The sequence below is a fragment of the Clostridium sp. UBA2485 genome, assembly GCF_002341865.1.
In the GTDB taxonomy this organism is placed as follows: Bacteria; Bacillota; Clostridia; order Clostridiales; family Clostridiaceae; genus Clostridium_J.
The window spans coordinates 57,672-110,055 of sequence record NZ_DDOV01000020.1; the positions used below are offsets into that span (position 1 = coordinate 57,672).

44 protein-coding genes, 3 pseudogenes and 4 CRISPR repeat arrays are annotated in these 52,384 nt (G+C 27.9%); all 47 genes and pseudogenes read left to right on the forward strand.

Annotation, left to right across the window (positions count from 1 at the left end; genetic code table 11):
- Positions 1–179 precede the first annotated feature (179 nt).
- Positions 180–1,488 (forward strand): annotated as a pseudogene (locus B3603_RS02840) (IS3 family transposase).
- A 784-nt stretch (positions 1,489–2,272) separates the two neighbouring features.
- Positions 2,273–2,443, forward strand: a complete 171-nt coding sequence (locus B3603_RS23185) for a phage holin family protein (protein ID WP_414632363.1) — start codon at positions 2,273–2,275, stop codon at positions 2,441–2,443.
- Positions 2,444–2,490: 47 nt separating this feature from the next.
- Entirely contained in the window at positions 2,491–3,375 is an 885-nt protein-coding gene (locus tag B3603_RS02845) for a hypothetical protein (RefSeq protein ID WP_291560510.1), read from the forward strand.
- 214 nt (positions 3,376–3,589) lie between these two features.
- Positions 3,590–4,063, forward strand: a pseudogene (gene tnpA / locus B3603_RS02850) (IS200/IS605 family transposase).
- Between the two features lie 366 nt (positions 4,064–4,429).
- Positions 4,430–5,524 (forward strand): stalk domain-containing protein, encoded by a 1,095-nt coding sequence (locus tag B3603_RS02855; protein ID WP_291560512.1) that lies wholly within the window; start codon positions 4,430–4,432, stop codon positions 5,522–5,524.
- A 295-nt stretch (positions 5,525–5,819) separates the two neighbouring features.
- Positions 5,820–6,431, forward strand: coding sequence for a lipoprotein (locus B3603_RS02860; protein ID WP_291560513.1), 612 nt, complete (start codon positions 5,820–5,822; stop codon positions 6,429–6,431).
- Positions 6,432–6,664: 233 nt separating this feature from the next.
- Positions 6,665–7,129: a zinc-ribbon domain-containing protein gene (locus tag B3603_RS02865; protein WP_291560516.1), complete on the forward strand. Its 465-nt coding sequence runs from the start codon at positions 6,665–6,667 to the stop codon at positions 7,127–7,129.
- Positions 7,130–7,375: 246 nt separating this feature from the next.
- Positions 7,376–7,474 (forward strand): hypothetical protein, encoded by a 99-nt coding sequence (locus tag B3603_RS02870; protein WP_396152314.1) that lies wholly within the window; start codon positions 7,376–7,378, stop codon positions 7,472–7,474.
- A 231-nt stretch (positions 7,475–7,705) separates the two neighbouring features.
- Positions 7,706–8,434, forward strand: a complete 729-nt coding sequence (locus tag B3603_RS02875) for a GntR family transcriptional regulator (protein WP_291560518.1) — start codon at positions 7,706–7,708, stop codon at positions 8,432–8,434.
- A gap of 79 nt (positions 8,435–8,513) precedes the next feature.
- Positions 8,514–9,683: an SIS domain-containing protein gene (locus tag B3603_RS02880; protein WP_291560521.1), complete on the forward strand. Its 1,170-nt coding sequence runs from the start codon at positions 8,514–8,516 to the stop codon at positions 9,681–9,683.
- Positions 9,684–9,860: 177 nt separating this feature from the next.
- Entirely contained in the window at positions 9,861–11,135 is a 1,275-nt protein-coding gene (locus tag B3603_RS02885; RefSeq protein ID WP_291560523.1) for an ABC transporter substrate-binding protein, read from the forward strand.
- A 93-nt stretch (positions 11,136–11,228) separates the two neighbouring features.
- Positions 11,229–12,173 carry a carbohydrate ABC transporter permease gene (locus tag B3603_RS02890; protein ID WP_291560525.1) on the forward strand — a complete coding sequence of 315 codons (945 nt, stop codon included), beginning with the start codon at positions 11,229–11,231 and terminating at the stop codon, positions 12,171–12,173.
- A 25-nt stretch (positions 12,174–12,198) separates the two neighbouring features.
- Positions 12,199–13,032: a carbohydrate ABC transporter permease gene (locus B3603_RS02895; protein WP_291560527.1), complete on the forward strand. Its 834-nt coding sequence runs from the start codon at positions 12,199–12,201 to the stop codon at positions 13,030–13,032.
- Between the two features lie 60 nt (positions 13,033–13,092).
- Positions 13,093–14,340: a Gfo/Idh/MocA family protein gene (locus B3603_RS02900; protein WP_291560530.1), complete on the forward strand. Its 1,248-nt coding sequence runs from the start codon at positions 13,093–13,095 to the stop codon at positions 14,338–14,340.
- Between the two features lie 33 nt (positions 14,341–14,373).
- Positions 14,374–15,369 carry an N-acetylglucosamine kinase gene (locus B3603_RS02905; protein ID WP_291560532.1) on the forward strand — a complete coding sequence of 332 codons (996 nt, stop codon included), beginning with the start codon at positions 14,374–14,376 and terminating at the stop codon, positions 15,367–15,369.
- Between the two features lie 39 nt (positions 15,370–15,408).
- Positions 15,409–16,503, forward strand: a complete 1,095-nt coding sequence (locus B3603_RS02910) for an ABC transporter ATP-binding protein (RefSeq protein ID WP_291560535.1) — start codon at positions 15,409–15,411, stop codon at positions 16,501–16,503.
- A 97-nt stretch (positions 16,504–16,600) separates the two neighbouring features.
- Complete coding sequence (gene fba / locus B3603_RS02915) at positions 16,601–17,455, forward strand: class II fructose-1,6-bisphosphate aldolase (protein ID WP_291560538.1); 855 nt, start codon at positions 16,601–16,603, stop codon at positions 17,453–17,455.
- Between the two features lie 3 nt (positions 17,456–17,458).
- Positions 17,459–18,388: a 1-phosphofructokinase gene (gene pfkB, locus B3603_RS02920; RefSeq protein ID WP_291560540.1), complete on the forward strand. Its 930-nt coding sequence runs from the start codon at positions 17,459–17,461 to the stop codon at positions 18,386–18,388.
- A gap of 12 nt (positions 18,389–18,400) precedes the next feature.
- Positions 18,401–19,555, forward strand: a complete 1,155-nt coding sequence (gene nagA / locus B3603_RS02925) for an N-acetylglucosamine-6-phosphate deacetylase (protein WP_291560542.1) — start codon at positions 18,401–18,403, stop codon at positions 19,553–19,555.
- A gap of 631 nt (positions 19,556–20,186) precedes the next feature.
- Positions 20,187–20,765, forward strand: a complete 579-nt coding sequence (locus tag B3603_RS02930; protein WP_291560544.1) for a GNAT family N-acetyltransferase — start codon at positions 20,187–20,189, stop codon at positions 20,763–20,765.
- A gap of 526 nt (positions 20,766–21,291) precedes the next feature.
- On the forward strand, positions 21,292–21,576 hold the full coding sequence (locus tag B3603_RS02935) for a hypothetical protein (RefSeq protein ID WP_291560546.1): 285 nt from the start codon (positions 21,292–21,294) through the stop codon (positions 21,574–21,576).
- Positions 21,577–22,000: 424 nt separating this feature from the next.
- The gene (locus B3603_RS02940) at positions 22,001–22,405 is read left to right on the forward strand and encodes a bacteriohemerythrin (protein ID WP_291560549.1); all 405 of its coding nucleotides are present in this window, start codon (positions 22,001–22,003) and stop codon (positions 22,403–22,405) included.
- Positions 22,406–22,787: 382 nt separating this feature from the next.
- Positions 22,788–23,402: a lysoplasmalogenase family protein gene (locus tag B3603_RS02945; RefSeq protein WP_291560552.1), complete on the forward strand. Its 615-nt coding sequence runs from the start codon at positions 22,788–22,790 to the stop codon at positions 23,400–23,402.
- Positions 23,403–23,608: 206 nt separating this feature from the next.
- Complete coding sequence (locus B3603_RS02950; protein ID WP_291560554.1) at positions 23,609–24,736, forward strand: aminopeptidase; 1,128 nt, start codon at positions 23,609–23,611, stop codon at positions 24,734–24,736.
- A 285-nt stretch (positions 24,737–25,021) separates the two neighbouring features.
- Entirely contained in the window at positions 25,022–25,933 is a 912-nt protein-coding gene (locus tag B3603_RS02955; protein ID WP_291560556.1) for a M15 family metallopeptidase, read from the forward strand.
- Positions 25,934–25,948: 15 nt separating this feature from the next.
- Positions 25,949–27,037: an amidase domain-containing protein gene (locus B3603_RS02960; protein ID WP_291560559.1), complete on the forward strand. Its 1,089-nt coding sequence runs from the start codon at positions 25,949–25,951 to the stop codon at positions 27,035–27,037.
- Positions 27,038–27,378: 341 nt separating this feature from the next.
- Positions 27,379–27,799: a CRISPR direct-repeat array (repeat unit 30 nt; unit sequence GTTGAACCTTAACATGAGATGTATTTAAAT).
- 716 nt (positions 27,800–28,515) lie between these two features.
- Complete coding sequence (locus B3603_RS02965; RefSeq protein ID WP_039632198.1) at positions 28,516–28,836, forward strand: putative heavy metal-binding protein; 321 nt, start codon at positions 28,516–28,518, stop codon at positions 28,834–28,836.
- Between the two features lie 366 nt (positions 28,837–29,202).
- The gene (locus B3603_RS02970) at positions 29,203–29,685 is read left to right on the forward strand and encodes an NUDIX hydrolase (RefSeq protein ID WP_291560562.1); all 483 of its coding nucleotides are present in this window, start codon (positions 29,203–29,205) and stop codon (positions 29,683–29,685) included.
- A gap of 206 nt (positions 29,686–29,891) precedes the next feature.
- Complete coding sequence (locus tag B3603_RS02975; protein WP_291560563.1) at positions 29,892–30,851, forward strand: tRNA dihydrouridine synthase; 960 nt, start codon at positions 29,892–29,894, stop codon at positions 30,849–30,851.
- Positions 30,852–30,985: 134 nt separating this feature from the next.
- Positions 30,986–31,450 (forward strand): GreA/GreB family elongation factor, encoded by a 465-nt coding sequence (locus tag B3603_RS02980; protein WP_291560565.1) that lies wholly within the window; start codon positions 30,986–30,988, stop codon positions 31,448–31,450.
- Positions 31,451–31,617: 167 nt separating this feature from the next.
- Positions 31,618–32,370 carry a VCBS repeat-containing protein gene (locus B3603_RS02985; protein WP_291560567.1) on the forward strand — a complete coding sequence of 251 codons (753 nt, stop codon included), beginning with the start codon at positions 31,618–31,620 and terminating at the stop codon, positions 32,368–32,370.
- A 588-nt stretch (positions 32,371–32,958) separates the two neighbouring features.
- Positions 32,959–33,251: a CRISPR direct-repeat array (repeat unit 30 nt; unit sequence GTTGAACCTTAACATAGGATGTATTTAAAT).
- A 452-nt stretch (positions 33,252–33,703) separates the two neighbouring features.
- A complete protein-coding gene (locus B3603_RS02990; RefSeq protein WP_291560569.1) occupies positions 33,704–35,377 on the forward strand; it encodes an ABC transporter substrate-binding protein in 1,674 nt (557 codons plus the stop codon).
- A gap of 107 nt (positions 35,378–35,484) precedes the next feature.
- Positions 35,485–36,453 carry an ABC transporter permease gene (locus B3603_RS02995; protein ID WP_291560571.1) on the forward strand — a complete coding sequence of 323 codons (969 nt, stop codon included), beginning with the start codon at positions 35,485–35,487 and terminating at the stop codon, positions 36,451–36,453.
- A 36-nt stretch (positions 36,454–36,489) separates the two neighbouring features.
- Positions 36,490–37,335: an oligopeptide ABC transporter permease gene (gene opp4C, locus B3603_RS03000; RefSeq protein WP_291560574.1), complete on the forward strand. Its 846-nt coding sequence runs from the start codon at positions 36,490–36,492 to the stop codon at positions 37,333–37,335.
- Between the two features lie 9 nt (positions 37,336–37,344).
- A complete protein-coding gene (locus B3603_RS03005; protein ID WP_291560576.1) occupies positions 37,345–38,340 on the forward strand; it encodes an ABC transporter ATP-binding protein in 996 nt (331 codons plus the stop codon).
- Positions 38,333–39,337 carry an ABC transporter ATP-binding protein gene (locus B3603_RS03010; protein WP_291560578.1) on the forward strand — a complete coding sequence of 335 codons (1,005 nt, stop codon included), beginning with the start codon at positions 38,333–38,335 and terminating at the stop codon, positions 39,335–39,337. Before B3603_RS03005 ends, B3603_RS03010 begins: the two co-directional genes overlap by 8 nt.
- A 1,584-nt stretch (positions 39,338–40,921) precedes the next feature.
- Positions 40,922–41,029: pseudogene (locus B3603_RS03015) on the forward strand (TfoX/Sxy family DNA transformation protein); the annotation flags it as partial.
- 41 nt (positions 41,030–41,070) lie between these two features.
- Positions 41,071–41,568, forward strand: coding sequence for a hypothetical protein (locus B3603_RS03020; RefSeq protein WP_291560580.1), 498 nt, complete (start codon positions 41,071–41,073; stop codon positions 41,566–41,568).
- A 266-nt stretch (positions 41,569–41,834) separates the two neighbouring features.
- A CRISPR array of direct repeats spans positions 41,835–42,125; the repeat unit is 30 nt.
- A 566-nt stretch (positions 42,126–42,691) separates the two neighbouring features.
- The gene (locus B3603_RS03025; protein WP_291560582.1) at positions 42,692–42,874 is read left to right on the forward strand and encodes a hypothetical protein; all 183 of its coding nucleotides are present in this window, start codon (positions 42,692–42,694) and stop codon (positions 42,872–42,874) included.
- Between the two features lie 154 nt (positions 42,875–43,028).
- A complete protein-coding gene (gene cas6 / locus B3603_RS03030) occupies positions 43,029–43,721 on the forward strand; it encodes a CRISPR-associated endoribonuclease Cas6 (RefSeq protein WP_291560584.1) in 693 nt (230 codons plus the stop codon).
- 12 nt (positions 43,722–43,733) lie between these two features.
- On the forward strand, positions 43,734–45,479 hold the full coding sequence (gene cas8b / locus B3603_RS03035; protein WP_291560587.1) for a type I-B CRISPR-associated protein Cas8b/Csh1: 1,746 nt from the start codon (positions 43,734–43,736) through the stop codon (positions 45,477–45,479).
- Positions 45,469–46,413, forward strand: coding sequence for a type I CRISPR-associated protein Cas7 (locus B3603_RS03040; RefSeq protein WP_291560588.1), 945 nt, complete (start codon positions 45,469–45,471; stop codon positions 46,411–46,413). The genes cas8b and B3603_RS03040 overlap by 11 nt, the downstream gene beginning before the upstream one ends.
- A gap of 3 nt (positions 46,414–46,416) precedes the next feature.
- Positions 46,417–47,160, forward strand: a complete 744-nt coding sequence (gene cas5b / locus B3603_RS03045; RefSeq protein ID WP_291560590.1) for a type I-B CRISPR-associated protein Cas5b — start codon at positions 46,417–46,419, stop codon at positions 47,158–47,160.
- Between the two features lie 87 nt (positions 47,161–47,247).
- Positions 47,248–49,827 carry a CRISPR-associated helicase Cas3' gene (gene cas3, locus B3603_RS03050; RefSeq protein ID WP_291560592.1) on the forward strand — a complete coding sequence of 860 codons (2,580 nt, stop codon included), beginning with the start codon at positions 47,248–47,250 and terminating at the stop codon, positions 49,825–49,827.
- A gap of 165 nt (positions 49,828–49,992) precedes the next feature.
- A complete protein-coding gene (gene cas4, locus B3603_RS03055) occupies positions 49,993–50,487 on the forward strand; it encodes a CRISPR-associated protein Cas4 (protein WP_291560595.1) in 495 nt (164 codons plus the stop codon).
- Between the two features lie 9 nt (positions 50,488–50,496).
- A complete protein-coding gene (cas1b, locus tag B3603_RS03060) occupies positions 50,497–51,495 on the forward strand; it encodes a type I-B CRISPR-associated endonuclease Cas1b (RefSeq protein ID WP_291560597.1) in 999 nt (332 codons plus the stop codon).
- A 1-nt stretch (position 51,496) separates the two neighbouring features.
- The gene (gene cas2 / locus B3603_RS03065) at positions 51,497–51,787 is read left to right on the forward strand and encodes a CRISPR-associated endonuclease Cas2 (protein ID WP_291560600.1); all 291 of its coding nucleotides are present in this window, start codon (positions 51,497–51,499) and stop codon (positions 51,785–51,787) included.
- Positions 51,788–51,965: 178 nt separating this feature from the next.
- Positions 51,966–52,321: a CRISPR direct-repeat array (repeat unit 30 nt; unit sequence ATTGAACCTTAACATAGGATGTATTTAAAT).
- Positions 52,322–52,384: the final 63 nt, after the last annotated feature.

Below are 52,384 nucleotides of genomic sequence, written 5' to 3' on the forward strand. Positions count from 1 at the left end.
TATAGAATATACTTCTCGGCTTACATCCATTCTCGTCGAACCTTAACATATTAATGTTATAAACAAAAAGGATTATTAGGAATTGTGAAATGGACTCTATGAAGTGGACAGTAAAAAAAGACTGTTTTTTCATAGGGTATTTTATCGTAAAATTAAACTTAAAGAAAGGTGTGGAATTTATGAGTAAGAAAACTTTTTCTGATATAGAAATCAAAAAACTTTCAAAGAACAAATATGTTAAATCAGTAAGCGAACGTGGGATAACTTATACTGATGATTTTAAGGTTCATTTTATTTCAGAAAACAAATTAGGAAAATCCCCTGCGAGATTTTCAGCGAAGCTGGCTTTGATATAGACATTATTGGGGAAAATCGAATTTATAATGCTGGTAAAAGGTGGCGAAAGGCCTTCAAAGAGAACGGTGCTCTAGGATTACGAAATACTCGTAAATTTAACAGTGGTCGCCCATTATCGAGAGAGCTAACGCTTGAAGAAATTGTAGTAAAGCAACAAGCAGAGATTGAATATTGGAAAGCTGAGGCTAATATGCTAAAAAAGCTAGAGCTGAGCGAAAGGCAGGTGAGAAAAAATAAGTTACAACCTGCTCTTATTTTCGAGCTTATAAAATCTACAGTTGATACTCTAAAAGCTAATAGAATGGCATCGCATTTATGTGAGATTGCTAACGTTTCTACTTATGGATACTATAATCATTTAAATTCTAGAGATACTCGTCAGAGTAAGGAAGAACATGATTTAAAGCCTAAAGAAGTTATTGTTAAGGCTATTAAGTACAAGAATAAACCTAAAGGCTCTCGCCAAGTTAAAATGATTGTTGAAAATGTATTTGGAATTATTATGAATAGAAAATGTATTCAAAGGATTATGAGAAAGTATGGAGTGAAATGCAAAGTTAGAAAGGCAAATCCATATAGAAGAATGATGAAGGCCACTAGAGAGCATACTGTTAACTTAATCGTGAATTTAAACAAGAAGTGGCAGGTAAGGCGCTTTTAACAGATATCACGTATCTCCTGTACGAATGGTAACATGGCATATCTATCCACCATTAAAGACTCTTGTAGTAAGAAATACTTGCTCATAAGCTTTCTAATAGCTTAAAACTTGATATAGCACTTGATACGATAGATATCTTAATGAAAAATAATAAGAAGATACTTCATCCAGAAGCATTTATTCGTTCAGACCAAGGTGTTCATTATACTAACCCAAAATTCCAAGAACTTCTTAAGAAAAATAAGTTAGATCAGTCAATGTCTAGACGTGGTAACTGTTGGGAAAATGCTCCGCAGGAATCGTTTTTTGCTCATCTTAAAGATGAAATAGATTATAAAAGCTGTGAGTGCTTCGAAGAATTGGAATTTATGATAGATGAATATATGTATTATTATAATAATGAAAGAGGTCAATGGAATCTTAAAAAGCAGACTCCTGTAAAGTACAGAAATCTGCTTCTAGTTTCCTAGTCTTTTTTAATTTGTCCTTGACAAGGGGTCCACTTTATTGTACCTAGTAATTCTTTTTAATTTACTAAATTATCAATGAAAAACTTAAAAGCTATAAAATTATTAACATAAAATAGAATAATAATAATTAGAGTAGCAAAATAAAATTTATCACCGTTTTGTTACCTAATTAAGTATTAAAAAGTATATTAAAATATTTATCTGTGATTATAAGTCATGGAGAGTATATTTTAATATTAAAAATATGCTTTGATATTACTTTTTTTGAATACAGGACTTGGTTTATAGACTTCCTCATATCATTTAAAACATTGGGTTTATGACTTAGTGTTTTAAGTTTTATCATTCTAAAAGTTAGATATATTAAAAATTAAAGTTTATGATGGGGAAAGAGGAATAGTATGCATGAGATATATCTTTAAAAGAATAAATGTAACACTAATAGTATCTGGAAATAAAAACTTTAGTAAGTAAAGGCATATTAAAAGGATTTTAAAGAGCATCTGGTAAATACTTATACTTTCTTAGTAAAGGCAGGATTCTGGAATATATAGAATATTCCAGAATATTATCAAATATTCATAGCAGGATATTTAACTACTCAGGAAAAAATTAGCACAAATTTAAAGTGTACGATAATGGATCATAGAGGTCTTTTTATTGCATATTTTTATGAAAAGAGAAGTGCAATATGCTAAAAATAGTTAAAGGTGCTTTTTTAAGATTAACGACTGTAAAGTAGATAGCTCTAACAGGTGGAGTTCTGGTTGCATTAATTGTAGCTATAAATTATTTAGTTGGAGAATTTGATATTATATTTCAAACACTCTTAATATTGGTATTATCGAATTATATATTAGGAGTTATAACTGTCAAAGTCAATAAGGAATTAAATTCACAGAAGGGAACAGTGGAACTTGTTAAAAATAGGAACTTATCAATTCTGTATTCATAAACTGTATTAGGATTATTTTGGTATTATCAAAGACAAGGAGAAAATTTATGTGGACTTCTAATTATATTAATGAAGATTTTCGTGCACAAGCACCTGGTTCGGTTCCTCTCTATCGCTATTATAATAATGAGAATATCGATCATTTTTATACTACAGATTTTAATGAATTAAAAGGAGGCAAAGATGATTATATACTTGAAGGAATTCAATGCTATGTATATCTAAATCAAATCCAAGATACTGTCCCTCTTTATCGTTATTATAATAATAAAAATGCTGATCATTTTTATACTACAGATTTTGGTGAACTTGGATATGGTAAAAATGGCTATACGCTTGAAGGAATTCAATGCTATGTATATCCCGATCAAATACAAGGTACAGTCCCTCTCTATCGCTATTATAACAATGACAATACCGACCATTTCTATACTACAAACTTTAATGAACTTGGATATGGTAAAAATGGTTATACGTTTGAAGGAATTCAATGTTATGTATATCCTCAAATGCAAGATACAGCACCTCTCTATCGCTATTATAATAATGAAGATATCGATCATTTTTATACTACAGATTTTAATGAATTAAAAGGAGGCAAAGATGATTATACACTTGAAGGAATTCAATGCTATGTATATCTAAATCAAATGCAAGGTACCGTTCCTCTTTATCGTTATTACAATAATAAAAATGTTGACCATTTTTATACTACAAACTTTAATGAACTTGGATATGGTAAAAATGGCTATACGCTTGAAGGAATTCAATGCTATGTATATCCTAATCAAATACAAGATACAGTACCTCTTTATCGCTATTATAATAATGACAATACCGACCATTTCTATACTACAAACTTCAATGAACTTGGATATGGTAGCGGAAGATATATATTTGAAGGGATTCAATGCTTTGTTTTCCCTACGTAGATACTAACTTAAAATTATACTATTTGCTAGTGCATACTTAGTATATAAAATAAATCAATACATCTAAAGTCCTGGTCTGTGCCAGGGCTTTTTAGAACCACAGGTATAACCTGTGGTTCTAAAAAGCTTCTAGCTATGAGTAAAAAAAAATCCTCCTTTAGTAAAATAAGTATTAGGTTTGCCGACCAATACTTGAAATACAAGGGAGGAGTTCATAATCAACAATAACAGTTTAGCACATAGCAAGTGGAATTGTAAATATCACATAGTGTTTGCACCTAAGTATAGGAGATAAACAATATATGGAAAGATAAAAGTTGATATTGGAGTAATATTGAGAAAGTTATGTGAGCATAGGGGTGTAGAAATAATAGAAGCAAATGCATGCAAGGATCATATACACATGTTAGTTAGTATTCCACATAAATTAAGTGTAGCTCAATTTATGTGATACTTAAAAGGAAAAAATTCTCTTATGATTTTTGATAGACATGCTAATCTAAAATATAAGTATGGAAATAGACAATTTTGGTGTAAGGGATATTATGTTGATACGGTTGGGCGTAATAAAAAAGTAATTGAAGAATATATAAAAAATCAAATACAAGAAGATATAGCATATGAGCAATTAAGTTTAAAAGAATATATTGACCCGTTTACGGGTGAGCCAGTAAAGAAGAGCAGGTAGAATAAACCCCTTTAGGGGTAGTTAGTAAAAATCTGCGGTTGGCAAATCATTCGATGTGCAAGCAGCACGGTCAGTAATATGCTCTTATAGGGCTAAAGCAAACCACCCGTTTTACGGGTGGTTCTGATTTTACTATTCTTATGCCAGTCTAAAAGTTAAATATCTTTACTGCTTCATTAGTAGCTTTTTTCTGAATATCTTCAGTAATATAACTATATTATAGTTATATCTTTATGATCTAACCTAGTTTGAACAACTTTAAATCTATACCTTGGGATAATGATACTAAAAGGAAAAGATAGCTATTGAAGAGTAGACTCTTAAATACAATGTTGTTATAATATAGTAAATAAGGAGGCAATTATAATGAAAGTAAAAATGAGAAAAATATTGGTTTTTTTAGTCATCACTATTCTTATTATTACACCAGTTTCTGCATTTGCAAGTACAAATAAAAAAGATATAAAGGTAACATTTAATAAAACCAACGTTAAAGTCAATGGGGTTAGTTTTAATGACAACAGAATGTTATATAACAATAAAATATATCTGCCAATAAATAGTATTGCTAAGCTATTTAATATGAATGTTTACTATTATGAAAAAACTAAGACAACATATATAGGGCAGGTACCTGCTGGAGAAGTTCCTAAAAATGTTATTGATTCTTGGAAAAATATCAAGCAGACGGATAAAACTACAAAAGAAATACTTATTTCGAAAGATTTAGCCAATATTAATGCTACTTTCAATAGTGGTAGTATTAAAATTCATGGAAAAAAAATGAATACTAATAATATTCTTTACAATAATAATACTTTTATATCATTACAAGAGGTATGTGAAATACTGGGAACTAATTGCAACTATTATGAGCCAACTTCAACAACATATGTAGGAATGATTCCTCAAAATGAAGTTCCATATGATGTATATAAAAAATGGTTTCCATATAAAAAGGAAAAATTACAATCAAAACCTGCAACGGGAGAAATGGCAGGGTGGAAAAAACTTATAGGACATGAATATGAAAGTATCGCTGATATTTACTATAAGCTAGATGGAAGTATTTTAAACGTAGAGTTAAAAGATATAAGAAAAGCTGATTTAAATAAAATTGTAGAATGGACAAATGATGATGGGATAAAAATACGTAATAGAGTAGGAGATATATACTCACTATTTAGATATTCTAATCAATATACAACAAAGTGGTTTAGAAATAAGTTTGGTAAGCTTTATGAGGATTGGATACTTGTGAGCACTATAAAAGCTGAAAACATAGTATCAGATTACTTACAAGAGACAGGACAAATTCCAAAACAAGATAATATAACATTAACTCCAGATGCTGAATATGAAATTATAGAGCCTGAGGAAGAGAAAATCAGTGCTGAAGAAGTAATAAGGAATATAGAAAATTATACGAAAACTCAATCAGAATATAAAGTAAAAAATTAAGTTAGAAATGTATTTTAATAATAAAAGCACTTACATTAGTAAGTGTTTTTATTATATGTAAAAGTGAGGTGATGGTAAGGTTAGTTATGCTAACTAAGTTCCCATAGATTTAAAATTCTATCTAACGTTCTTAGAGATATACTTAGAAATGAAACGGTATATATGCTTCAATAGATTTGCATGAAGAAAAAGAGAAAACTATTTGAAATAAAGCAAAAAGATAAAGGAAATGCTTGTTTAATAAGTTATGCTTTGCTATTATAGAAATGAAATATTGGCAATAAAGGAGAGACATATGAAAAAAATAGCAAGTATATTACTTATCATTACATTACTTTTTACAGTCAGTGCTTGTAAGCAAAAAACAGATTTAGAACCTCAAAAAAATAATGAGGTAGTAGAAGATAATAATAGTAAAAAAGAGGAAGATACTAAAAAAGAAGATGTTAAAAAAGACAAGAGTTCAGAAATAAAAGAAATCAAAAAAGGTGAAGTAGTTAGTGTAGATGATTATTGTGAATTAACAATTGAGGATACTAAGTTTGATAAAATAATAAGTCCACCGAATGCAAAAGGTGTTTATTCTTACTATGAGGCTGAAGGTGAAGGGAAAACACTTTTTGAATCTGTTATAAATATAAAGAATCTCCTACCAGATGAGAAAATGGCAGATGAATTTTTATCAGTTAAAATTCTTTATAATAAATATGAATATGGTACATTTTCAACAATAGAATATGATGATGGATCAGATTTTACTTATACTAATATAACATCAATAGAACCATTAGCAAATGGAATACTTCACTTTCTAGCGACAGTGCCTGAAAGTATGGAGAGCGATAATAAACCTTTAGCAATTATCATAAAAGCTAATAACCAAGAGTTTAAATATAATATTAGATAAAAGTAATACATAATAAAAACACTTACATTGGTAGGTGTTTTTATTATGTGTAAAGGTAAGGTGGTAGGGAGACAATGTATGCTCACCATACCACCTATAGACTTAAAAACTTTCCTAGTACACTTGCTAAAATATCTAAAGAAGAAAGAGAAGATAATATTGAATAATATGTCACTTTCTGCTAAAATTAAAATAATAAAGAAAAAATTGGTATATATGGGGGATTTATATTAATGACTAAATATTGTTCAAACTGTGGAGAGAAAATAAAGGACAACGCTAAATTTTGTGAGAAATGTGGTAATGATTTTAGTAAAGATAACATTGCACAAAAAAGTAGAAAGCCTAGAAAAAAACGAGGATGCTTAATGTCTATCTTAATTTTTATTATACTAGGGATAGGAACAGTATTCTTTGCTGCTATGCAGAATGATTCAATACAAAAATCTGTTTCTGGTGTTTCTGATAATAGTGAATATATAACATTAGAGGAATACAATAATATAGAAACAGGAATGACATATGAAGAAGTAGCAGAAATTGTAGGAAGCAAAGGTACTGTTTCATCACAAGTTGAAATGAATGGTATAAATAACACAATAATTACATGGTATGGAAATGGAGTAGCTGGATCAAATGCTAATGTAACATTCATTAATAACGAAGTACAAGGGAAAGCACAAGTTGGATTAAAATAATTTTAAAGTACTTACATTTGTAAGTGCTTTTATTATGTTTTGAAAGTGAGATGGTGATATGGCAACTGTATCTACAAATCTAAGAATATTTGATTAAATGACTAGATCATTATAGCAAGTTACACAAGCCTTAAATTCAACTATAAGCGCTATGGATGACATAAATAATCAAATAGAGATATACGAACGACCAATACTTTAAATACAGGTATAGATAGTATTAGTCGCATCTTTTACATATTAAGAATGGAAGAAAAAATAGATTTGAAGCAAGAGAAGCGAGAAAAGGATTATCAAGATATAATTTGTAGATTAAATGTAATTGAAAATGTAAAAAAGATGTAGAAGAAATCGAAATTTACGTATTTAAGAAATAAGCTTAATTTAACACTTAACTTTTTTAGATATTTATTAAGGCAAGATAACGGACTAAAGGTCTTATAAAAATAAATATTAATTTTAAATTTAATTATTAATAAAATAAATTATTAAATTGTATTGACAGTATATGAAAAATAATATAACATTTAAATATGTGGTACGTACCAGTAATAAAAATAATTGTAGGTGGAAACTATGAAGAGCATAAATAAAGAAAGTAGAATACCATTATATTACCAGTTGATAGATATTCTTATAGAAATGATGGACCATGGATATTTGAATGAAAATGATCAACTACCTTCAGAAAGAGAGCTGTGTGAAACTTACAATGTTAGTAGATCTACTGTAAGACAAGCGATGCAAGAATTAGAAAGAGAAGGGTATGTATATAGAGAACATGGAAAGGGAACCTTTGTTTCACCAAAAAAATTGAAACAAGATCTTTTAGAGTTTTATAGCTTTACTGATGAAATGAAAAAAATAGGAAAGAAACCATCATCACAAGTATTAGATTTTAAAACAATAGAATGTAATGATGAATTAGCAAAAAAGATGAGTTTATTGTCAGGAGAAAAAGTTTATGTATTTACAAGATTAAGACTAGCTGATAATGAGCCAATGATGTTAGAAACAAGCTATGTACCTTGTAGCAGATTTCCAGGGCTTACGAAAGAACAGCTAGAAAAAGACGCAATGTATAATATATTTACCGAGATATACAAAACAACCTTTACCTGTGCTGAGGAAATATTTCAGCCAGTATTAGCTAGTGAAGAAGAAGCGGCAATACTAAAGTATAATTCTGGATTGCCTGCAATGATGATAAAGAGAATAACATATGAAAATAATATGATTATTGAATATACAAAAGGTATTGCAAGAGGAGATAAATTTAAATACCATGTTTTATTAAAAAAATAAATTTTTTTTAAACTAACTGGTAATTACAACATGATGACATAATGACATCATGTAATTATGACGTGATAAGGGTGATGAAATGTTTGGATTTAATGAAGATAAATGGAAAGAACTGAATGGATTTAACACAGCTAAAGAAATATACCAACAACCGGAACTTTGGCTTAAAACATTAGAAATAATTGAAACTAATAAAGATAGTATTAACAAGTTTATAGATGAAAGACTTAAAAAGGAAAAGATTAGAGTGGTATTTACAGGAGCTGGTACCTCTGCCTATGCAGGGGAAGTAGTGATTCCTTATTTAAACAAAAGAAAGGAATATATTTTTGAAGCTATACCTACAACGGACATAGTTTCTAATCCTGAATCATATTTTAAAAAGCATATTCCTACAATATTAGTATCTTTTGCTCGTTCAGGGGATAGTCCTGAAAGTGTTGCAGTTTATGATTTAGCTAATAAGTTAGTTGATGATATAAGTCATATATTTATTACATGCAATTCAAAAGGAAAACTAGCAAAAATGTCTGAGGAAAATGAAAATGCTCTTTTATTGCTTATGCCAGATAAATCTAATGATTTAGGATTTGCCATGACTAGTAGTTTTACCTGCATGACCATTGCAGCATCATTAATTTTTGATATGGAAAACCTTGAAGAGAATAAGAAACAGATATATGAAATGTCAGACATTGGTGAACGCCTATTAGAGGATGGATATAAGGAACAGAAAAAATTATTAGATTATGATTATAATAGGGTTGTATATTTGGGATCTAGCAGTTTCTTTGGAATTTCAAAAGAAAGCTCGTTAAAACTATTAGAACTAACTAGGGGGCAAATTATATCTTATAATGAGACGGTACTAGGATTTAGACATGGTCCTAAGTCTATTGTTGATGATGAAACTTTAATATTTTTATATGTTTCCATAGATGATTATGCGAGAAAATATGATAAAGATATGTTAAATGAAATTTATAGCAATATTGGAGAACATAAGATAGTTTCAATCACAAAGGAATATGATGAAGAGGTTGAAAAAAACTCAAATTATCACCTCTATTTAAGCAAATATCCAATTAAAATAGATAATGAAATTCATATATCATTACTTTATCTACTTTACGCTCAAGTATTCGCACTATTATGCTCAGTAAAAAATCATGTGGAACCTGATAATCCTAATCCAAGTGGACTTGTTAATAGGGTAGTTAAGGGGGTATCAATTTATAGTTATGAGTAGTAGCTATAAAAATATATTTAAATAGTGTAAGTCGATATATAGTAGTAAATTATAAGATGAAATTAGAAAGTCATTATTTTTTATTCAAAAAACTGTGTAACCTTTCATATATATTAAAAATTTAAAAAGTAGTGTGAAGAATTTTACACTATCATATATTTTAAGGGGGAAAATATTATGAAATTTAAAAGGATGGTTGGCACTATTCTCTCCGTAATTATAGTGACTACAATGCTTGCTGGATGCAGCGGAGAAACTAATGACAAAACTACTAGTAATGACGACAATGTAACTTTGACCTTTGGATTGTGGGACAAGTATCAAGAACCAATACTGCGAGAGATAGCTAACAAATTTGAAGAACAGAACTCAAATATTAAAATCGACATTCAATTAACGCCTTTTGGTCAATATTGGACAAAACTAGAAGCTGCTGCCACTGGTGAAGTTCTTCCAGATATATTTTGGATTAATGGTCCAAATATAGTTAAATATGCATCAAATGGAATACTGTTACCTATTGATGATAAGGTGAAGGAAGATAATATGGACTTAAGTTTATATCCAGAAAGCTTAGTAAAGTTATATACCGTTGATGATAAACTATATGGTATTCCAAAAGATTGGGATTTAACAGCGTTATGGTATAACAAAAAATTGTTTGATGAGAAAGGTGTAGAATATCCAAATGAAAATTGGACGTGGAATGATATGGTTGAAGCGGCTAGAAAATTGACAGATAAAGAAAAAGGTGTTTATGGAATAGCTGCAAGACCAGATACACAAGAAGGTCTTTATAATTCAATACCTCAAAGTGGGGGATTTATAATTTCAGAGGATAGAAAAAAGTCAGGATATGGTTCTCCGGAAGCTATAGAAGGAACACAAAGATGGATAGATCTTATAAAAGATGAATTATCACCTACTATAGAAGAAATGTCAGACACCTCTGAAATAGATATGTTTAAGGCGGAGAGATTGGCAATGGTTAACGCAGCTTCATGGGATGTACCTGTATTTATGGAAAATGAATTAATAAAAGATCATATTGATTTAACTGTAATGCCACTAATTAAAGAACGTGCAGCAGTAATACATGGATTGAGTAATGTCATTTCTGCTAATACAAAATATCCTAAAGAAGCTTGGGAATTTGTAAAGTTTCTAGGGGGTAAAGAAGCAAATGAAATTTGGGCAAAATCAGGAGTGGTTATTCCTGCACGTATGGATGTATTGGACATATGGAAAAAAACTTATCCTAATCTAAACCTTCAAGCATATATTGACGAGTTGGACTATTCAATAATGTATCCAACATCAAAAAACACGCCAAAATGGAATGATATTGAAATTAATTACATTAAGCAAATGTGGGCTGGAAAAATATCCGTTGAAGAAGGATTGAAAAAAATCGGTGAGGAAATGGACAAAGTACTTCAACAAGAAAAATAAGGTAAAAACTAATATTAGTACAGCTAGTTGGACTTTTTTAAAATAGCTCACCTAGTTTGTACTGTTCCTTAGATTTAAAGAAGGGGGATTAAAATGGATACATTAATTGTTGAAGAAAGGGAAATTAAAAAGAAAAAACCTCCTAAGAGAAAGAGTAGACTTAAAAGTAAAAAATTGAATGATTGTCTTTGGGGATATTTATTAATACTACCATTATTATTAGGACTGGGTATATTTTATATAATACCTTTTTTTCAGAATCTGTATTATAGCTTTACTGACTTAGGCTCTTTTGGAAAATACTCATGGATTGGACTTGAAAATTATAAAAAACTTGTTTCAGATCCTACTATTCCACGAGCATTACTTAATACTTTCAAATTTACCATAGTTTCTGTTCCTGTTAGTATTTGTTTAGCAATTGTCATATCTACGTTATTAAATTTAAAAATAAAAGGAATCTCATTTTATAGATTATTGTTTTTCTTGCCAGCTGTCACTATGCCAGCTGCTATTGCTACCATGTGGAAATGGCTTTACAATGGACAATATGGTTTGATAAACCATGTTTTAGCTAAACTTGGTTTAGAGGGACATGCTTGGATAGCAGAGCCTAAATACGCAATGACAGCTTTAATAATTGTAGGCATATGGAGTTCACTCGGAATGAAAATAATTTACTTTCTTGCAGGGCTTCAGGGAATTCCAAAATCTTATTATGAGGCAGCTACTATAGATGGTGCTGGTCCAATAAGACAATTTTTCTCAATAACGTTACCACTATTAGCACCAACAATATTCTTTGTCTCAATTACATCATTAATTGGTGCTCTTCAAATGTTTGACATAATATTTATGATGATTAGTAAGACTAGTATGGCAATAGATAGCACTATGTCTATTGTATATCTATTCTACAAGAATGCATTCGAATATCTTGATAAAGGGTATGCATCAGCAATTTCTATAGTATTATTTGTAATAATACTCATTATTACAGCATTTCAACTTAAACTACAAAAGAAATTTGTTGATTAGTAAGAATAGGTTAGGAGAGTTGAAAATGAATGAATTAAATTTAAATAAGAATAAAAAAATTCTTATACATTTTATTTTAATAATAGGAGTAATTACTACAGCAATACCATTTATATGGATGATACTAACATCACTTAAAACCTTAGGAGAAACAACACAAATACCTCCTAAAATTTTTCCATCTTCACCACAGTGGAGCAATTATAAGAAGGCTATAGATACGCTGCCTTATGGAACATTTTATTACAATACTATTGTATATACTATAGTAACCACTATAGGACAACTAGTTTTCTGCTCTATGGCAGGATATGCCTTTGCAAGAATTGATTTTCCAGGGAAAAATTTTATATTCATTCTTATACTATCTGTACTTATGGTACCGGGACAAATATTTATAATCCCTCAGTTTATGATTATTAAAAAACTAGGATTATTAAATTCAATACCTGCCCTTATTCTTCCTGGTTTGTTCAGTGCTTTTGGTACTTATTTAATGAAACAGTTTTTTATGAATATTCCAAAGGAATTGGAAGAAGCTGCAGTATTGGATGGCTATAATCGTTTTCAAATATTGACTAAGATAATGCTTCCACTAGTTAAACCGGCATTAACTGCACTTGCAATAAGTACAATGTTATATTGTTGGAACTCATTAATGTGGCCTTTAATTGCAAATACTTCTATAGATAAGATGACATTGTCAGCAGGTCTTGCTTCCATGCAAGGACAGCATTCAACTAACTACCCAGTAATGATGGCTGGAACGGTACTTGCTATATGGCCTATGATAATTGTATTCTTAATATTCCAAAAACAATTTGTTGAAGGGATGGCTTTCACTGGAACAAAAGGTTAATATGATTGAAATTCATTTCATAATATTTTAGAAATCTTAATTAGTTGAGGGGGATTAAAAATGTCAAAAATTAGAGTTGGATTAATAGGAGCAGGACAACGAGGTAAAGATATTTATGGAAATTATGCACTTGTAAATCCTGAGCATATAGAATTTGTAGCAGTAGCAGAACCAAATGAAATAAAAAGAAAAGAGTTTTCAGAAAAACATAATATAAAGCCAGAGTATCAATTTGAATCATGGGAACAACTTTTAGAAAAAGATAAATTCTGCGATGCAGTGGTTATTGCTACTCCAGATAGAACACATTTTGAACCTGCAAAGCTTGCATTAAAAAAAGATTATCATATACTTTTAGAAAAACCTATGTCAAGTATCCCAGAGGAAGTAATGAAATTAGGAATACTTGCAAAGGAAAATAACAAAGTATTTATGATATGCCATGTTCTTAGATATACACCTTTCTTTAATACTATCAAAAAAATAATAGACAGCGGTGAAATAGGGGATATAATGTCTATTCAACATAATGAAAATATTGGATACTTCCATTTTGGCCATAGTTTTGTAAGAGGAAACTGGAGAAATTCAAATTTATCAAGTTCTCTAATGTTACAAAAGTCTTGTCATGATATGGATATCTTATTATGGTTAGTGGGAACTCCTTGCAGAAAAATAGCTTCCTTTGGTGAGTTAAGCTATTTTAAAAAGGAAAGAAAACCTGAAGGTGCAGGAGATAGGTGTGTTGAGTGTAAAATAGAAAGTAAGTGTCCTTATTCAGCAATTAGGTTATATTACAATAATGTTGGAAAATGGCCAACTACTGCAATAGTTGAAATTCAAACAATAGATGAGGTTAAAAAGGCAGTTGCTAAGGGACCTTATGGAAGATGTGTATACAATTGTGACAATAATGTAGTTGATCATCAAAGTACTATATTAGAATTTGAAAATAATGTTACAGCGACTTTTAACTTATCAGCATTTACCAATCAGGTGAATAGAACCCTTAAAATAATGGGAACTAAGGGAGAAATTCGTGCAATAGACAGTAAAAATGAGATAGAAGTTCAATTATTTGATACAAATGAAAGAAAAGTACTAAATCCTAAGCAAATTATCGGAGGACATGGTGGTGGAGATACAGGGATAATGGAAGATTTTATATCTTTAATCTTATCTAACAAGGGTAAAGCTTTGACATCTGCTAATGTTTCCGTACAAAGTCATATGATGGCATTTGCAGCAGAAGAGTCAAGATTAACAGATAAAGTAGTAAATATGAAGGACTATTACAATAATTTTTAATTTTCATACATTTTAGTGATAGGGGGAGTTTGTTTGAACTTTTTAGGGGTAGATGGAGGTGGAACTAAAACAGAATTCATCGTAATAAACGAAAATGGACAGGTGCTTGGTCATCACATTAAGCCTACCTGCCATTACAAACAAACATCTTTAGAAACATTCGAAAAAGTTATGTTGGAAGGTATAGAAGAGGTTTGTAAACAAGCAAATATATCTATATGGGAGATAGATTTTTCTGTAATTGGAATTGCAGGATATGGAGAAATATCAGCGGATATTGATATTATTGAAAAAGTAGTTGAAAGTATCCTAATGGAGGATACATATAAATGCGTAAATGATGCTGTAGTAGCATGGGCAGGTTCTCTAGGATGTAACCCTGGAATAAACATTGTGGCTGGAACAGGTGCAATAGGATACGGCGTGGACTATAGAGGTAAGACTACTAGATCTAGTGGTTGGGGTCCATTTTGTGGAGATGAAGGCTCAGCATTTTGGCTTGGCAAAAAGGTCATAGAGATATTTAGTAAAGAAGTTGATGGGAGATTAGAGAAAACACCTTTATATCATATTGTTCGAAGAGAATTTCACATTGAAAATGATTTTGATTTACTTGATATCGTTGTGAATAAGATGGAAATGAAGAGAGAGGAAGTTGCAAAACTTGCTAAGTTATTATATAAAGCAGCTAAAGAAAACGACAAAATTGCAATAAAAGCTTATTCACAAGCGGCATTTGAACTTTACCTAACTATTAAATCTATAATAGACAAATTAGATTTTTTACCTGAAGAAAAGTTATTAGTTTCTTACTCAGGAGGAGTATTTAATGCAGATGAGTATATTTTAGCTCCTCTAAGAAAATATTTTCAAGATGAAAATAAATGTATTAAGTTGATTACTCCTATATTAAAGCCAGTATATGGCGCTGCACTATACGCTTTAATTATAAAAATTGGGGAAAGTAATATTAATATTGTTGAAAATATAAAAGCAGAGCAATTAAAATGGGAAATCCGCAATCATTGAATGAGTTAAATGTTACTCAAATATGAAGGGAGAGTTTTTATGGCTGGTTTATTATTTAAAAATTTATATAAGATATATGATGGTGAAGTAACTGCTGTAAGTGATTTCAATTTAGAAATAGAAGACAAAGAATTTATAGTACTAGTAGGACCTTCAGGATGTGGGAAATCCACTACACTTAGAATGGTTGCAGGGCTAGAGGATATATCTAAAGGTGAACTATACATTGATGATGAACTTGTCAATGATGTTCATCCTAAAGATAGAGATATAGCAATGGTTTTTCAGAATTATGCTCTATATCCTCATATGACTGTATATGACAATATGGCTTTTGGTCTTAAATCTAAGAAATATCCAAAACAAGAAATAGATGAGAAGATTAAAGAGGCTGCAAAAATATTAGGAATAGAAACCCTGCTTCATAGAAAACCTAAAGCCCTTTCAGGCGGTCAAAAGCAAAGAGTTGCTCTTGGAAGAGCCATTGTTAGAAATCCAAAGGTTTTCTTAATGGATGAACCACTATCAAATTTAGATGCGAAATTAAGGATTCAAACTAGAGCAGAAATAACAAAGCTACACAATAAATTAAAAACTACATTTATCTATGTTACCCATGACCAAACTGAAGCAATGACGATGGGAGATAGAATTGTAATAATGAAGGATGGATTAATTCAACAAGTAGATACACCAGAAAATGTATATTCAAATCCGACAAATGTCTTTGTAGCAGGATTTATAGGAAGCCCTAAGATGAATTTTATAGATGCTAAAGTTGTTAAAGAGGGCGAAGATATTTTCGTAAAACTTCTTAATTCCATGATTAAGCTAGATAGTAATAGAGCTAAGAGAATAATAGATAAGGGATATGTAGGTAGAGATATTGTAATGGGAATTAGACCAGAGCATATGTATTATAATGAAAAGAAAACTGATGTATTTCTAGATGGTGTAGTAGATTTTATAGAAATGCTAGGTTCAGAGAAATATCTCTATCTTACAATGGAAGGTAGTTCATTTACAGCTCGAGTAGATTCGGATAATATTGTGAAAAAAGGAGATAAGGTAAGGCTATATCTAGATGATAAAAAAATTCACATATTTGATAAAGATAGTGGCATATTAGTATAGTATTCTTATTAGAATTTTACAAAGTAAATGAAATAAGCCTTATACTGTTGAGGAATTTTAACCATATAAATAAATTGATATTAGAGAGGTGAATAAGATGGATATTGTTTCAACAAAAGAAATGTTATTAGATTGCAAAAAAAATAGATATGCTGTTCCAGCTTTTAATATTCATAACTTAGAAACAATGCAAGGTGTATTAGAAGTTGCTAATGAGTTAAACTCACCAGTAATCATTGCTACTACACCAGGAACTATTGATTATGCAGGAATGGATTATTTAGTTTCAATGGTTAAAGTTGGAGCTAAAAGATATAATATCCCCATTTCATTGCATTTAGATCATTGTTCAGATATTGAAACAATAAAAAGATGTATAAAAGAAGGATATAAGTCTGTAATGATAGACGCCTCATTAAAGGGATATGAAGAAAATATTAAAATAACAAAAGAAGTGGTGGACTTTGCACATAAATATAATGTAACTGTAGAAGCTGAACTAGGTTTAGTTGGTGGACAAGAAGATGAAAGAAAAATTGAAGAAAAAGATAGCATGCTTACAGACCCCCATATGGCTTTAGATTTTATTGAAAAAACAAAAGTCGATTCACTGGCAGTTGCAATAGGTACTGCCCATGGAGCTTATAAGTGTGAACCAAAGTTGGATTTCGAAAGACTACATGAAATTAACAACTTAGTCAACATTCCTTTAGTATTACATGGAGCTTCAGGAGTGCCAGCTGAAAGTCTTATAAGGGCAATAGAATATGGTATTTGTAAAGTTAATATTGCAACGGAGTTAAAAATGCCTTTTGCTGATGCAATAAAGAAATTCTTTAATGAAAATCCTAGTGCAAATGACCCTAGGCATTATCTAGTACCTGCTAAAGAGGCATTGAAAAAGGTGGTAGTAGAGAAAATACAAATTTGTGGTAGTGCAAATAGGGGGTAAATTATGATTACTATTACCTTAAATCCTTCAATTGATAGAAGATATAACATTGAAAGGTTTGAGAAGGGAAAAGTTTTTAGAACTAATGATTTTCAGTATACTCCTGGAGGAAAAGGATTAAATGTGGCAAAAGTAATAAAAACTTTTAACGAACCGGTTATAGCTACAGGCTTTTTAGGAGGAAGATCTGGAAGCTATATAAAGGAAAAGCTAGATGAGATGAATATTAGGCATAAATTTGTTTCTATTGATGGTGAGACCAGAAGTTGCTTGGCAATAATTTCAGATTATGGTAGCCAAACAGAAATATTAGAGTCTGGTCCTTTAATATCACAAACAGATATGCAGAGGTTTTATAAGCTATATGAAGAGTTAATTGGAGAATCCGAAGTTGTATGTATTTCAGGAAGTATGCCAAAGAATATGGACATAGAGACTTATAAGAATTTAATAGAGACGGCTAATAAAGAAGGAAAGAAGATTTTGTTAGATACCAGTGGAGAAGCGTTGAAAAAGGGTATGGAAGCTAGACCATATTTAATAAAGCCAAATAAGGAAGAATTAGAAAATCTCATTGGAAATGTTATTTCTACAGAAGAGGATATAATTAAAGGAGTAAGTCCTATAATTAAAGAAGGTATCAATATAGTTGCTGTATCTCTTGGAAGAGAGGGATGTTTAGTATTTAATGATAATTATATGTATAGAGTAAGAACACCTGTGGTAAAGGCTGTCAATCCAGTAGGTTCAGGAGATGCGATGATAGCAGGGTTTGCTGTATCTTTAAAAAGAAATTATGAGTTTGAAAATATGTTAAAATTAGCAGCGGCTTGTGGAACAGCTAATGCTTTAGAAGAGGAAACAGGAAAGGTAGACATTAATAATATTAATAGGCTTATAGAGGATATAATTATTGAAAAGATTAAATTATAAAAAGGAGATTTAATGAGTACTTTAATTAAAAATATTAGATTAATTACACCTAATAGTGTGGTAAAAGGATATGGGGTTGTAGTTAATGAAGGTAAAATAATAGATATAGATTTAGAAGAAAATATAAATCTAGACTTAATAAGTGAAGTAATCGATGGAAATGGAAGGTTCTTATCACCTGGTTTTATCGATATTCATAATCATGGCAATACAGGTCACGATATTATGGATAGCACAGAAGAAACTCTTGATAAAATTGGAGAATTTCATATAAAAAATGGAGTTACTTCCTATTTAGGAACTATAATAACTTCATCATATGATAATATTATTACTTCTATAAAAAATATAGTAAATTATAAAAACAAGAAAACACTGTCACAGTTAATAGGTATTCATCTTGAGGGGCCTTTTTTCTCCATTCTTAGAAAAGGAGCACAACCAGAAAAATATATTAAAGAGCCGGATATTGAGATTGTTAAGGACTTTGTAGAACTGGCTAAAAATAAATTAAAAATGGTTTCTATAGCACCGGAATTTAATGGAGCTATAGAGATTATCTCTTACTTAAAAGAAAAGAATATTACTATTGCAATGGCTCATAGCAATGCTACATTTAATGAAGCTAAAAGAGGGATAAATCATGGTGTAACAGTAGCTACTCATTTATTTAATGGTATGAGAGAATTTAGCCATAGAGAGCCAGGCATAATAGGAGCATCTCTTACAGATGATAGAGTATATTGTGAACTTATCTATGATAGAATACATTTGCATGATGAAACAGTAAAAATTGCTCTAAAAACAAAAGGAGTAGATAAAATAGTATTAGTTTCCGATGCTATGAGGGCAGCTGGCCTTGAAGATGGAGAATATGAATTAGGTGGGCAAAAGGTCATAGTTAATAATGGGGCAGCACGTCTAGAGAATGGAGGTTTAGCTGGATCAACATTGAATTTAAAAGATGCGGTATGCAATATGGTAAGTATGTTAAACATACCAATTCAAGATGCTGTAAGGATGGCTAGCTTATCTCCCGCTGAAGCAATTGGTGTAAGTAGATTTAAAGGAAGTATTGAAATTGGTAAAGAAGCTGACATGCTATTATTTGATGATGATATGAATATATCCTCTGTATTTATTTCTGGAAATTGTGTTAACTTCTAATCTTTTAACGTTGAATTGTCAAATTAAATTCAACGATTTACCTCATCTCAAAAAACTTCATTAGCGATTTTATACTTTAATAGTTTTTTAGCTCTATTATTTATTAGATGTATTTAACACCCCTGCGGGAAGATTCCCCTGGGGTGCAGTAATTTTATTAACATAATTTCTGAATCAGTTACTCTTTAAAAATATTAATATTAAAACTACATAAAATTTTACCAACCTCATTTAAAAAAACATATCTTATTCCATTGAAATATAAAGGTTTATGAGGGATTTTTTATTGACTTTTTTAAAAATATAAAACGGTTGGTAAAATTTTAAGAAAACTCTTTAATTTCAATAGCTTTAATGATATCATGAAAATAAAGAATGGCTTAAATTCAGTGGTTGAACCTTATATAATTGAAAATTGAGAATGGATAATTGACAATAATGGATAATTGACAATTAAGGTTAAAATTAGTTTTAATTAAACTAATTTTTAAAAAAACAAATGAATTCGAAACTTCTCTTACAAAAGAGAAGTATCCGTAATTGTCCATTGTCAATAGTCAATTCTCAATTGATGAAGTTGAACCTTAATATGATAAATATATTTTAGAAATTTTTTATAGGGGGGATGAAAGTGAAGAAACTCATAAAACAATTATCGACAGATAATTTAGAAGATTTTTTCACATTGTTTAGCAATGATAAATGTGAAAGTTGTCAGTGCACTTTCTATTTTTCTGCTAATAATATAGATAATTGGATTAAAATGACTATTGAAGAGGTTAAAAAATTAAGAATAAATATTACTAGTAAATGTCATGATGGATATATTTATTATATGGATGATGAACCAGTAGCATGGTGCCAATGTGTTCATCCAAAAGATGTACCCTATCTGCAAAATTTACTAAGTCTTAGAAGTAACGAAAATGTAAGAATTATATCATGCTTTTTTATAAAAAAGGAGTATAGGGGAAAAGGCATACAAAAAGAGTTATTACAGAAGGTATTGTTTCAATGTAAAGATGAAGGAGTTGAAGTAATTTATTCAATCCCAGTTCATGATAATTTCCTTAAGAGTATCCCCGAAAAACAAAAAAATGAAAAATTGCATACAGGATACAAGGCACTATTTGAACAGTTAGATTTTATTTGTATAGGAGATAATGGAAGATACTACTTTATGGAAAAGAATTTAAAAGAAAATAGATAAGGGATAGATTTGATTTATTGAAGCTTATAAAGGATTATTAGGAATTTTAACTAGTAACCTTTTTTTATTTATTAAGCTATTAATGAAAGAATTTAAATCTATAAGATATCAGCATAGAATAAGATAAAAATTACAATAGTAAATTTTATTTTATAATTCTAGAATTCATATTAATTAGATATGGAAAAAATTTTTATTTTAAACTTTATAAAGATTAAAGTAATACTTTATATATTTATTAATACATTAGTGAGAGTTTACATAAAAATGATACTTGTAGTAATATGAAGAGCCCTACTGCTATGTCTAAAGCAGATGCAATATCTAAAAAATATAAGCCTTGCAGCAAATGTAATCCTTAGAATAACAAGAGAATTGGTTAATATTATCTAAGTAAATCTTTGTCTTTTATATTTTCTCATGAATTTTTAATGAATATAATTTGAATATAGTTTGAAAAAATTAATAAAGTTTGGTAATATATAATATGTAATACGTATTAATTAAAATTTTAGGAGGAATATTCATGAAAGGCAAAAGAATAAAAACATTACTTTTAACAGGAGCAGTACTTTTAACAGCTACTGGATTTATGGCTTGTGGACAAAAGACAGAAGAAACTCCAGGTACTAAAGTAGAAGATAAAAAAGTAGATGAAAATAAAGATTCTTCAAAAGAAGAAAATAAAGAAGATAAAAAAGAAGAAAACAAAGAAGAAAGTAAAGAAGATAAAAAAGAAGAAAATAAACAAGATAACAAAGAAGAAAATAAAGATCAAAGCGCAGATCAAAGCAAAGAAGAGAAAAAATAGTATACTTAAAAATAGAAATCAAAAAAGAGGATTATTAGGAATTATACCTAGTAATTCTCTTTTTTATTATTTGATTTATTATAAGGTTAAATAATTAAATTAAGAATTTAGGAAGGTATTAATAAATGCATTTAAAAGAATTAAGAACTCTGGATAATATTTAATATGTATTATTAAAAAATAGGAGGATTATTCATTAGTATCAAAATATAATAAATTTCCTTTTGCTATATTACAAAAAGTCATATGGTTATTTTAGCAAATTGAAAAGATTTTAATTTTATAAATAATAGATGAGGCTATATAAATACATAAACAGAGGAATTTATAAATAAATTTTAAATTATATACGAAAAACAATTAATTTTATAGCAGGGATTTTTATATTCATATAGAAAATCTTATACTGATAAGGAGGGATAAAATGAATAGCTGGAAAGATGAGTATATTACTGGAGTAGAACTTATAGATGAACAACATAAAAAATTAATTGAAATAGCCGATGATTTATACAAACTTCTAAAAAATCAATTTATTACAGATAAATACGATAGAATCGTTCAAATATTAAATGATTTAAAAGATTATGCTGTATTTCATTTTAAATCAGAAGAAGAGTACATGCTTAGTATAGGTTATAAAAAATATTTATCACATAAAGTTGAACATGATGACTTTATTGCAAAGATTAATAGCTTTGATTTAAAAGAAATTGATGAAAGTCAACAACGATATCTAATAGAGATATTAGAGTTCGTAATAAAATGGATAGATGGACATATTTTAAAGAGAGATAAATTAATAGCATTAGAACAAAATCAAGAATAGTATTTAAATTTATTAAAACAAAAAAGAGCTAAAAGCTCTTTTTTATTTTATCAGAAATTATAAATTTTAAATTGTATATTGTGAACTAAATAGATGCAATTAAAATACTAAAAAAATAACGTTCATTTCAATATATACATATTAACCTTTACTACTTATTTAATAATATCTTATAAAGTTGAGTAAACTAAATTAAGAAATTGATTTGAAAATTTATAAAAAATATGTGAGATTAAATTTAAAATGATGATGGTGATATAAAGTGAAAAGTATAAATTATAGATCATGGTTTCTTAAAGCTTTATTAATAATAATTTCTATATTATATTTTTCTTTTTTGTATATAGAGTTTTTTAATATAGAAATATTTATTTCATCATATATGATTAAGTATATATGTATAATGATTTGCTTCTTAATATGTTTATTTGCCGAAAAAAATCCTCTTAATAGATTAGATATTTCTTTACTTAAAGTAGGACTTTTTATAACTATGTTTGCAGATTTATTTCTTACTGTTTTCAATTATTATACTTTAGGTGTAGCTTTATTTTGTGTGGTTCAAATACTTTATTCTATTAGATATGAAGCTCTTAAAATTAGTGAAACATCTTCAAAATTTATAATTATATTTCTTTCTTTAATGTTTATCTATTTGATAATTAATTTGTTTATTATAAAAATTGATATATTATTTGCAGTAGTACTATTTTATGCTATTTGTCTAATAATCAGTATAAGAAAAGCTATAAAAGTTTGTAAAAATAATTTGTATCCCTACCCTAATAAATATATGATAGCTTATGGTATGATACTTTTTATTTTATGTGATATAAATGTAGCACTATATAATGTAACAGAAGTTACAGGAATTTCATGGACTTTTATTGACATAGTACATAATATCACAGGATTATTAATATGGCTTTTTTATGTTCCTTCTCAGTTATTGCTATCTTTAAGTGGATACAATTTTTTATTAAAGAAGAAATATTAGATAAAGATTTTAAAATGAATCCCAGTAAGTAATTTACTAATAGTAAGGTAGGAAGATTAATAAGAGGATCATAATAACTATATAAAGTTCTTATAATAAATTAAAGTAGTTATAAGTAACAATATTTTACTATGCATTTTAATGATGTAAAATTCTAATTATGGTATAATATTCTACAAAATATAATACTTTAAGGGGGCAAAAGTATGGGAGATATAAGATTAAACAAGTTAGCAAAACTTTTAGTTAACTATTCAACTAAGGTTAAAAAAGGAGACTTTGTTTTTATTAGTTGTAATGATGTAGCTAAACCATGGGTTGTAGAAGTAGCAAAGGAAGCTATAAAGGCTGGTGCTCATGTAGAGTATTCTTTAGATAGTGAAGATGTAAATGAGACTATTTTAAAAAATAGCAATGAAGAACAGCTTTTAGAAGGTAGTCATTTAAATAAACATATGCTTTCAAAGGTTGATGTGTGGCTAACTGCCTGGGGAACTAGAAATACCAAGATGAATTCTAATGTAGATCCAAAGAAATTACAATTAAAATCAAGAGGTGCAACAAGTTGGAGAAAGATTTACTCTGAAAGAATGGGAGATGGCTCATTAAGATGGTGTGGAACACAGTTTCCTACATATGCAGACGCACAGGAAGCATCCATGAGTTTAAGCGAGTATGAAGATTTCGTTTATGGAGCAGGTCTTTTAGATATGGAAGACCCTGTATCAGAATGGAAAAAAATAAGTGCTTACCAAAATCGATGGGTTCAATACCTCAATACTAAAAAAGAATTACATTTCCTTTCAGAAGGTACAGATATTAAAGTAAAAGTAGAGGGAAGAAAGTGGATAAATTGTGACGGCAAAGCTAATTTCCCGGATGGAGAGATATTTACATCTCCAATAGAGAATGGTATGAATGGATATATTACCTTTAGTTTCCCTGGTATATACATGGGAAAAGAAATAGAAGGAATACGGCTTGAAGTTTTAGATGGTAAAGTAGTTAAAGCAACATCACAAAAGGGTGAAGAGCTTTTAAAAATGTTAATTGAAACTGATGAAGGAGCTTCTTATTTTGGAGAAGTTGCTATTGGTACAAACTATGGTATAAAGAAATTTACTAAAAATATGTTATTTGATGAAAAGATAGGTGGAACAATTCACATGGCAATAGGAGATTCTGATCCTGAAGCAGGAGGATTAAATCGCTCCTCAATTCACTGGGATATGCTTTGTGATATGAGAAATGGCGGCAAAATATATGCTGATTGTGAATTATTCTATGAAAATGGACAATTTAAAGAAGAAATATTAAAAAAATATAATTTATAATATTTAATGAGGATACGTTATATCCTCATTATTTTTTTAAAATATTTTTCTATTAAATAATCAAGATGACTATTGGAAATAATAAAAATTATAGATAAACTATCTTGAAAATACAGCTCATAACTTCAGAATAAAGGCTATTTTCTAGTGTTTATTTTAATATATAAGTTAAATGTAGGGATAGTATGTCTATAAAAATGTAATCTTAAATTAAAGACCAATACATATTATATTAACCTAAAGGAGAGGATATGAATATATAAATTCTTAAAGGTGGTATTAAAAATGAAAAAAATATGTTCCTTTATTATAGCATTTACCTTATTAACAAGTAAATTCTATAATATAAATACTTATGCTCAAAATATAGATTATGATACTACTATGAAACAGGACTTATTATCTTTATTTATGGCATATCCAGAGGATATTGTTGATATAGAAAAGCAAGATAATGGGCTTGTTTATTTAGTTATGAAATCAGGAAATAAAATAGTTTACGATGATAAAAAAGAAAAAACTCAGCAAGAAAAGTTGGTTAATGGGGATTTACAGGATATGATGGAGCAAGTGTATCCATTAGAAAAAGTTGATGATTTAATGGAGGAGAATTTTGATCCTGGTCGTATAAGAGTATATTCGTTATTAAATGAAGTATACGGATCATCTAGAGAACAGATAGAAAAAAATCTTACAAATGTAAATTTTGCATATCAAAATTATAGATTTAATAAAAATAATAAGGCAGCTGAAAATTTAGACAATGTTTCAAAAAAACTTTTAATACTTGCGAAAACTAATACTAAGATTGGACCATTCGTAAACCCATCTAATGGAACTTTTAACTATAGAATAATATCTGGAACAGGAAGATTAAGCCCACATGCTTATGGTATTGCTATAGATATTGCTAGTGATAAAAGAGATTATTGGAAATGGGCATCAAGAGAACAAGGAAAAGCTAGATTACTTCAATACCCCGATGAATTGGTGAAAACCTTTGAAGAGAACAATTTTGTGTGGGGAGGAAAATGGGGACATTTTGATATATTACACTTTGAATATCGTCCAGAAATTATATTAAAAGCAAGATACTTTGGAGATAATAAGGGAGAAAAAGTTAATTGGTATGAAGGTGTACCATGTGATGAAACAATAAAAACCTATATTGAAAAAATTGATAAAGCTTTAAGTTAGAAAAGAGGTGTACATATGAGATTCTCTTCCTATAAAAAAGTTATTATCTTGCTATTACTCATTCTCTTTAGTCCTTTCAATAGATTTTATACGGTGAAGGCAGAGGAAGAGGATATTGATATCAATCAGGTTGTAGAAAGAATTTTTAAGGATAGAAGCTTAGCCATATTAAATCAGGACTTAGAACTGATAGAACAGTTTTATGATACAGATAGTAAATATGGAAGATGGGCATATGAATATCAAGAAAAGAAAACTAAATACATAATAAATTGGGCTGAGAAACAAGGGGTTAAATTTACAGAGATAAATCCTCATATAGTAATTAGAAAAGTAAAAGGTAAGGATGATGTTTATTCATTTAATATACTTTGTTCAATGGAATATAAATATTCTTATGAAGATGAGCCAAAAGTTGCAAATAAATCAAGGATAGGAAGTTATCATACTATGACTTTAGCTAAGAAGGATGGTAATTGGCTTATCACAAAAGAATGGTATAATGACCCCTTTGCAGACTCATTAGACTTAGAAAATATAAAATCTAGTGATATAAAACAGCATATAATTTCACAGCCTCCAAGAGATATGTCTAACTTAAATGAAAGAAGGGTAGGAGCTATAGAATATGCTAAAATGTATTGTGGCTCAGCTACAGAACCAGAATTTGAATTTAAATACAATAAAAAATATAGAAACTTTAACCCTGAGGGAGGAGATTGCGCAAATTTTGCGTCTCAAATACTCCATGAAGGAGGAAAGTTTAAAAAGAATTATACATGGAATTATGATAAAGGAAGTGCTACAGGGCCTTGGGTAAACGCAGATAAATTTACTCACTACATGTTAAATAGTGGTAGAGCATCAGTTATAGCAAAAGGTTCTTATGAAAATGTATATAAAGCATCTTACAAATTGTTGCCTGGAGATTTCATAGCCTATGAGAAAAAAGGTGATATTACTCATATCTCCGTAGTAACAGGAGTAGACTCAAAAGGCTATTCACTAGTAAGCTGCCATAATGTAGATAGAAATGATGTACCATGGGATCTAGGCTGGAGTGATAAAAAAATAAGATTTTGGTTAGTTAGAGTACATTATTAAGAAAAATTATGCTGATTATAAATAAAATCTTCTTTAAAACACCACAGTAAAGAGTATTTTAACTGTGGTGCAATAATTTTCACCTAATATAAATATAAATTTTTTATTTTGCTTTAATGTAATAGTAAATATTCAATTATCCTATTAGTATACAAACATAAAATTTTCCCAACCTCCCTAAAAATAAAACTCCTCATAACCTATTGAAAATTTAAGGTTTATGAGGAGTTTTTTATCAGTTTTTTAAAAAACACAAAGTGGTTGGTAAAATTTTTAATAAATCCTTTATTTTCAATAGGTTAAAGGATATAATAAAAATAGAGAATGGCTTAATTACAGTGGTTGAACCTTAACATGAGATGTATTTAAATTGTTCTCACCCTCCTATCGTAACTTAATCATAATTAGTTGAACCTTAACATGAGATGTATTTAAATACAAAAAATTGCTTTACTATTGGGTTAAGAAAAAGTTGAACCTTAACATGAGATGTATTTAAATTTAGAAGGGCATAGATTGAAATGTTTAATCTTAATGTTGAACCTTAACATGAGATGTATTTAAATCAGCCCTTCTTTAATGCTTTACCTTCCAGTTTTTCAGGTTGAACCTTAACATGAGATGTATTTAAATCCAACCTTAAAGGTAGTAAGATTAACTTTATCTCGTTGAACCTTAACATGAGATGTATTTAAATTGAGTAAATACCCCATCTGGATCTAGTTTTAGCATGTTGAACCTTAACATAGGATGTATTTAAATATAGTTCTTCTCTTGTGTTTAGCTTGTCTTAGTTTTCCACCTCTGGGGAACAGTAGTGAAGCCCTTTAGGGTTCCCCTGAGGTGCAGTATAGTATGGAACAATACCAATAAGTTTAACTAACACTATGGAAAGACTAGAGATAATGCTCTTTTTACTAAGAAGCTACTGTATAACTTCAAGAAGAAATGAATTCAAGATTTCTCTTATAGAAGAGAAGAAATATCAATAATTCTCCATTGTCAATAGTCAATTCTCAATTGATGAAGTTGAACCTTACCATGAGATGTATTTAAATCTTATGGTAAGTGATATAGAAGAAAAAATACAGAATTGAACCTTAACATAGGATGTATTTAAATCTTATTTCGGCACAGTTTTGCCACACATAAGTTGGTTGAACCTTAACATAGTATGTATTTAAATTATATGCAGTTCTGTAAGTCCTGTGCTTCATAAATAAGTTGAACCTTAACATAGGATGTATTTAACGCTCCTATGGGAAGTAATTTGGTTAACGTAATTTTAAATTTTCAGTTTTTTGTTTATGATATAGTTTTAAGAAAATTAAAATTTACATATAATATTAAAGAAAATAAAGGGATTTTTCATACATTTGTAGAATATATTTAAAAAAATTATAGAAATTATTTTATTTAAGTATAAAATATAATAGAAAAAGCCTATATTAATATTAAAAAACTTTGGAGGATAATTTATGATAGTTACGACAACAAATGCAATTGAAGGAAAAAGAATATTAGAGTACAAAGGAATAGTTTTTGGTGAGGTAATCTCAGGAGTTAACTTTATTAAAGATTTCAAAGCAGGATTAACTAACTTCTTTGGAGGACGTTCAGGATCTTATGAAAATGAATTAATTGAAGCAAGAGAGGCTGCATTAAGAGAATTAGAAGAAAGAGCTATGGCAATAGGTGGTAATGCAGTTGTTGGAGTAGATGTAGATTATGAAGTGCTAGGTCAAGGTGGTAGTATGCTTATGGTAACAGTTTCAGGCACTGCAGTTTTAGTTGATTAAAAATAATTTTTACATAATAAATAATATTAGGACTTTGCATTGCAAAGTCCTTTTATATTAAGGGTTATATTATAGGTATCTAATATGAAAATTCAAAATATACTTTGGAAAATAAATTTCCTATAGAAATAGCTTAACCTCTTAAAAATTAAAAATTAATAGTTAAGAATGAAGAATTAAGGATGAAATTCACCTTTAGTGAATTTCTTAAAATAAAATTTATTAAAAAAAACTCCAAAGGCTTTGCCAGTGGAGTTTTAACCATAATTCTTCATTTTTCATCCTTAATTCTTAATTCATAGAAAAAGATTTTTGTTGTGGAAATTAAAATCATGTATAAGTTATATTTTCATTGTAAAACCCTATATGACATGGCCAACACATATAGTAGCTGTTGGAGCTATGGTACAAGATGGAAAGGGAAATGTTTTACTGGTTAAATCAAACCACAGAAAATCATGGGAGTTTCCAGGTGGCCAAGTGGAATTAAGGGAAAATCTTGAAGAAGCATTAATAAGAGAAATTAAAGAAGAAAGTGGAGTAGATGTTGCAGTGAGATCTTTAGCAGCATTATATTCAAGTATTCAGCAAACCATTTGGTATGATGGCGTTACTAAAGTTCCACCTAAATTGAACCTTGACTTTATTTGTGACTATATAGGTGGTGAATTAACAACATCAGATGAAACAAGTGAAGTAATTTGGTGCCCTCGTGAAAAGGCTTTAGATATGATAAATCATCCTATATTTAAAATGAGGATGGAAAATTTACTTAACTTTTCAGGTGAAATATACTATAGCGCTTATTCATCAAAACCCTATCAACAACACTATAATAGATGTTTCTAAGATTTTTAAAGCACAGATATAGATAAATTGACAGAAGTAATAGAAGTTTTAAATGAGCTATTCAATAGATTTAATGTATAGATTATATAAGAATGTCTACAAAATTCATATGTAGACATTTTTTATTTTGCTTTAATATTGAGTAGATAAGAATAAAGAAGCTTGATATAATATATTTTTTAGAATATTTATGAAGGAGATATTACATGAAATATTATTTAGCACCGATGGAAGGAATTACAGGGTACATATATAGAAATTCTTATGAGAAATTTTTTCATAATATTGATAAGTATTTTACACCTTTTATTGTTACAAATAAAAGTACAAATCTTAAAACTAAAGAACTAAGGGATATTTTACCGGAAAATAATAAAGGAATGAACATAGTTCCACAAATACTTACTAACGATTCAGAAGGTTTTATTATCACTGCTAGAAAGTTACAACAATTAGGATATAATGAGATTAATCTGAATTTAGGCTGCCCTTCTGGAACTGTTGTTTCAAAAAATAGGGGCTCGGGGTTTTTAGCTAAAAGAGAAGAACTTGATATATTTTTAGATGAAATATTTAAAATAAATGATATGAAAATTTCCATAAAAACTAGAATAGGAAAGGACAGCCCAGAAGAATTTTATGAGTTAATAAAAATTTATAACAAATATCCTATAGAAGAGTTGATTATACATCCTAGAACACAAAAAGATTTTTATGGAAATAAACCTAATTTAGATGTATTTAAGGATGCTCTATCTTTAAGTGTTAATCCTATATGTTATAATGGTGATATTTTTACTAATAGTGATTATAATAGATTAATAAAAGCTTTTCCAGAAATAAAAACTGTGATGATAGGAAGGGGAATACTAGCCAATCCAGGATTAATTGATGAGATAAAAAATAATACTAATATGGATAAAGAAGTATTAAAAGAATTTCATGATGAAATTTTAAATAAATATATAGAATTATATAATGAAGAGAGAAATACACTATTTAGAATGAAAGAACTCTGGGGGTATATGATCTATATATTTTCAGATAATAAAAAATATGCTAAGAAAATAAAGAAGGCACAAAGAGTAGACCATTATAATGAAGCTGTTTTAAGTTTATTTAGAGAGCAGGAAATTATAAAAGGGACTGGACTATTTAGTAACTAATATTAAAATTTAAGAGAGCACAACTTAAGGTTTTGTTATCAGAGTTATGCCCTAGTATAGCATAATATTTCATTGGATTTTGCTATATATTATATAATATTAATATAACATATCTCGAGGAGGTTTAGTTGTACATGAAAAACATATTGACAGAAGAAAATATGAATAAATTAAAAGAAGAATTAGAATATAGAATGACTAAAAAAAGAGCTGAAATAGCAAAAGAAAAATTAGAAGCAGCTGCTCATGGTGATAGGTCAGAAAATGCAGAATACAAAGAAGCTTGTGCAAACTATAGGGAAAATGATAATAGAATTCAATATTTGTTAACTATGATTTCAACTGCAAGTGTAATAGATGACCAAAATCAAGATAAGTCAGTATTAGGAGTTAATAGTAAAGCTAAAATTAAATTTATAGAAGACGAATTTGAAACTAATGTATCACTAGTAACTACTATGGATGCAGACCCAGAAAAGATGCTTATAAGCGTAGAATCAGATTTAGGAAAAGCATTAATGGGCAAAAAAGTTGGAGATGTAGCTGAAATTGATGCTCCAGGTGAAAAATATACAGTAGAAGTATTAGAAATTGTATAATTATTTTTTAACTTATCAGTTTTATATTCTTTCTGATTTAGATAATAGATAATAATAACCAATAATGTAAAACAGAGGGACTGTTCTTAGATTTAAATAAAATTAAGAACAGTCCCTCTATTTTAGAATAATATATAAAGTAGAAGTATTTTTTAGAGGAGACAGTTATGTTTTATTGTCCTTATTATTTTTTTAGAAAAAATGTGGATAACAATAAAGTGTATATAATAGATAGAAAAAAAGGTGATGTAAATGGAGATAAAGTAGAAGACACTATACTTTTAATAGGAAATAAACCTTCAGGTACAGACAGTCCTTTTGTAAGTAACATAAGGCTTGTAATAAAGGATGGAAAAACAGGTAAAGAAATTACGGTACCTATTAAAGAAAATTCAGGTTATAATCCAACTATATTTTTGGGAGACTTTACAGGAGATAAAATTAAGGATATATTAGTGAGCATAGACTCTGGAGGAAGTGGGGGATTTGCATTCTACTATATTTACTCTTTTGCAAATAATCAATTAAAATTAATTTTTGATTTTGAGAAATTTGGAGAGCAGTATACTTATGAGGTTAATTACAAAGATAATTATAGGGTTGAAGTTATAAGTGAAAATTTGAAAATGAAATATATAATTGATATTACTTATAAAGGTGAGGAATACTTAAATGAAATATATGATTTAAATGGAAAACTTAAAGAACCTATTTCAGGATTTGTTATTCCCTTGAGTAATTTGTATCCTATTGATTTTGAAAGAGATGGAACGTATGAACTATATGTATTTCAGAGAATAGCAGGCAGGTATAATGCAGATGGGTTAGGATATGTTCAAACTGCCCTTAATTGGGAAAAAGATAAATTCACTACATTATTCCAGAATGTTGGCATTCAAGGAAAATATATAGGAGGATAATCCAGTGACGTAAACAAATTGCAATTTTAATTTGTTTTTTTTATTTATGGTAGTAAGAAAAATTTAGTAATATAAAAAAAGAACCTATATAAATTGATGATAATTAGGGAATTCAAGTTTTGTGAAAAATTGTAGAAAACATAAAACAATAAGATTATAAAATAATTGCATTGGGATGAACTAATGCAATTATTTTTTACATATAAATTAAGAAAAAATTATTAAAATAAAAAACGAGATTATACTATAACAATATAACTAAAATTGGAGGCAACATAATGAGTTGAACCTTAACATAAGATGTATTTAGCACCCCTGCAGGAAAAATTCCCCTGGGGTGCAGTAAATTTATTAACGTAATTTCTAAACTCTTTACTTTCTAAATATCTTAATGTTAAAACTATATAAAGTTTTACCAACCTCAAAGTAAACAAAACTCCTCATAATCTATTGAAATATCAAGGTTTATGAGGAGTTTTATTGTTATTTTTTAAAAGAAACAAAATGGTTGGTAAAATTTTTAATAAACCCTTTATTTTCAATGGGTTAAGAGGTATAATGAAAATAGAGAATGGCCTAAGTGCAGTGGTTGAACCTTAACATAGGATGTATTTAAATATTTCAATCAATCCTGGTGAACCAGGTTGCATAGGTAAGTTGAACCTTAACATAGGATGTATTTAAATAGTACCTAAGCGTACTAAAATTGTAATAGGGGTATGGGTTGAACCTTAACATAGGATGTATTTAAATTCTGTTATGAAATCATCATCAAGAGAATAATTTGTTGAACTTTAACATAGGATGTATTTAAATAGCGTAAAACAGATGTTTTTTTGCGTTACTACACGGTTGAACCTTAACATAAGATGTATTTAAATTATGTAAATCCTTCGCTATATCCTAGATACTTTCGTTGAGGCATAACATAGAATTATATCAATATCCATATCAATATAAAATCAAATCTAAATCTAACGTTAAATTTCTACTTTCAAAATTAATTTTTATCTTTTCATTGAAATCTAATAATTTTTCTAATAATTCACATATATGGCACTTGTCTTTGTTAAGTATTTTTTACAAGCTAACTATAACAAAGGCGAGTCTATTTTTTTATGAACAATTCATCTTAGAATATTAAAAAGACATATTGTAATAATTGCTATTCTTTACTATTGAAAAAAACTATAGTTGTAGAGAATATTATTTAAAAAACAAAACTTCAAATTATGTATAAAGTATTAACAAAAATATATAAAATGCTATAATAAAACATGGAATGACACCAAAATAATGCAAAAAATTACATATAATCCTAGGAGGACTTTTTATGAAAAAAACTTTATGTAAGGTTTTAGCTATACTAATCACAGGATCTGTAATGATCACTGGTTGTAGTAGCAAAAATCAAGACAGTGTAAAGGAAGATCAAAAACAGGAGGTTAAAAAAGGAGGAGTTGTTAAACAAGCTCTTTCAATAGCACCAGAAGGTGTATTTATGCCAGCGTTTTTTACCTTTAATTATGATGGGACTATTAATACTATGATTTACGAGGGATTACTTTCTTTAAATGAGAACTTAGATATTGAACCATCACTTGCTGAATCTTATAAACTATCAGAGGATAAAAAGACTATAACTTTTAAAATAAGAGAAGGAGTAAAATGGCATGATGGAACGGCTTTTACAGCTGATGATGTAAAATTTACTTTTGATTTAGCTTGTAATCCTAAGTATAATGGTCCTTATACAATGTATGCTGAGAATATAAAAGGCTATGATGACTTTAAATCAGGTAAAACTCAAGAGCTTGAAGGAGTTAAAAAAATAGATGATAAAACTATAGAAATAACAACTAATGAAGTTTATGCTTCAGCTTTAATTAATTTTGGTTATATGATAAAAATAGTGCCAAAACATATTTGGGATAAGGGAGACGTAGAAGCTATACAAAAGGATACTAATTTAATAAGAAATCCAATAGGAACAGGAGCCTTTAAGCTAGAAAACTTTACACCAGATCAAAGTGTTGAGCTTGCTACTAATGATGATTATTGGAATGGAAGACCTAATATAGATAAATATATATTTAAATTAGTTAGCGAAGAAACTGCTGATGCTCAATTAGCAAATAATGAAATCGATATTACTGGTGTCGGAAGCATTGATGAGGAAGAGGAAGAAAACTATAAAAAACAAGGTTTTAATTTAGAAGAAATAACAAATAATGCATATCAATATATTGGACTAAACTTAAGTAAGCCTGAGTTTGGTGATAAAAAAGTAAGACAAGCATTTACTTATGCTATAAATCGTGAATCTATTGTAAAAGATGTTTTAAATGGTCATGGAGAAGTTGCAAACAATCCATTTCCATCAAACAACTGGGCTCATCCAAGCGGATTAAAAGAATATAAGTATGATTCTAAGAAGGCTATAGAGCTTTTAAAAGAATGTGGATGGGAGTATAAAGAAGAAGAAAAGAAAATGTATTATGATGGTAAACCATTTAAATTTACTTTAAAGTATACTTCTGGAGATGAATCAAAAAATAAGTATGCATTAATATTACAGCAAAACTTTAAAGACATTGGTATAGAATTAGAACTTAAGCCTATGGAGTTTGCAACAATGACTTCTGATGTTAAAAAAGGAGAATTTGATGGATTCTTAATGGGAACAGCTAACTTCTATGATGGAGATTTATCAGCAAATTATCTTTCAACATTAACTCCACCAAATGGTTATAACTATACAGGATTTAAAAGTGAAAAAGTTGATGAACTTATAAAGGAATCTTCAAAACATATGACTAAAGATGAGAGAAAGCCTATACTTAATGAAATAGCTTTAGAGTTAAATGAAGAGTTACCAGTTATATATGTTTATCATTGGAACAGCTTAATGGTCATGAATCCTAAGATTAAAAACTTTAAAAATGCACAACCAACATATTATCAATTTGTGAAGGATTGGTATATAGAGGATGAAGATACAAAATAGTATTTTAAAATAAAAACTAAGTTGCCTTGCTAAGAGAAACTTTTCTATTAGGAAGGCAATTGTGTTTTATGATGAGAGTAAATTAAGAATTCAGAGGTTATTTAAAGATGAAAAAATATTTTTTAAAAAGGATTATAACAATGGTTCCAGTGTTTATTGGATTGTCTATAATTATATTTGTTTTAATAAATACTGCGCCTGGAGATCCTTATATGAATATAGTGGAGGGACAAATTAGCATTTCAGCTTCAGATAAAGAAACCGCTCTAAATGCCATAGGATACTATGATCCTGTACATTTAAAGTATATAAAGTGGATGGGAAAAATATTAAAAGGGGATATGGGTACTTCTATAAGGTATAATGAACCAGTTGTAGACATAATAAAAAGAAGAATATCAAACACATTTTTATTGTCTATTGTCACATTAATCTTAACTACATTAATAGCTTTACCTTTGGGGATAGCATCTGCAATAAAACCATATTCATTTAAAGACAAAGTCCTTACTATACTTGCTCTTATAGGTATATCAATACCAGGATTTTTTATAGCTCTTCTAATAATAAAGATTTTTGCTATTAATTTAGGATGGTTTCCAATATCAGGGCTATCAACTGTTGGGGAAAAGTTAACGGGATTTAACAAATTTATTGATGTGGTAAGGCATATGATTTTACCGGTTATATCAATGACTGTATTAGAGGTTGCATCCCTTATGAGATATACTAGATCATCTATGCTGGATGTTTTTAATCAAAATTATATTAGAACAGCCAGGGCAAAAGGACTTAATGAAAAAATTATTATATATAAACATGCATTTAGAAATGCGCTAATACCAATAGTTACTTTATTAAGTATGTCTCTTGGTTATATAGTAGCTGGAACAATATTAATTGAAACTATATTTGTTTGGCCAGGGATGGGAACTTTATTTTATCAAGCCATAGCTAATAGAGATTATCCCTTAGTAATGGGATGTGCGATGATACTATCATCTTGTATATTGTTAGCAAATTTAATTTCAGATATTGTTTATTGCATTGTAGATCCAAGAATAAGATTTAAATAAATATTAAATAAGGTTAATTTAAAAATGGTGAATTTTATGAACATAAATAATAAAAAAGCTAAATTAATATTAAAGAATAAGAGTGTAGTATTTGGAGTAATTTTCTTAGGGTTTATTACGGTAATTTCTATATTTGGTCCATTGGTAATGACAAAGGATAGAGATCAAATAAATACATCTATAGCAAATAAGCCTCCAAGTTTAGAACATGTTCTTGGAACAGATGATTTAGGAAGAGATATTTTAGTAAGATTAGTTTACGGTGGAAGGGTTTCTTTAGCAGTTGGAATAGGAGCCACTTTTATATCTTTAACAATAGGAGTTTTTTTAGGAGCCATTGCTGGGTATTTTGGTGGTAAGATAGATCTTTTAATAATGATCCTTGTAGATGTTTTTATGTGCCTTCCTTTTTTTATAATAGCTATAATATTAGCATCTTTAATAGGTCCTAGTATGTGGAATTCAGTTATAATAATAGGTTTTTTAGGATGGACAACTATTGCTAAAATAGTTAGAGGACAAGTCCTTGCAATAAAAGAGCAGCAGTTTATAGAAGCTGCAAGATGTCTTGGTATGGATTCTATGGAAATAATATTTAAACATATAATTCCTAATATTATATCTTCTATAATTGTGTATGCTACTTTAGGGATTGCTGGAGCTATATTGGCAGAAGCAGGATTAAGTTATTTGGGAATGGGAGTAAAACAGCCTGTTCCTAGTTGGGGAAACATGCTTTCTATTGCTAGAAATATGAAGTCTCTTATGAGATATTGGTGGCAATGGGCACCGCCAGGAATAATGGTGTTTTTAACTATACTTTCTATTAATTTCATAGGAGATGGATTAAGGAATATTATAAGCCCAAGGACAAAGGAGTAGAAAATTATTATGGAAGATAATATATTAGAGGTAATAGATTTAACTACTAGTTTTAAAAGTGACGAAGGAAAAATTAAAGCAGTAGACGGAGTTAGTTTTAATTTAAAAAGAGGAAAAGTATTAGGTATTGTTGGTGAGTCAGGCTGTGGGAAAAGTATAACAGCTATGTCTATTATGAGGCTTGTTGAAAAGCAAAATGGATTAATAGAAAAGGGAAAAGTTTTATTTGAAGGAAAAGATTTGTTAGAATTGAAAGATTCAGACATGAATAGCATTAAGGGAAATGAAATCTCAATGATATTTCAAGAACCTATGATATCTTTAAATCCAGTACTTAAAATAGGGGATCAAATTGGTGAGATATTAAAAGTACATAGAAATGTAAAAGGTAATGAGAATAAAAAAAGAGTTATAGAGATGTTGAAACTTGTTGGAATTAAAAGAGCAGATGAGATTATAAATGAATACCCTCATAAGCTTAGTGGAGGCATGTGCCAAAGGGTTATGATAGCTATGGCATTATGTTGTACTCCAAAGCTTTTAATAGCAGATGAGCCTACAACAGCATTGGATGTAACAGTGCAAGCTCAAGTATTAGACTTAATTAATGATCTTAAGGATAAGTTAAATATGTCAGTAATTTTTATAACTCATGATTTAGGAGTCATATGTGAAATTGCAGATGATGTGATGGTAATGTATGCAGGAAATATAGTGGAAAAGGCATCAGTAGAGGAAATATTTGATAATCCTGTTCATCCATATACAATAGGCTTAATCAATTCAAGACCAGAGAATTTTAAAAAGGGAGAACCACTTAAATGTATTAGGGGTAAAGTACCAAAACTTTCAGATATATTAGAGGGATGCCCATTTGCTGATAGATGTGATTACGTTATGAACAAATGTATAAAATACAAACCTGACTTAAAAATCATAAAGGATGGCCATGAAGTTAGATGCTTTAGATATGATTTGAAAGAGGAAGGTAAACTTAATGAATAAAATAGAATCTAATAAAGAAAAACTATTAGAAGTTAAAAAGTTAAAATGCTATTTTAACTATGGTAGAAATCTATTTAATAGAGAGAATAAAATAATTAAAGCAGTGGATGGAATATCATTTCATATTAATAAAGGTGAAGTATATGGACTTGTAGGAGAGTCAGGATGTGGTAAATCTACAACTGGTAGAGCAATACTAAACTTAATACCTAAAACAGGAGGAGCTTTAAAGTTTAATAGTGAGCTTATTTATGATGTGGAAAATAAATATAGCATAAGTAAGAAGGATATGCAAAGCTTAAGAAAAGACATGCAAATGATATTTCAAGATCCTTATTCATCCCTAGACCCCACCATGACTATAGAAAATATAATTAAACAAGGTATAGTAAAACATGGAATTGTAGATAAAAGAAGATCAAGAGATGAAATTAAAAGGATATTGGATTTATGTGGGCTAAGAGAAGAAAGTATTAATAAGTATTCACATGAGTTTAGTGGAGGAGAAAGGCAAAGGATAGTTATAGCAAGAGCATTATCTCTTAAGCCAAAGTTTTTAGTCTGTGATGAGCCTACGGCTGCATTAGATGTTTCGATACAAGCACAAATTCTTATGCTTATGGATGAGTTAAGAAAAGAAATGGATTTAACTTATTTATTCATATCTCACAATTTAAGTTTAGTTAGGTATTTTTGTGACAGAATAGGGGTTATGTATCTTGGAAATATTGTAGAAGAGGCACAAGGAGAAGAATTATTTTTAAAGGCTAAACATCCTTATACTAAATGTTTAATTTCATCAATACCGAAAAGTCATCCAAAGGAAAAAAAGACTAGGATAATAATGAAGGATGAAATACCAAATGGATATAATGAAATAAGAGGATGTAAATTTAACACAAGATGTCCATATGCAACTGAAATTTGTGAAAATCAGGTACCAATATTGAAGGAAGTTTCAAAGAATCACTTTGTTGCATGCCACAATATTAATTAGAAGTTGCAGTGATCTTAAATTTTAATCTAATATAATTTCAAAATTTCTTACTTTTTATTTATTCTAACAGTAAATATATAATTATTAATAAATCTATATAAATTTTTCCCAACCTCATATAAAATAAAACTCCTCACAATCCATTGACAATTCAAGGTTTGTTAGGAGTTTTTTCTGGATTTATTAGAAATACAAAATAGTTGGTAAAATTTTTCCTAAATCCTTTATTTTCAACAGTTTAAAGGGTATAATGAAAATATGAAATGGCTTAATTGCAGTGGTTGAACCTTATACAATTGAAAATTGAGAATGGATAATTGACAATTAAGGTTAAAATTAGTTTTAATCAAACTAATTTTTTAAAAAACAAATGAATTTTAAATTTCTCTTATAAGAGAGAAATATCAATAATTGTCCATTGTCAATAGTCAATTCTCAATTGATGAAGTTGAACCTTAACATTAGATGTATTTAAATTTGTTAAGTTGTTGCATTATTTTTAAATCCCCTGTTTGTTGAACCTTAACATTAGATGTATTTAAATCGAAAGGGTAGATGGTAAGGGATATTTAGAGATTGAGTTGAACCTTAACATTAGATGTATTTAAATTCTATATAATTTTTACAATAAATATATAATAGTAATGTTGGACCTTAACATATGATGTATTTAAATTTATATCCGCTAAGTTCCAAAACTTTATTTACAAGTTGAACTTTAACATAAGATGTATTTAAATATAATAGATTTTGATTCTTTATCAAAAACTTCAATTGTTGAACCTTAAGATTAGATGTATTTAAATTGCAAAGGTTTTTCTAAATCCCACATAACTTGACGGTTTAACTTTAACATAAGATGTATTTAAATCCGTATAAAAGACCATCTTCTCCAAAAAAATGAAAGTTGAACCTTAACATATGATGTATTTAAACGAACAAATAAAAGATGTTAATAGACAAATAGAAAAATTGACCTTAGCATATGATGTATTTAAATATGGCATTTTTAACAAATTCACTTCTTTCATTTCTCGTTGAACCTTAACATTTGATGTATTTAAATATTTTCTCTTGTCTTCTGATATCATCTATGGCACTGTTGAACATTAACATAGGATGTATTTAATACTTTTTAGCAAAATTTTTACTTGGGTTTAATGATTTTATCAATTTAAATATGAACTAGTTGCTTTTAAAACAAATTGATTTAAAATTTCTCTTATAAGAGAGAAATATCAATAATTGTCCATTATCAATAGTCAATTCTCAATTGATGAAGTTGAACCTTAACATAGGATGTATTTAAATTTTGGAGGAGCAGTGGAAAATGAAGTGGACTGATTATTGAACCTTAACATAGGATGTATTTAAATGGCATAGTATTAATTCTTATTATGCTTTCTATATTCATTGAGCCTTAACATGAGATGTATTTAATTAGCAATCATATTTTAATAGCCATTTATAGGGCAAATAATATATAATGGCAAAAATTATGAGTTAAAGATCGTTTATATAATGCGCACACAAATAGGAATTTAAGCCTGAGTATTATAAGTAGTAATTTGAAGGGAGATTATTATGAGAGAATTATCAAAACTACACAATATCGGAAAAGAAGTTGAAAGCCAGTTGAATAAAGTAGGTATATTTACTTGTGATGAATTAAAAGATATTGGTGTAGAACAAGCATAGCTGAAAATACATGAGTTTGGGTTGGGGGTTGAAGTATGAATTTATGGATATTATTAATAGAAACTGTAATTATAACAATGATTTTTAATTTGGTTATATTCATTCCTTTATGTAAAAATCCAGTCTGGTGGATTCATGATTATCCAAAAGATATTCAAGAAGAATATTTTAAAACCCATGAAAGAATACCAGCAGAACCATTAAGCAAAACAGCTATAATTAAGAAGGGAATATTTCTTTTCTTTGGCATTATAGTACTTGTTGGACTAATGAGTTTAGCTCAGGCAAAAACTTTTTTAGAAGGTTTTTTAGGAAGCTTTTTTATTTGGTTTATAATTAATGTTTGGGATTGTTTCTTTATGGATTGGATTTTATTTGCTAATATTAAGGTAATAAGATTACCTGGCACTGAACATATGGATAAAGAATATCATGAAAAAAAGTATCATTTTGTTCATGGATTAGTAGGAATATTAATAGGAATATTCCCATGCTTATTTGTAGGAGTAAACATTTTATTGATTAACTCATAAATTCCAATTTGTAGAGTTGAGGTAACATAATGATTATCTAAATATATTATTGATCTATTACTTTTTTATATTAATAAATTAAACGAAATTTTACCAACCTCAAAGTAAAGAAAACTCCTCATAATCCATTGAAATATCAAGGGTTATGAGGAGTTTTTTATTAATTTTTTAAAAAACACAAAATGATTGGTAAAGTTTTAAGAAAAGCCTTTAAATTCAATGGCTTTAATGATATGATGAGAATAAGAAATGGCTTAAATTCAGTGGTTGAACCTTAACATAAGATGTATTTAAATAATTTAATTCGCATTGTTTTATCTAAGTCTTCTCGTTGAACCTTAACATAAGATGTATTTAAATTTCAAGGAAAGTATTACGAAGATGGTAAGACTTTAGTTGAACCTTAACATAAGATGTATTTAAATTAGTAAACTTGACCATCACCATCAAGAGAGATATTAGTTGAACCTTAACATAAGATGTATTTAAATAAGTTTACAGAAATGAATTGGAGAATAAATATTGGAGTTGAACCTTAACATAAGATGTATTTAAATTTTATAATAAGCCTCTTAAAGCTTTTAGCTTCAAAAGATTAAGAGTTTTTTTATATTTATAACAAAAACGAAAAATAGAATGATGTGAAATATGTGAATCGTAATATTTACTTTCCAAGAGATATAATAATATGTAAGGAGAAAGATATTATATAATAAAACTTAATTTAAATAATTTTATTATTGGAAGAATTGTAGAATAAATACAATATTTTAAAATAAAGTAATAGTATGAAAAAATATTGATAACTTACAGAAAAATAAGATGAATATACTAACAGAAATGTTTTAATAGATTGATAAATAATCAATAATATGATAATCTTATAGTAATTAACATAAGATGTATTTAAATATCCTTGTATTTTTTATTAAAATTGAACCATAACATAAGATGTAAAATCATTTTAGAGATTTAGATTCTTTAAAATGATTTTTTCTTTATATAGTAGCAAGTATTTAATATTATTAATTGGTAAAAAAAGTTGACATGATTTACAGAATATGCTAATATATTTATAAATCAATCCTAGTATTTTTTAAACTAGATGAAAGGAGGAATAAGTTTGGAAGAATCAATTCTTAATCTAATAAATAATTATAAAATAATCTTAATTGTATTTTTATTATTAATTTCGGCATTTTTTATGAAAAAAAAGAATATAACACTAGAATTTAAAAAAATATTAAATGAAAACAAATGGTTCTCTATTTATTTAAAAATATCTAATGAAAAAAAAGACATATAAAAGCTAGCAACCTTTTATATGTCCACTCAACAACTGATATAAGATGGACATACAGTATCAATGTCCATCTTATATGAATTATTATAACATAATAATATGTATCATACAATTATCAATAATTAATATTAAAATATATAAAAATGGAGGTGAATTAATGAAAGTTTATGAATTAACATTAAAGATATTCATTATTAAAGACTTATCATTAGATTATACTTATACTGAATTATCAGAATTGATTGATAAATCTTTATGTAAAGATGCTGGGTTGCTAGCTTTACACAATGAAAATAAATATAAATATTATACTTTTTCATTACCATATAAACTTGAAGAAGACAAAATATATAAAGCTGGAAACATATATTCAGTAAAAATAAGAACTATTGATGAAAAGATTTTAAGAAATTTTGAAACCCAATTAGTTAATATGTATACATCAGTTATTAAGGCATTAACTATAGATGTTAAGGTAATTCCTAAAAAACATATTTCAACTCTCTACTCTATAACACCAGTAGTTATAAAGACAGATAATGGATATTGGAAAGGAAATTTGTCATTAGATCAATATGAAAAAAGAATAAAAACAAATATTATAAAGAAGTGGAATCAATTTTTTGATGAAAAAGTTAGTGAAGATTTCCCACTATATAATTTTATAAAATTTGACAATAAAAAACCTATTGGGATAAAGTATAAAAATATTACTTTATTAGGGGATAAGGTAACCTTAAATATATCTGATGATGAATTATCACAGAACATGGCTTATTTAGCATTAGGTGCTGGCATCGGAGAAATGTGTCCAAGAGGTATGGGTTTCTTAAATTACAAATGGATGTAAGGAGGTGAGTAAATGCTTCAGGATGCAATTAAAACTTTTAAAAAGATATATGATAAAAATGGGGAAGATTTTATAACCCATTCCTATGTTCCAGCGGATGGAGATTATATAATAATAGTTCCAGATGGCAATACATTTAAAGAGTTAGATTTAGTAAAAATAAAGCAAAATAAAAAGACAAAAGAAATAGATACAAGTAGTGAATATTTTGATTTTATCTGTAATGCAGATTATTTAAGTAAGCTTATAGATATGAATAAACCAGTAGATGGTAATAAAATAATACACAGCAATAATTATTTAAGTTTTTTTGTTAAAAAAGATAATATAAATAACGGAAAACTTAATGATGACATAATAGATTCTTATTATGAAATTTTAAAAAATCCTGAAATAAAATATTCTAAAGACAAAGAAAAACTTAGATTATATAAAGAAATAGAAAATAAATATGAGAAGTCTGACGAAGTACTTATAGAGAATATAAAAATATGGATTAAAGAAAATATTAAGAATTATGTTGACAAAAATAGTAATGATAAATCATATTTAAAATTCTTTTTTAAAAATGATTTAGAAGAATACAAGAAAGAAAATGAAAAATATTTAATTCCTAATATTTTTAATAGTGTAGATTTTAATGTAAAAATAGGAGAAGAAACTTATGGACTTCCTAATGATAACATGGGATTAAATTCTAAGAAGCCTTACTTAGAAAATAAATCTAGAAAATCTAAAGTCCCTTATTTAGTATCATTAGAAGAAGTATTAATGCAAAAGAAGTTCTTTGATTATCTTTTAAATCAAGTTTCCATAGGAAAAACAAATATTTATATAGATAAGGAAAAAATATATCCTAAAAGTGATAAAGAATCGATGGAAAGAGATTTTAATGGTGTATATTTAAGAATAAAAAAAGGAAAAGAAGTAGAGATACATGACTTTGATACAATAAATGATTACAAAGTTAATATAAAACCCATAGTTTTAAGAAATGTAATAGATTTGGACTTAAACAAAAGTGAACTTAATTATAATGTGAAAATAAAAACCTTAGATGAAACTAAAAAGTTAATAAATCAAGTATTATTTAGTAAGTTTTTAACTTCTAATTATTTTACAGATTCAAAGGATATGAGTATAAATGATAATAATTTGAAAAGAAATATATTACTTTCTAGAAGATCACTATTTAATTGGTTTTATAAAGGAAATGATTATACTGTATGGAAGGTACTTAAAGAAAGCAGTTTAAGCTTAATAAAAGGTTCTATGTATAATGGGTATATGTTTAAAGCAGGAGAACAGTTTAATTTAAGATGTGCTTTAAAAGAATATTTTATAGGAGGAGAAAATATGGCAGATATATTAGTAGATATTAAATCATCACTAAGAGATAAAATTTCTCAAAGTGAGACAGTGTCAATAGATAATGATAAAGAATATTATTTTGCAGTTGGCCAGCTTGCAAATTATTTTATCACATTAAATAAATCTTATAAAAAAGAGCATTCCTTAGTTAATCCAATTATAAATGCTAAGAGTGATGAAAGAATAAAAATCGAAGTTAAAAGAATGTTTAAAAAATATAATTATGCTATTCCAAGAGGAGTAATACGCTTTAATAACCTTATGGCTATGGTGTCCTCATATGTACCAGAAAGTAAGGTAAATGAAGATTTAATAATAGCGGGATACCTTCATAGTAATTTAATATTTGAAAAATCAAATAAGGAGGAAAAGGAAAATGAACAGTAGAGTTTATGGAGTTTTAGGTATAGCTTCAAGAATGAGTAATTGGAATGCAGATTTTACAGGATACCCAAAGACAACTTCTTCAGGTGAAGTTTTTGGTAGTGATAAGGCATTTAAATACCCTATGAAAAAAATGTGGGAAGAACAGGGCGAGAAGGTTTTATATATAAAATCTATGAGGTTACAGGAAGGAAAAAAAGGAGAAGTAGAGCTAATTCCAAGATCCTTAAAAGAAAGATATGAACAAATCTTTGAAGGTGAAGATTTAAAAGGTAATAAAGATAGTAAAAAAGTTTTGAAAAATTTATTTTCAGCAATAGATATAAAAAATTTTGGAGCTACCTTTGCAGAAGAAGGAAATAATATATCAATAACAGGAGCAGTTCAAATAGGACAAGGATTCAATAAGTATTTAGATTCAAATGCAGAGGAACAACAAATATTATCTCCTTTTAGAGATGCAAAAAAGAAAAAAGAAGAAGATGATGATGCGAAATCTTCAACTTTAGGAACAAAAATAGTTAGTGATGAAGCACATTATTTTTATCCATTTACAATAAACCCTCAAGCATATGATGGGTTTAAAGAGTTAGATGTTACTGAAGGATATACTGAGGAAGATTATAAAAAATTTAAAGAGGCTTCTATGGTTGCAGCCACATCTTTTTCAACAAATGCAAAGATAGGTTGTGAAAATGAATTTGCTATGTTTGTAGTAACAGATAGAAATTTATATTTACCAGACTTATCTCAATATGTTGCATTTGAAAAGTGTGATGATAAAGGAAAGATAATCATAAAATGCAACAATTTATTTAGAGATTTAAAAGAGAGAATAAAGTCAGTAGAAATTTATTATAATCCATATACAACAATTATAGAAAAGGATATAGAAAATGCAAAATACTTCAACATATTTACAAAAGAAGAGGTATAGAAAATGGATGTTTTAAAATTCACATTAAAAGGAAAGACTGCATTTTTTAAAAAGCCTGATGTTAACACATATTTCTATTTTACTTATGGAAACATTCATAAAATAGCACTATTAGGAGTTTTTGGATCTATATTGGGATTACGGGGATACAATAATCAACAGAAAAACGATAAATATCCAGAATTTTATGAAAAACTTAAGGATATAAATATAGGAATAGTGCCACTAAATGATCAAGGGTATATTTCTAAAAAGATTCAAACTTTTAATAATTCAGTTGGATACGCATCAAAAGAACAAGGTGGAAATTTAATTGTTAAAGAGCAGTGGTTGGAAGAACCTGAATGGGAAATTTATGTTCTTTTAAAAGGAGATATAGAAAATCAATTAAAGGACGATATATTAAACTACAATTTTACATTCATTCCTTACTTAGGTAAAAATGATCATATAGCTACTATAGAAAATATAGAATTAATAAAAGATGTTAAAAAAGTAGATGAGCCTAAAAAATTTGATAGTTTATATATTAAAAATTATTTTTCTTTTATAAATAATAACTTTGATTTTGATGAAGAAGATGAATCAGAGGATATATGGAAATATGAAGAAATGCTTCCAATTTCCCTAGAAGAGAACACCAATAAATATGACCTTGAATCTTTTGTTTATACTAATTCATCAATTGAAAACTCATCTTATGATTTAATATATGAATGTAATGGCAAGAATATATTTTTCTTTTAGAGGGAGTAATCCCTCTATTTTTATACAGTAATTAATAATTAGGATATTACTTTATAGAATCAATTAAAAACATAGGAGAATCAATATATGTATTTTGATAATATAGAAAAATTTCAAATAGACAAATATATAAAGAACAGTTCAAATATATACGCACATAAAACTGAGGATAATGGCAAATTTGAAACTTTAAGGGAACACCTAGATCTTTCAGAAGAATACTTATATAAAATAATTAAAGCTAAAAATTTAGATAATGTATTATTAAATTTTCAAAATTGTCTATTTAATGAAGACTGTGAAGAAGGAATAGAACTCTTTAAAGAAATGATGCTTAATGTAATTTATATGCATGACTTAGGAAAAATTAATTGCTGTTTTCAATACAAGAAGATGGGAAATGATTTTTTTAAGAATTATGAAGGATTAGATTTTAATTATTCAAACCATTCAATGTTATCCTCTCTTATTTATATCAATTATTATTTTAAAAGAATAAAAGAACTAGAAAATACAACATCTAATATAAAAAATAAATTAAGATTCTTTATGATGATAAATTCATATTTAATATCAAAACACCATGGTTCTTTAGATTCTTTTAATGAATATAAGAATAAATTTTTAGAGGAGGATGGCGAAGGAACAAGGATTTATACAGAACAATTGAGTATATTTAAATCATCCTATGATGGAAGTCTAATATTTGAAAAAAAGCCCAAGCTAATGAAAAAACTTTTTGAATTGGTGGACAGTTATTTAGAGAAAGAAGTAATTGATAGTAAGGAAAAAATTTATCTTTACATATATGAGAGGTTTTTAGCGTCACTATTACTTGGGTGTGATTATTACTCAACATCACAATTTATGAATAATATGGAGATTAACGATTTTGGTCAGATATCAGATATAAATAAATTCTATGATGTTTTAAAGAAAGCTAGAATATATGAAGAAATAAGAAAATATGAAAAAGAAAGTTATCTTAAAGAAAATGATTTTATGGGAATAGAAGATATTAATATTCTTAGAAACGAAATGTTTTTAGATGCAGAAAGGGTATTAGAGAAAAATATTAATAGCAATATATACTATTTAGAAGCACCAACGGGAAGTGGAAAAAGCAATGTAGCATTAAATCTGAGTTTTAAATTAATAGAAAAAGATAAGTTCTTAAACAAAATATTTAATGTATATCCTTTTAATACATTGGTAGAACAAAATATAAATAACTTAGAAAAAGTATTTGGTTTTGACGAAAAATTATTTAATGAAATAGCTGTAATAAATTCATTAGTTCCAATAAAGGAGGTAATGAAAAATCAAGCTAAAGATGAAAAAAATGAAGAAGTAAATTATAATGAATCACTGCTTAATAGGCAATTTCTAAATTATCCTATAGTTTTAACAACACATGTAAGTATATTTAACTATTTGTTTGGAACAGCTAAGGAAGATTTGTTCCCCCTCATACAAATTGCTAACAGTGTAATTATTTTAGATGAGATACAAAGTTATAAAAATAATATATGGAAAGAGATAATTATGTTTTTGAACTGTTATGCAGAGATTTTAAACATAAAAATCATAATTATGTCTGCAACATTACCAGAGTTGAACAAACTTATAGATTATGATAATGCTAATACAACAAATTTAATTATAAATAGAAATAAATATTTTAAAAATCCTATATTTAAAGATAGAGTATCAATAGATTTTTCTCTTTTAGAAAAAAGTGATAATTCTTATGAAGCATTAAAAAATCACGTTTTAAATACTGCAAAAAATACTGAGGACAATATACTTATCGAATTTATAAATAAAAAACGTGCTTTAGAATTTTTTAATGATTTAATTGATGATTTAGGCAATGAAAGAAACATTATGCTTATTACTGGAGATGACAATAGCATAGAAAGAAATGAAATAATAGGTAAGGTAGAAGAAGAAAAAAATATTGTATTAGTAGCTACTCAAGTAATTGAAGCCGGTGTAGACATAGATATGGATATAGGGTACAAGGATATATCTATGGTAGATAGCGATGAACAGTTTTTAGGAAGAGTAAATAGGTCATGCCAAAAGCCTAAATGCACTGTATACTTTTTTGATTTAGATTCAGCTTCTAGCATTTATAAAGGTGATTATAGAAAAGAAAAAAGCTTAACTCTTAAATCAAGTAGTATAAGAGAGCTAATTTTAGAGAAGAATTTTCAAAAATATTATGATTTGGTTCTTAAAAGAATTAATGAGGAAAGCTCAAAATTCAATGAAAATAATATAGAAGATTTTATAAATGATAAAATAGGTAAATTAAGTTTTTCAGAAGTAGAGAAAAAGATGCAACTTATAGATGATGATAAAAATGAAGTAACAGTATTTTTATGTAGAGATATAGCAGTAGAAAATGGAGAAGTATTGGATGGCAAAAAGGTATGGGATAATTATAAAAAGCTACTTAAAAATAGTGAGCTAGATTATGCTGAGAAAAAGGTAAAGCTTTCAAAAATAACAAGTAATCTCAATTATTTTATATATAAAGTTAAAAGTAGAGATTTTTCTTATAATGATAGATTAGGTGAAATTTACTGTATAGATGAGGGGGAAAATTATTTTACTAATGGTAAATTTAATCGAGAAAATTTTGATATAGGCATCATTTAATTTTATATACAGCATATTAAGAAAGCTCATAAATAGAATTTTAAATACTTACTATGAGGTTTGTTAAGATAATTGATAAATTATATAATTTCATACATTTACATAAGAAAAAAGTATTTATAAGTAAGTTCTTTATATTTTAAAACTCATAAAAAGGAGTATGTTATGAAAGTTAACGGTACATTAATAAATTACTATTTTCATTGTAAAAGACAATGCTGGTTTCATGGGAATAGAATAAATTTAGAAGATAATAGTGAAGATGTCAAAATAGGTAAGGCAATACATGAAGTTAAAAGTGAAAGCTCTACTAATTCAGAGATAGCAATAGAAAATATAAAAATAGATAAACTAACTAAGGATTATTTAATAGAAGTAAAAAAATCTGATGCTGATGTTGAAGCAGCTAAATGGCAATTACTTTTGTACTTAAAGATACTAAAAGAAAAGGGAATAGAGAGAACTGGCAAACTAGAATTTGTAGAGAAAAACAAAAGCAAAAATAAAACATTGATTGTAAATTTAACAGAAGAAAATTCTAGAGAACTTGATATTATAATATCAAAAATAGAACTTCTTTTAGAAGAAGAGGTAGCACCAGATATAATAAATAAGCCTAAATGCAAAAAATGTGCCTATTATGAATATTGTTATATTTAGGAGGAGAGTATGGGGAGCACAAGATATATAACTTCTATGGGAGAATTAACCAGAAAGGATAATTCCTTATGTTTTAGAAAAGATGGAAAGAATGTATATATTCCAATTGAAAATACTAAGGAAATTTATTGCTTATCAGAAGTAAGCATAAATACTAAGCTGTTAGATTTTCTATCTCAAAATAATATAATTGTACATTTCTTTAATTATCATGGTGGATATAGCGGAACATTTTATCCTAGAGAAAGATATAATAGTGGAAGACTTTTAGTTGCACAAGTAGATGCTTATAAAAATAACAGATTAGAAATAGCTAAAGGTATAGTAAGTGGAATAGGGCAGAATATAGCAGAGGTATTATATCATTACTATAAACATGATAAAAAAGAAGTTAAAGAAACTATAGATTGGATAAATAATGAATTTATAATTAATTTAGATAAGGCTAAAGACATAAAACAACTTATGCAGGTTGAGGGTGAAGTTTGGCAAAGATTTTATAGTGAGTTCAAACATATATTACCGGAAGATTTTATACTGAATAAGAGAGTTAAAAGACCTCCAGACAATCCTATAAATGCACTGATATCTTTTGGAAATACATTGTTATATGGAAAGACAATTGCAGCAATATATAATACACACTTAGATCAAAGAATTAGTTTTTTACATGAGCCATCTGAAGGAAGGTTCTCACTTAGTTTAGATATAAGTGAAGTGTTTAAGCCTGTTATAGTGTATAAAACAATTTTTGAACTGGTAAATAGGAAAAAGCTACAGGTGTCTAAGCATTTCGATAAAAAGGTAAATTATTGTTTATTAAATGAAGAGGGAAGAAAAATATTTATTACAGCATTTGAGGAAAGAATGGAAACAGTATTTGTTCATCCAAAATTAAAAAGGAAAATTTCATATAGAACAGCTATAAAATTAGATTGTTATAAACTTATAAAGTTTATATTAGAGGGAAAAGAGTTCAATCCTTTTAATCTAAAGGAGAACATGTAATATGGGAGAAAAAATAAAATATAACTATGCATTTTTATTTTATGATGTTAATGAAAAAAGAGTGGGAAGAGTATTTAGAGTGTGTAAAAAATATTTATCCCATTTTCAAAAATCAGTTTTCAGAGGAGAAATAACTCCATCAAATCTAATACTTTTAAAGAAAGATTTAAATAAAGTAATAGACAAAGAAGAAGATTTTATATGTATTATTAAATTGTTAAATGATAAAGTATATGGTGAGGAAGTATTAGGAGTACAGCAAAATAATACAGGGGAAGATATTATAATATAATTTTACCAACCTCAAAGTAAACAAAACTCCTCATAATCCATTGAAGTATCAAGGCTTATGAGGAGTTTTGTTGTTGTTTTTTAAAAAACACAAAATGGTTGGTAAAATTTTTAATAAACCCTTTATTTTCAATGGATCAAGGGGTATAATGAAAATAGAGAATGGCTTAATTGCAGTTATTGAACCTTAACATAGGATGTATTTAAATCATCTTCTTATGCTCCTAATCAAACAACCCAATAAATTGAACCTTAACATAGGATGTATTTAAATGGATTATATTTAGTTCCCCATTTTATCAACATTTATTGAACCTTAACATAGGATGTATTTAAATAAATTTTGAATTAGATAAAGTAAACTCAATACAGCTATTGAACCTTAACATAGGATGTATTTAAATACTTCACAAAGTTTGCCCATGCTGGAATTACTTACATTGAACCTTAACATAGGATGTATTTAAATTTTTTCAACCTTAAGCTTGTCCATTTTACAGACTCGATTGAACCTTAACATAGGATGTATTTAAATTTTATAACTTACCTCCTGTTTTTATCTTAATTATAATTGAACCTTAACATAGGATGTATTTAA

What these genes read in the sequence shown, in the direction of transcription:
- B3603_RS02845 (WP_291560510.1), top strand. Translation starts at nt 2,491, where the DNA reads ATGTGGACTTCTAATTATATTAATGAAGATTTTCGTGCACAAGCACCT.
- B3603_RS02855 (WP_291560512.1), top strand. Translation starts at nt 4,430, where the DNA reads ATGAAAGTAAAAATGAGAAAAATATTGGTTTTTTTAGTCATCACTATT.
- B3603_RS02860 (WP_291560513.1), top strand. Translation starts at nt 5,820, where the DNA reads ATGAAAAAAATAGCAAGTATATTACTTATCATTACATTACTTTTTACA.
- B3603_RS02865 (WP_291560516.1), top strand. Translation starts at nt 6,665, where the DNA reads ATGACTAAATATTGTTCAAACTGTGGAGAGAAAATAAAGGACAACGCT.
- B3603_RS02870 (WP_396152314.1), top strand. Translation starts at nt 7,376, where the DNA reads ATGGAAGAAAAAATAGATTTGAAGCAAGAGAAGCGAGAAAAGGATTAT.
- B3603_RS02875 (WP_291560518.1), top strand. Translation starts at nt 7,706, where the DNA reads ATGAAGAGCATAAATAAAGAAAGTAGAATACCATTATATTACCAGTTG.
- B3603_RS02880 (WP_291560521.1), top strand. Translation starts at nt 8,514, where the DNA reads ATGTTTGGATTTAATGAAGATAAATGGAAAGAACTGAATGGATTTAAC.
- B3603_RS02885 (WP_291560523.1), top strand. Translation starts at nt 9,861, where the DNA reads ATGAAATTTAAAAGGATGGTTGGCACTATTCTCTCCGTAATTATAGTG.
- B3603_RS02890 (WP_291560525.1), top strand. Translation starts at nt 11,229, where the DNA reads ATGGATACATTAATTGTTGAAGAAAGGGAAATTAAAAAGAAAAAACCT.
- B3603_RS02895 (WP_291560527.1), top strand. Translation starts at nt 12,199, where the DNA reads ATGAATGAATTAAATTTAAATAAGAATAAAAAAATTCTTATACATTTT.
- B3603_RS02900 (WP_291560530.1), top strand. Translation starts at nt 13,093, where the DNA reads ATGTCAAAAATTAGAGTTGGATTAATAGGAGCAGGACAACGAGGTAAA.
- B3603_RS02910 (WP_291560535.1), top strand. Translation starts at nt 15,409, where the DNA reads ATGGCTGGTTTATTATTTAAAAATTTATATAAGATATATGATGGTGAA.
- fba (WP_291560538.1), top strand. Translation starts at nt 16,601, where the DNA reads ATGGATATTGTTTCAACAAAAGAAATGTTATTAGATTGCAAAAAAAAT.
- pfkB (WP_291560540.1), top strand. Translation starts at nt 17,459, where the DNA reads ATGATTACTATTACCTTAAATCCTTCAATTGATAGAAGATATAACATT.
- nagA (WP_291560542.1), top strand. Translation starts at nt 18,401, where the DNA reads ATGAGTACTTTAATTAAAAATATTAGATTAATTACACCTAATAGTGTG.
- B3603_RS02935 (WP_291560546.1), top strand. Translation starts at nt 21,292, where the DNA reads ATGAAAGGCAAAAGAATAAAAACATTACTTTTAACAGGAGCAGTACTT.
- B3603_RS02940 (WP_291560549.1), top strand. Translation starts at nt 22,001, where the DNA reads ATGAATAGCTGGAAAGATGAGTATATTACTGGAGTAGAACTTATAGAT.
- B3603_RS02945 (WP_291560552.1), top strand. Translation starts at nt 22,788, where the DNA reads ATGATTAAGTATATATGTATAATGATTTGCTTCTTAATATGTTTATTT.
- B3603_RS02950 (WP_291560554.1), top strand. Translation starts at nt 23,609, where the DNA reads ATGGGAGATATAAGATTAAACAAGTTAGCAAAACTTTTAGTTAACTAT.
- B3603_RS02955 (WP_291560556.1), top strand. Translation starts at nt 25,022, where the DNA reads ATGAAAAAAATATGTTCCTTTATTATAGCATTTACCTTATTAACAAGT.
- B3603_RS02960 (WP_291560559.1), top strand. Translation starts at nt 25,949, where the DNA reads ATGAGATTCTCTTCCTATAAAAAAGTTATTATCTTGCTATTACTCATT.
- B3603_RS02965 (WP_039632198.1), top strand. Translation starts at nt 28,516, where the DNA reads ATGATAGTTACGACAACAAATGCAATTGAAGGAAAAAGAATATTAGAG.
- B3603_RS02970 (WP_291560562.1), top strand. Translation starts at nt 29,203, where the DNA reads ATGACATGGCCAACACATATAGTAGCTGTTGGAGCTATGGTACAAGAT.
- B3603_RS02975 (WP_291560563.1), top strand. Translation starts at nt 29,892, where the DNA reads ATGAAATATTATTTAGCACCGATGGAAGGAATTACAGGGTACATATAT.
- B3603_RS02980 (WP_291560565.1), top strand. Translation starts at nt 30,986, where the DNA reads ATGAAAAACATATTGACAGAAGAAAATATGAATAAATTAAAAGAAGAA.
- B3603_RS02985 (WP_291560567.1), top strand. Translation starts at nt 31,618, where the DNA reads ATGTTTTATTGTCCTTATTATTTTTTTAGAAAAAATGTGGATAACAAT.
- B3603_RS02990 (WP_291560569.1), top strand. Translation starts at nt 33,704, where the DNA reads ATGAAAAAAACTTTATGTAAGGTTTTAGCTATACTAATCACAGGATCT.
- B3603_RS02995 (WP_291560571.1), top strand. Translation starts at nt 35,485, where the DNA reads ATGAAAAAATATTTTTTAAAAAGGATTATAACAATGGTTCCAGTGTTT.
- opp4C (WP_291560574.1), top strand. Translation starts at nt 36,490, where the DNA reads ATGAACATAAATAATAAAAAAGCTAAATTAATATTAAAGAATAAGAGT.
- B3603_RS03005 (WP_291560576.1), top strand. Translation starts at nt 37,345, where the DNA reads ATGGAAGATAATATATTAGAGGTAATAGATTTAACTACTAGTTTTAAA.
- B3603_RS03010 (WP_291560578.1), top strand. Translation starts at nt 38,333, where the DNA reads ATGAATAAAATAGAATCTAATAAAGAAAAACTATTAGAAGTTAAAAAG.
- B3603_RS03020 (WP_291560580.1), top strand. Translation starts at nt 41,071, where the DNA reads ATGAATTTATGGATATTATTAATAGAAACTGTAATTATAACAATGATT.
- cas6 (WP_291560584.1), top strand. Translation starts at nt 43,029, where the DNA reads ATGAAAGTTTATGAATTAACATTAAAGATATTCATTATTAAAGACTTA.
- cas8b (WP_291560587.1), top strand. Translation starts at nt 43,734, where the DNA reads ATGCTTCAGGATGCAATTAAAACTTTTAAAAAGATATATGATAAAAAT.
- B3603_RS03040 (WP_291560588.1), top strand. Translation starts at nt 45,469, where the DNA reads ATGAACAGTAGAGTTTATGGAGTTTTAGGTATAGCTTCAAGAATGAGT.
- cas5b (WP_291560590.1), top strand. Translation starts at nt 46,417, where the DNA reads ATGGATGTTTTAAAATTCACATTAAAAGGAAAGACTGCATTTTTTAAA.
- cas3 (WP_291560592.1), top strand. Translation starts at nt 47,248, where the DNA reads ATGTATTTTGATAATATAGAAAAATTTCAAATAGACAAATATATAAAG.
- cas4 (WP_291560595.1), top strand. Translation starts at nt 49,993, where the DNA reads ATGAAAGTTAACGGTACATTAATAAATTACTATTTTCATTGTAAAAGA.
- cas1b (WP_291560597.1), top strand. Translation starts at nt 50,497, where the DNA reads ATGGGGAGCACAAGATATATAACTTCTATGGGAGAATTAACCAGAAAG.
- cas2 (WP_291560600.1), top strand. Translation starts at nt 51,497, where the DNA reads ATGGGAGAAAAAATAAAATATAACTATGCATTTTTATTTTATGATGTT.